This is a genomic window from Paraburkholderia tropica, assembly GCF_014171495.1.
Lineage (GTDB): Bacteria > Pseudomonadota > Gammaproteobacteria > Burkholderiales > Burkholderiaceae > Paraburkholderia > Paraburkholderia tropica.
On record NZ_CP049136.1, the window covers coordinates 1,374,488 to 1,431,509 of the forward strand.

At 65.2% G+C, this 57,022-nt stretch carries 51 protein-coding genes (2 of these 51 cut by a window edge); 30 read left to right on the forward strand and 21 right to left on the reverse strand.

What is annotated here, in order from left to right; translation table 11 throughout:
* The 6 genes from G5S35_RS29690 to G5S35_RS29715 all read left to right on the forward strand — a co-directional run.
* Window positions 1-303, forward strand: the 3' end of a protein-coding gene (locus tag G5S35_RS29690; protein WP_183039676.1) for an ABC transporter permease. Its footprint begins 390 nt before the window's first position; the window shows 303 of its 693 coding nt (coding positions 391-693); its start codon lies off the left edge, out of view; the stop codon is at window positions 301-303.
* A 12-nt stretch (window positions 304-315) separates the two neighbouring features.
* Window positions 316-1,080 carry an ABC transporter ATP-binding protein gene (locus G5S35_RS29695; RefSeq protein ID WP_065062492.1) on the forward strand — a complete coding sequence of 255 codons (765 nt, stop codon included), beginning with the start codon at window positions 316-318 and terminating at the stop codon, window positions 1,078-1,080.
* Window positions 1,081-1,165: 85 nt separating this feature from the next.
* Window positions 1,166-2,053, forward strand: a complete 888-nt coding sequence (locus G5S35_RS29700) for an arginase family protein (protein WP_074983493.1) — start codon at window positions 1,166-1,168, stop codon at window positions 2,051-2,053.
* 189 nt (window positions 2,054-2,242) lie between these two features.
* Window positions 2,243-3,169, forward strand: a complete 927-nt coding sequence (gene ctlX, locus G5S35_RS29705; RefSeq protein ID WP_074983494.1) for a citrulline utilization hydrolase CtlX — start codon at window positions 2,243-2,245, stop codon at window positions 3,167-3,169.
* A 13-nt stretch (window positions 3,170-3,182) separates the two neighbouring features.
* Window positions 3,183-4,208, forward strand: coding sequence for an arginine N-succinyltransferase (gene astA / locus G5S35_RS29710; RefSeq protein WP_074983496.1), 1,026 nt, complete (start codon window positions 3,183-3,185; stop codon window positions 4,206-4,208).
* Window positions 4,209-4,374: 166 nt separating this feature from the next.
* Window positions 4,375-4,515 carry a hypothetical protein gene (locus G5S35_RS29715; protein ID WP_156773838.1) on the forward strand — a complete coding sequence of 47 codons (141 nt, stop codon included), beginning with the start codon at window positions 4,375-4,377 and terminating at the stop codon, window positions 4,513-4,515.
* Between the two features lie 72 nt (window positions 4,516-4,587).
* Here G5S35_RS29715 and G5S35_RS29720 read toward each other — a convergent pair whose 3' ends face one another.
* From G5S35_RS29720 to G5S35_RS29765, 10 genes are all read right to left on the reverse strand, one after another.
* Window positions 4,588-8,844 carry an autotransporter domain-containing protein gene (locus G5S35_RS29720; protein WP_183039677.1) on the reverse strand — a complete coding sequence of 1,419 codons (4,257 nt, stop codon included), beginning with the start codon at window positions 8,842-8,844 and terminating at the stop codon, window positions 4,588-4,590.
* Window positions 8,845-9,443: 599 nt separating this feature from the next.
* Window positions 9,444-9,803 carry a RidA family protein gene (locus G5S35_RS29725; RefSeq protein WP_065062483.1) on the reverse strand — a complete coding sequence of 120 codons (360 nt, stop codon included), beginning with the start codon at window positions 9,801-9,803 and terminating at the stop codon, window positions 9,444-9,446.
* 58 nt (window positions 9,804-9,861) lie between these two features.
* Window positions 9,862-11,043 (reverse strand): NAD(P)/FAD-dependent oxidoreductase, encoded by a 1,182-nt coding sequence (locus G5S35_RS29730; protein ID WP_183039678.1) that lies wholly within the window; start codon window positions 11,041-11,043, stop codon window positions 9,862-9,864.
* Window positions 11,036-12,475 carry an FAD-dependent oxidoreductase gene (locus G5S35_RS29735; RefSeq protein WP_183039679.1) on the reverse strand — a complete coding sequence of 480 codons (1,440 nt, stop codon included), beginning with the start codon at window positions 12,473-12,475 and terminating at the stop codon, window positions 11,036-11,038. The genes G5S35_RS29730 and G5S35_RS29735 overlap by 8 nt, the downstream gene beginning before the upstream one ends.
* On the reverse strand, window positions 12,465-12,860 hold the full coding sequence (locus G5S35_RS29740; RefSeq protein WP_183039680.1) for a (2Fe-2S)-binding protein: 396 nt from the start codon (window positions 12,858-12,860) through the stop codon (window positions 12,465-12,467). The genes G5S35_RS29735 and G5S35_RS29740 overlap by 11 nt, the downstream gene beginning before the upstream one ends.
* Before the next feature lie 31 nt (window positions 12,861-12,891).
* Entirely contained in the window at window positions 12,892-14,073 is a 1,182-nt protein-coding gene (locus G5S35_RS29745; RefSeq protein WP_183039681.1) for an NAD(P)/FAD-dependent oxidoreductase, read from the reverse strand.
* A complete protein-coding gene (locus G5S35_RS29750) occupies window positions 14,070-14,867 on the reverse strand; it encodes an ABC transporter permease (RefSeq protein WP_176079985.1) in 798 nt (265 codons plus the stop codon). Before G5S35_RS29750 ends, G5S35_RS29745 begins: the two co-directional genes overlap by 4 nt.
* A 10-nt stretch (window positions 14,868-14,877) precedes the next feature.
* The gene (locus G5S35_RS29755) at window positions 14,878-15,750 is read right to left on the reverse strand and encodes an ABC transporter permease (RefSeq protein ID WP_074983511.1); all 873 of its coding nucleotides are present in this window, start codon (window positions 15,748-15,750) and stop codon (window positions 14,878-14,880) included.
* The gene (locus tag G5S35_RS29760; protein WP_065062469.1) at window positions 15,737-16,816 is read right to left on the reverse strand and encodes an ABC transporter ATP-binding protein; all 1,080 of its coding nucleotides are present in this window, start codon (window positions 16,814-16,816) and stop codon (window positions 15,737-15,739) included. Before G5S35_RS29760 ends, G5S35_RS29755 begins: the two co-directional genes overlap by 14 nt.
* Before the next feature lie 45 nt (window positions 16,817-16,861).
* The gene (locus tag G5S35_RS29765) at window positions 16,862-17,932 is read right to left on the reverse strand and encodes an ABC transporter substrate-binding protein (protein ID WP_183039682.1); all 1,071 of its coding nucleotides are present in this window, start codon (window positions 17,930-17,932) and stop codon (window positions 16,862-16,864) included.
* Window positions 17,933-18,089: 157 nt separating this feature from the next.
* Here G5S35_RS29765 and G5S35_RS29770 point away from each other — a divergent pair, with 157 nt between their 5' ends.
* Window positions 18,090-19,010, forward strand: coding sequence for a LysR substrate-binding domain-containing protein (locus G5S35_RS29770; RefSeq protein WP_065062467.1), 921 nt, complete (start codon window positions 18,090-18,092; stop codon window positions 19,008-19,010).
* A gap of 18 nt (window positions 19,011-19,028) precedes the next feature.
* On the opposite strand, the gene G5S35_RS29775 is transcribed toward G5S35_RS29770, so the two are convergent.
* The 4 genes from G5S35_RS29775 to G5S35_RS29790 all read right to left on the reverse strand — a co-directional run bounded on the left by G5S35_RS29775 (window position 19,029) and on the right by G5S35_RS29790 (window position 23,472).
* Entirely contained in the window at window positions 19,029-19,430 is a 402-nt protein-coding gene (locus G5S35_RS29775; protein WP_231957671.1) for a hypothetical protein, read from the reverse strand.
* Window positions 19,431-19,811: 381 nt separating this feature from the next.
* Window positions 19,812-21,251, reverse strand: a complete 1,440-nt coding sequence (locus G5S35_RS29780) for an MFS transporter (protein ID WP_074983514.1) — start codon at window positions 21,249-21,251, stop codon at window positions 19,812-19,814.
* 108 nt (window positions 21,252-21,359) lie between these two features.
* Complete coding sequence (locus G5S35_RS29785) at window positions 21,360-22,511, reverse strand: CaiB/BaiF CoA transferase family protein (RefSeq protein ID WP_183039683.1); 1,152 nt, start codon at window positions 22,509-22,511, stop codon at window positions 21,360-21,362.
* Window positions 22,512-22,521: 10 nt separating this feature from the next.
* Complete coding sequence (locus tag G5S35_RS29790; protein WP_183039684.1) at window positions 22,522-23,472, reverse strand: hydroxymethylglutaryl-CoA lyase; 951 nt, start codon at window positions 23,470-23,472, stop codon at window positions 22,522-22,524.
* Window positions 23,473-23,606: 134 nt separating this feature from the next.
* Between G5S35_RS29790 and G5S35_RS29795 the strand changes: the two genes are divergently transcribed.
* Window positions 23,607-24,530 (forward strand): LysR family transcriptional regulator, encoded by a 924-nt coding sequence (locus tag G5S35_RS29795; RefSeq protein ID WP_065062457.1) that lies wholly within the window; start codon window positions 23,607-23,609, stop codon window positions 24,528-24,530.
* Between the two features lie 358 nt (window positions 24,531-24,888).
* Here the strand turns inward: G5S35_RS29795 and G5S35_RS29800 are convergent, their stop codons facing one another.
* From G5S35_RS29800 to G5S35_RS29815, 4 genes are all read right to left on the reverse strand, one after another.
* Window positions 24,889-25,503: a hypothetical protein gene (locus G5S35_RS29800; RefSeq protein WP_065062455.1), complete on the reverse strand. Its 615-nt coding sequence runs from the start codon at window positions 25,501-25,503 to the stop codon at window positions 24,889-24,891.
* 49 nt (window positions 25,504-25,552) lie between these two features.
* Complete coding sequence (locus G5S35_RS29805; protein WP_065062453.1) at window positions 25,553-26,326, reverse strand: molybdopterin-dependent oxidoreductase; 774 nt, start codon at window positions 26,324-26,326, stop codon at window positions 25,553-25,555.
* Between the two features lie 2 nt (window positions 26,327-26,328).
* A complete protein-coding gene (locus G5S35_RS29810) occupies window positions 26,329-26,919 on the reverse strand; it encodes a cytochrome b/b6 domain-containing protein (RefSeq protein ID WP_074983521.1) in 591 nt (196 codons plus the stop codon).
* 121 nt (window positions 26,920-27,040) lie between these two features.
* A complete protein-coding gene (locus G5S35_RS29815) occupies window positions 27,041-28,060 on the reverse strand; it encodes an N-acyl homoserine lactonase family protein (RefSeq protein WP_237181595.1) in 1,020 nt (339 codons plus the stop codon).
* A 22-nt stretch (window positions 28,061-28,082) separates the two neighbouring features.
* Between G5S35_RS29815 and G5S35_RS29820 the strand changes: the two genes are divergently transcribed.
* From G5S35_RS29820 to G5S35_RS29860, 9 genes are all read left to right on the forward strand, one after another.
* Window positions 28,083-29,576: an HD domain-containing phosphohydrolase gene (locus G5S35_RS29820; RefSeq protein WP_183039685.1), complete on the forward strand. Its 1,494-nt coding sequence runs from the start codon at window positions 28,083-28,085 to the stop codon at window positions 29,574-29,576.
* A gap of 585 nt (window positions 29,577-30,161) precedes the next feature.
* A complete protein-coding gene (locus G5S35_RS29825; protein WP_183039686.1) occupies window positions 30,162-31,052 on the forward strand; it encodes a nitrilase family protein in 891 nt (296 codons plus the stop codon).
* 84 nt (window positions 31,053-31,136) lie between these two features.
* Window positions 31,137-32,300, forward strand: a complete 1,164-nt coding sequence (locus tag G5S35_RS29830) for a substrate-binding protein (protein WP_074983528.1) — start codon at window positions 31,137-31,139, stop codon at window positions 32,298-32,300.
* 66 nt (window positions 32,301-32,366) lie between these two features.
* Complete coding sequence (locus tag G5S35_RS29835) at window positions 32,367-33,200, forward strand: branched-chain amino acid ABC transporter permease (protein ID WP_065062444.1); 834 nt, start codon at window positions 32,367-32,369, stop codon at window positions 33,198-33,200.
* Window positions 33,193-35,028, forward strand: coding sequence for an ABC transporter permease subunit (locus tag G5S35_RS29840; protein ID WP_183039687.1), 1,836 nt, complete (start codon window positions 33,193-33,195; stop codon window positions 35,026-35,028). Before G5S35_RS29835 ends, G5S35_RS29840 begins: the two co-directional genes overlap by 8 nt.
* Window positions 35,029-35,033: 5 nt before the next feature.
* Window positions 35,034-35,741 (forward strand): branched-chain amino acid ABC transporter ATP-binding protein, encoded by a 708-nt coding sequence (locus G5S35_RS29845; protein ID WP_183040045.1) that lies wholly within the window; start codon window positions 35,034-35,036, stop codon window positions 35,739-35,741.
* An 82-nt stretch (window positions 35,742-35,823) separates the two neighbouring features.
* A complete protein-coding gene (locus tag G5S35_RS29850; RefSeq protein ID WP_074983532.1) occupies window positions 35,824-36,999 on the forward strand; it encodes a transporter substrate-binding domain-containing protein in 1,176 nt (391 codons plus the stop codon).
* Window positions 36,996-37,613, forward strand: a complete 618-nt coding sequence (locus tag G5S35_RS29855; RefSeq protein ID WP_183039688.1) for an ANTAR domain-containing response regulator — start codon at window positions 36,996-36,998, stop codon at window positions 37,611-37,613. Before G5S35_RS29850 ends, G5S35_RS29855 begins: the two co-directional genes overlap by 4 nt.
* Window positions 37,614-37,714: 101 nt before the next feature.
* Window positions 37,715-39,757 (forward strand): FUSC family protein, encoded by a 2,043-nt coding sequence (locus G5S35_RS29860; RefSeq protein ID WP_183039689.1) that lies wholly within the window; start codon window positions 37,715-37,717, stop codon window positions 39,755-39,757.
* A 252-nt stretch (window positions 39,758-40,009) separates the two neighbouring features.
* Here G5S35_RS29860 and G5S35_RS29865 read toward each other — a convergent pair whose 3' ends face one another.
* Window positions 40,010-41,443 (reverse strand): cation:proton antiporter, encoded by a 1,434-nt coding sequence (locus G5S35_RS29865; RefSeq protein WP_237181598.1) that lies wholly within the window; start codon window positions 41,441-41,443, stop codon window positions 40,010-40,012.
* A gap of 74 nt (window positions 41,444-41,517) precedes the next feature.
* Here G5S35_RS29865 and G5S35_RS29870 point away from each other — a divergent pair, with 74 nt between their 5' ends.
* The 11 genes from G5S35_RS29870 (at window position 41,518) to G5S35_RS29920 (ending at window position 52,674) form a co-directional block, all read left to right on the forward strand.
* Window positions 41,518-41,772, forward strand: a complete 255-nt coding sequence (locus G5S35_RS29870; protein WP_237181599.1) for a hypothetical protein — start codon at window positions 41,518-41,520, stop codon at window positions 41,770-41,772.
* A gap of 209 nt (window positions 41,773-41,981) precedes the next feature.
* Entirely contained in the window at window positions 41,982-42,956 is a 975-nt protein-coding gene (locus G5S35_RS29875) for a sensor histidine kinase (protein ID WP_183039690.1), read from the forward strand.
* A 21-nt stretch (window positions 42,957-42,977) separates the two neighbouring features.
* A complete protein-coding gene (locus G5S35_RS29880; protein ID WP_183039691.1) occupies window positions 42,978-44,399 on the forward strand; it encodes a DUF2252 domain-containing protein in 1,422 nt (473 codons plus the stop codon).
* A 206-nt stretch (window positions 44,400-44,605) separates the two neighbouring features.
* Complete coding sequence (locus G5S35_RS29885) at window positions 44,606-45,070, forward strand: glycine zipper domain-containing protein (RefSeq protein WP_065062427.1); 465 nt, start codon at window positions 44,606-44,608, stop codon at window positions 45,068-45,070.
* A gap of 213 nt (window positions 45,071-45,283) precedes the next feature.
* Window positions 45,284-45,871: a BPSL1445 family SYLF domain-containing lipoprotein gene (locus G5S35_RS29890; RefSeq protein ID WP_065062425.1), complete on the forward strand. Its 588-nt coding sequence runs from the start codon at window positions 45,284-45,286 to the stop codon at window positions 45,869-45,871.
* A gap of 119 nt (window positions 45,872-45,990) precedes the next feature.
* Window positions 45,991-46,581 (forward strand): hypothetical protein, encoded by a 591-nt coding sequence (locus G5S35_RS29895; protein WP_065062538.1) that lies wholly within the window; start codon window positions 45,991-45,993, stop codon window positions 46,579-46,581.
* A gap of 130 nt (window positions 46,582-46,711) precedes the next feature.
* Window positions 46,712-47,098 (forward strand): response regulator transcription factor, encoded by a 387-nt coding sequence (locus G5S35_RS29900; protein WP_065062423.1) that lies wholly within the window; start codon window positions 46,712-46,714, stop codon window positions 47,096-47,098.
* Window positions 47,099-47,194: 96 nt separating this feature from the next.
* Window positions 47,195-48,475, forward strand: coding sequence for a paraquat-inducible protein A (locus G5S35_RS29905; RefSeq protein ID WP_176079995.1), 1,281 nt, complete (start codon window positions 47,195-47,197; stop codon window positions 48,473-48,475).
* Window positions 48,468-50,096, forward strand: coding sequence for a PqiB family protein (locus tag G5S35_RS29910; protein ID WP_065062419.1), 1,629 nt, complete (start codon window positions 48,468-48,470; stop codon window positions 50,094-50,096). The genes G5S35_RS29905 and G5S35_RS29910 overlap by 8 nt, the downstream gene beginning before the upstream one ends.
* Window positions 50,096-50,689: a PqiC family protein gene (locus tag G5S35_RS29915; RefSeq protein WP_065062418.1), complete on the forward strand. Its 594-nt coding sequence runs from the start codon at window positions 50,096-50,098 to the stop codon at window positions 50,687-50,689. Before G5S35_RS29910 ends, G5S35_RS29915 begins: the two co-directional genes overlap by 1 nt.
* 215 nt (window positions 50,690-50,904) lie before the next feature.
* On the forward strand, window positions 50,905-52,674 hold the full coding sequence (locus G5S35_RS29920; RefSeq protein ID WP_183039692.1) for a SulP family inorganic anion transporter: 1,770 nt from the start codon (window positions 50,905-50,907) through the stop codon (window positions 52,672-52,674).
* A 39-nt stretch (window positions 52,675-52,713) separates the two neighbouring features.
* Here the strand turns inward: G5S35_RS29920 and G5S35_RS29925 are convergent, their stop codons facing one another.
* A complete protein-coding gene (locus tag G5S35_RS29925; RefSeq protein WP_237181601.1) occupies window positions 52,714-53,691 on the reverse strand; it encodes a DUF2950 domain-containing protein in 978 nt (325 codons plus the stop codon).
* Between the two features lie 18 nt (window positions 53,692-53,709).
* A complete protein-coding gene (locus G5S35_RS29930; RefSeq protein WP_183039693.1) occupies window positions 53,710-55,080 on the reverse strand; it encodes a DUF3300 domain-containing protein in 1,371 nt (456 codons plus the stop codon).
* A 358-nt stretch (window positions 55,081-55,438) separates the two neighbouring features.
* On the opposite strand from G5S35_RS29930, the gene G5S35_RS29935 reads away from it, so the two are divergent.
* Entirely contained in the window at window positions 55,439-55,672 is a 234-nt protein-coding gene (locus G5S35_RS29935) for a hypothetical protein (protein ID WP_124263139.1), read from the forward strand.
* Window positions 55,673-56,325: 653 nt separating this feature from the next.
* Window positions 56,326-57,022: the 5' portion of an ATP-binding protein gene (locus G5S35_RS29940; protein ID WP_183039694.1), read on the forward strand. Its footprint extends 455 nt past the window's final position; the window shows 697 of its 1,152 coding nt (coding positions 1-697); the start codon lies at window positions 56,326-56,328; its stop codon lies off the right edge, out of view.

Below are 57,022 nucleotides of genomic sequence, written 5' to 3' on the forward strand. Positions count from 1 at the left end.
AGTTTCGGCATGAGCCGCGCGCTGGTGTATCGGCGCATCGTATTGCCGTCGATGTTGCGCGCCGCGCTTTCGCAATACAGCAACGAAGTCATCATGATGTTGCAGGCCACGTCGATCGCCAGCACTGTCACGCTGCTCGATATCACCGGCGTGGCGCGCTACGTCAGCATGAATTACTACATCTCGTTCGAGCCGTATGTGACGGCGGGCGCTTTGTATCTCGTGCTCACGCTTGCGCTCACGCGTCTTTTTCGACTCGCCGAATCTCGCTGGTTGCGGCATCTTGCGCCGCGTGCGCATTGAGGAACGGCCTTCATGTCTCCGTTGTTGATCGACAGAATCGGCAAGCGCTTCGGCACGCATACGGTGCTCGACAGCGTGTCGCTACGTGCCGAACGTGGCGACGTTATTAGCATCATCGGTTCCAGCGGCTCGGGAAAAAGCACCTTGCTGCGTTGCTGCAATCTGCTCGAACAGCCAAGCGAAGGGCGAATTTACGTCAACGGCGCGGAGCTGAAACTGCGCCGCAACGCCCAAGGCGATCTCGAAAGCGCCGACAAGGCGCAATTGCGTGCCGTCCGCACGCGTCTCGCGATGGTGTTTCAGCACTTCAATTTGTGGCCGCATATGACCGTGCTGCAAAACCTCATTGAAGCGCCAATGCGCGTGCTCGGTGTGAAACGTCAGGAGGCGGTGGAGCGCGCGGAACATTATCTTCAGCGCGTGGGCCTCTACGAGAAGCACGCGGCGTGGCCCGCGCATCTTTCCGGCGGACAGCAGCAGCGCGTGGCGATTGCGCGTGCGCTGGCCGTGGAGCCCGACGTGCTGTTATTCGACGAGCCGACTTCGGCGCTCGATCCCGAACTCGTCGGCGAAGTGCTGCGTGTGATGCGCGATCTCGCCGCCGAACAGCGCACGATGATTGTCGTGACCCACGAAATGGGTTTCGCGCGCCAGGTCTCGAACAAGGTGGTGTTTCTGCACCAGGGGCGCGTCGAGGAAAGCGGCGATCCGCACAGCGTACTCGCGTCGCCGCGCAGCGAGCGGCTGCGTCAGTTTCTGAGCGGCGCGCTCAAGTGAGTCGTGCCGCCATCGCGTGAACATCGCGTCTGTATTGCGTGCAGCACCGGGTTGCAAGCACGCTATTTTTTAAGGAGTTTCCGTCATGTCCTCCCAACGTTTCAAGCAGTGCGATCTCTGGGGCGTGCCGTTCGACGGCGAGTCGTCGCTCGGCTATCCGGGCTCGCGCTACGCGCCCGAGCGCGTCCGAAATGCCGCGCGCTGGATCAATATGCGCATTCAGGACGGCAAGGTTTATTGCCTCGAAACCGATGATTTTTTCGAAGTCGGCGAAAACCTGCTCGTCGATCGTGGCGATGTGGCGGTGTCGAACGATACGCTGGCGACGTTCGCAGCGACCGAAGCGGCGGTGCGCGAATCGCTCGGCAACGGCCGCATGCCGATTGTGATCGGCGGCGACGACAGCCTGCTTTATCCGGTTGCGAAGGGCGTGCACGACGCACTGCCGGGCAAGATCGCGATTGTGCACTTCGACGCGCATCTGGACCTCATGGATTCGAGCGAGGCGCAAGGCCGCTACAGCCAGTCGAGCGGCATGCGTCGCGCGCTGGAACTCGATCGCATCGACGCGCGCCAGTGCATTCAGGTTTGCGAGCGGCATTTCAATTTTCCGGCTTCCGGCCGCTTCAAGCACGATAACGACCTCGTGCATCTGTCGGCCCGCGAGGTACTCAAGCTCGGTGCCGCGGCCACCGTCGAACGCATTCTCGCGCGCACGCAGGGCGCGGATCATATCTTCCTCTCGTTCGATATCGACGCGATCGATCCGGCTTACGCACCGGGCGCTGGCGCGCACGAACCCGGCGGCATCAGCTCGGCTGAAGCGCTCGAAATGGTGGAAATGCTGGCGCCGCATTGCGTGGCGATGGCAATCACGGAAGTGAATCCGACCACCGATGTCGGCGACATGACTTCCACGCTCGCGGCTTATCTGGCGTTTTCGTTCGCCGTCTACGGCAGTCAGCGCCGCTAAGGTGCGTGAATTCGCGCGCATACAAGCGTATAAAAGCGCAGCCGAATCGGCTGAACAAGCGCGCGATAACGGCAGGGAAGGGGCGTGGCGGACGGCGAAATCGCAATGATCCGCACGCGGTATCTGGAAGAATAATCGGATCGTGGATCGTAAAACGATCTGGATTCCAAATTAATTTTCCGCTCCGCCATGTCTCAACAAACCACCGATACTGTCCTGATGGTGCGCCCCGCGCGCTTCGCGTTCAATCCGGAAACCGCGCGCGACAATCTCTTCCAGCACGATGCGCCGCAGCGTGACGGCGTGCATCGCGCGGCGCTCGCGGAATTCGAGGCTTATGTCGATGCCTTGCGCGCGCGCCGCATCAACGTGCTCGTGGTCGACGACACGCTCGATCCGCCCACGCCTGACTCGATCTTTCCGAATAACTGGTGGTCGTCGCATGCGGACGGTTCGCTGGTGCTGTATCCGATGCGCGCGCCGAATCGCCGCGAGGAACGTCACGGTCCGGTGCTGGGCGCGCTGGCGCGGCACGCGCAATGGCCGGTCACGGTCGATCTGAGCGGCTACGAGCGCGAAGCCGTTTTTCTCGAAGGCACCGGCAGCGTGGTGTTCGATCGCGATACGAGGCGCTGCTATGCGTGCCGTTCGCCGCGTACGCATCAGCAGGTGCTCGACGCGCTTACGCAATGGCTCGGCTACGAGACGATCGTTTTCGATGCCGTGGACGCGCGCGGCGCGCCCATCTATCACACCAACGTCATGATGTGGATTGGCACGGCGCTCGCGGGCGTGTGTCTCGATGCGATCACCGACGTGCAGGCGCGCCGCGACGTGCTGGCCAGTTTGCGCGCGGCAGGCAAGCACGTGATCGAACTGAGCGGCGCGCAACTGGCGGCGTTCGCGGGCAACATGCTCGAACTGCGCGACGGCGACGGCGCGCCGATGCTGGTGATGTCGCGCACCGCGTGGGCGTCGCTCGACGTCATGCAGCGCGCGCTGATCGAAGCGCACGCGACGCCCGTCGTGGTCGATATCGACACCATCGAGCACGTGGGCGGCGGCAGCGCGCGCTGCATGCTCGCCGAAGTTTTCGCGCCCACGGCGCACGCATGAACGGAGCGCGATCATGATGATGGTACGGATGGCGCACGCCGGCGACGCGCCCGCGTTGCTCGCGCTCGCGCGCAGTGCAGGCGTGGGCATGACGTCGTTCATGCCCGATCTCGCGATGATCGAGGCACGCATCGAGCGCAGCGTGCAGACGCTCGCGGGCACATTGCCGCTCGCGCAGCAAGGCTATCTGTTCGTGCTCGAAGACACGCTCGATGCGCGCGTGGCGGGCGTCTCGGGCATCGAAGCGGCGGTGGGGCTCGACGCGCCCTGGTACAACTATCGCATCGGGCGTTATCTGCATACGTCGCGCGGCGTGGGCGTGAGCAGCGACGCGTCGGCGCTCTTTCTGTCGAACGATCACACGGGGCACAGTGAATTGTGCACGCTGTTTCTCGCGCCGGAGTATCGGCGCGACGGCAATGGCGCGCTGCTGTCGAAGGCGCGTTTCATGTTTATCGCGGCGTTTCGCGAACGCTTCACGCAGACGCTCGTGGCCGAAATGCGCGGCGTCACCGATGCGCGCGGACGCTCGCCATTCTGGGACGCCGTGTGCCGGCCGTTCTTTCGCATGGAGTTCGCCGAAGCGGATCGCCTCGTCGGTTTGGGCCGCAAGTCGATCATCGCCGAATTGATGCCGCGTCATCCGCTCTATATGGCGCTGTTGTCGCGCGAGGCGCGCGCAGTGGTCGGTGAAGTGCATGTGCAGACGGCGCCTGCGCGCGCGTTGCTCGAATCGGAAGGACTGCGTTTTGCCGATTACGTCGATATTTTCGATGGCGGCGCGACCTTGCAGGGCGATATCGATCGATTGCGTATCGTGCGCGAAAGTCGGCGGCAATCAATTGACGATGTGATGGCGCAGCCGACGCAAACACTGTTGATCGCGAACGATGCGCTCGACGCGTTTCGTGTGACGAAGGCGGAGGTCGGCGAGTCGATGCGCGCGCATCGCTCGGCCTTGCTGGAGACGTTAAATGTAGCGGAAATGGGCGCGGTGCGAACCGTGGGTTTGCGCCCCGCGCCCGCTGCCTGTGCGTGATGCGCTCAAACGGTGCAAAGGGGCGGAAGGCGCGCTTTTACGTGCGCTGTCCGCGCCTTGTCAGCGCCTTGTCCGTTAGGGCGAGCCGGGCATGCACGGGTGGCGCGCTTTTTGCGTCTGCATCGACATGAAACGTGAATCCGTTTGAAGCCCGAAGGAGAAACTCATGTTCCGTTCGTTTTTGACGACGCCCGAAATGTTGCTGCTGCTTTCCGATGAACCCGAGCAGATTGAGTTCGAGACTTTCGAGCCACCACGCGAGCGCGGTTTGTTCGCGCGTCTGCTGCGCCTGACCGGCTGGCGATGAAGCGGTCCAACTAAAGCGCACGCGCCGTCCGCATTCACACACGAACGGCGCGACACTTTACGCTTCAGCCCATCAGAACTGATAACCCACGCGCACCTCGCCCTGTTGCGCCGAGGCATGCGTCGTGTTGATCAGCGCGTCGTAACTCAGCGACACGGTCAGGTTCTTGCGCGGATGCAGCGTCACGCCCGCGCCCGCCGTGAAATAGCCGCGCGGCAGGCTCGTGCCGGGCGCGGTGAACAGCGTGCCGTCGCTCGCGGCGACGCTTACGGCGCGGTTCGCGTCGAGCAGTTCATGCGCGTAGCCGATGCGCAATTGTGCGTTCACGGGCCGCAGCGCATCGCCGAATGCGCGATCGACGGTCACGCCCACATACGGTTGCAGGCTGCGCACATTGTCGCTGCCCACGGCTAGATCCTGGCCGCCCGCGCCGCCCTCGCTGAAATCGTTGGCGTGGAAATACGCATAGCGCAGACCGACGCGCGGCGTCACCGTGAAGCTGCCGAGCGTCATCGGCAAACTGGCCTGGCCGCCCACGTTGAATTCCTCGCCCATGTGATCGCCTTCGGCGGTGCCGATCGAGCCAAACGGGCGTTTCTGCGAGAGGAAGTCGAGCCCGAATCCGAGCGTGGCGCCCAGATTCACGGCACCGAATGCGCGGCCGCCGTAGAGTGCGGCGCGCAGCGTGTCCGTGGTGCCCGAGTCGCCCGTGTTCGATTCGTCGGTGTCGCTGTGGTCGTAACCCACCGCGACGCCCGCCGTGTACGCGCCGAGCGTCTGTTCGAGGCCCGCGAGGAAACCGTAGCGGTCGGCCTGGAAGCCCGGCGCGCCGCCGGTGCCGCCCACCTTGGTCTGGATGCCCGTGGCCGTGATCCAGCCCGCCGGATTGCCGGCGCTTGCCGTCGAACCATTCGTCGCGCCATTCATCGCGGCATTGCCGAGGCGGCCGAGCAGCGCCGCGCTTTGCGCCTGGGCGGCCAGAATCGCCGAGGTGCCCGTGGCCGTGTAAATGCTCGTGTTGGTCGGTGCGACGACGGTCGTGCCGGTGTTCGTCCCCGAGAGCACGAGTTCGACGTCGTTCGCGCCATACGTCACCGCCGAAGCGAGCGTGCCGATATTCGACTGGCCCGTGCTCGTGACGCTGCTGAACGTGCCGCTCACGCCGCCCGTCGCCGAAACGAGCGTGTACGTGTGCGCCGAGTAGGTGCCCGGATCGTAGGTGATGGCCAGCACGCCGTTGAGCGTGGCCTTGCCGTTGACCGCGAGTTGCGACGCGGCGCTCGGGCTCACTTCGATGGCGAGCGTCGCGCTCGACGCCTGCGTATAGTTGCCGCCGATCGTGAGCGTGCCGATCGAGCCGCCCGGTTCGACCGTGCCGTCGTTGGTCACGCTGCCAGCCACCGTGCCGTGGCCGCGCAGCGTGCCCGCGGCGTCGACGCTCGCATCGCCGCCGAGCACGGCCGTGGCGTTGTCGATATCGCCCACTTCGAGCAGGCCCGCATTCACTTCGGTGGTGCCCTTGAACGTGCTGCTGTTGCCGTTGAGGATCAGCGAGCCGCTGCCTTGCTTGACGATCGCGCCGGTGCCGGTGAAGCTGCCGCCATAGGTGCCGTTCGCGTTGGCGAGCGTGAGCGTGCGTGCGCCGAGACTGACTGTTCCGGATCCCGAAATATTTTGCAGCGTGGCGCCGGACGTCGTCGACGAGATATCGAGCGTGCCGTTCGTGGTCACGCCGCTCGACGCTGAGATGCTGCCCGCGCCGGTGAGCGCGAGCGTGGCGCCCGTGCCGATGACGGTGCCGCCGCTGTAGGTGTTCGCGGCCGTGAGCGTTTCCGTGCCGCCGTTCACGTTCACGCCGCCCGTGCCGCCGATCACGCCGCCGTACGTATCGGCGGCGTTGGTAAGCGTGAGCGTTTTCGCGCCGAGCGCGACCGCGCCGCTGCCCGACAGCGTCGTGATCGACGCGCCTGACGTCGTGCCCGAAATGTCGAGTGTGCCCGCGTTGGTCACGCCGCTCGACGCCGCAATGCTGCCGCTGCCCGTGAGCGCCAGCGTGGAGCCGTTCGTGATCGACGTCGCGCCTGTGTACGTGCTCGCGCCCGAGAGCGTTTCGCTGCCCGTCACCGTGACCGCGCCGCTGCCCGCCACCGTGCCGCCGAAACTGCCGCCCGAGAGCGTCACGCCGCCGCTGCCGACCGACACGGTGCCGGTGCCCGAGAGATTGCCGAGCGTGCCTTCCACCTGCAGCGTGCCGTTGTTGACCACGTTCGCGAGGATGATGTCGCCCGAGTCGGAGAGGATGAGCGTCGCGCCCGTCTGGATCAGCGTCGTGCCCGTGTAGGTGCTCACGCCCGTGAGCGTTTGCGTGCCGCTCGCGATGGTGAGGCCGCCCGTGCCCGAAATCGAGCCGCTGAACGTGCCGCTCGCATTGGTCAGCGTGAGCGTCTGGCCGCCGAGGTTGACCGTGCCGCTGCCCGAAAGACTCGCGATCGACGAACCCGACGTCGTGCCGGAAATATCGAGCGTGCCGTTCGCGGTCACCGCCGATTGGGCGAGGCTGCCCGTGCCGGTGAGCGCGAGCGTCGCGCCGCCCGCGATGGCGGTCGCGCCCGCGTACGTGTTCGTGCCCGAGAGCGAGACCGTGCCCGCGCCGACCGTCACCGCCGAGAAGTTCGAAATCGCGCCGCTGTACGTGAAGGCATTGCCCGAGCCCGGCGACATCGTCAGCGTGCTGGTGCCGGTGCCGCCGTCCATGTCGCCCGTGACGGAGGCCACGCCGCCGAGGATCTGCACGGCACTGTCGCCGCTGCCGAGGTCGATGGCCTTGCCCGAGTCGTCGGCGCGGATCGTGCCGTAGTTGACGATCGTCGCGTCGTTGCCGGCCGTCGAGACCACGGCCTCCGTGCCGCCCGATTCGAGCGTGCCGGCGGCCTCGTTCGTGATCGACACCGTGAACGCGTTGGCCGCGCCCGTGACCGCAATCGCCCCCGCGCTCTGGCCGTAAATCAGCCCGCTGTTGTCGATCACCGTGTCGGCGTAAATGCCTTGCGTGGCGATGGGGTCGCCCGTGGTCGGGTCCTTGTCGAGGCCCGCGAGCGTGATGCCGCGGCCGAGACCCGCGTTGGGCGAACCGTCGATGTCGTTGGTCGCCGAGTTGTAGCCCGCGATCGTCCCCGAGTTGATGATCGTGCCGCCGCCCACGGTCACGCCTTCGCTGGTGTCGCCGTTCGCGTGCAGCGACTGGATCGTGCCGGTGTTCGTGATGTTGACGATGCCGTCGACGTCCACGCCGTCGCCGTCCGCGGTGCGGCCGTTGCCCGTGATCGTGCCGTCGTTCTTGACCGTCACCACTTCGTTCGCGTTGAAGCCGTCGATGTTGATGCCCGAGCCGTCGTCGCCCTGGATCACGCCGCCTTTGGCGTTGGTGACCGAGAGCGTGTACGCGCCGGAGGTGGTCACGTCGGTATTGCCGCCCGTGATGCCGTGACGCGCGCCTTCGATCAGGCCCGTGGCTTCGTTGGTGACGACGACCCCCGTGTTGGTTTGCGCGTCGATACCGTCGCTGCCGTCGTCGATGGTGGCCGCCGCGTTGTACGCGTAGATCGTGCCCGCGTTGTCGATGGTGCCGTTCACGCCGGGCCGCACGGCGTCGGCTTCGTACGCCTGGATCAGCGCGCCCGCGCCGTTGTAGACCGAGTTCGTGCCGGTGGTGATCGCATTGAAGTCGATCGCCTGCGCGCCGCCTTCGCTCGCGTTGTACGAAATGATCTTGCCGTAGTTGCTGAGCTTGACGCTGTTGTCGCTGTACTGCATCTGGATCGCGTCGTCGTCGGCGGCCGAGATTGTGCCGTTGTTGACGATCGTGAGCGTGAGCGGGTCCGACTTGTCGCGGATCGCGCGGCCGTCCGTGCCCGCGGCAACGGTGCCGGTTTCCTCGATCGTGCCGTTGTTCGTGATGGTGCCGGTGCCCTTCACGGCGATCGCGTTGCTGCCGTCGCTCACGTTGAGCGTGACGCCCGCGTTGACGGTGACCGTGCCGTTGGCAGCGAGGTTCTGCGAGCTGGTCGTATCGGTGGAGATCACGACGGTCGTGCTGGCAGCGTGGGCGTGGCCTTGCGCGATCACCGCCGTGACGAGCGCAACGATCTGCGCGATGCGCTGCTTGCGCAGCGTGTGCGACTGAGCGTCGAGCCACGATGCAGCGGGCGCGGCGTTGCCGATCTTGCGCGACGTTGCGCGACCCGCGCCGGCGCGCGTGCGGCCGTGCTCGGAGATCGCTTGCATGACGCCCAGCGCGCGGTTGAACACGACACGGTAGAGGTGATTCATCGCAGCCTTTTTCTCGTTCTGTCGACGCCGCGCGTGACGCGTCGCCGTGGTGGACGGGCCAATCCGGGCGTGGCGGCCAGCGCACGAGTCAGGCAGGGGGAAAACACAGGCGGGCAGTCGGCGCAGGCGGCGCCGTCCTTGCACGGGGCGCCGGGGCCGATCCGCTTTTGCGTCTCTGCTGGTCGATGACGTGGCCGTGCAAGCTTCCTTGCAGCCGGAGGCACGGGTTCTCGATACGAAGATATTTCTTGTAAGCACGCGCGGCGTGGCGGGCGGTAAGGCGTGAAAGCCTGGCGCAGCGCGTTGGGGCGCTATTCAGCCACGCGGATGTGACCGATCCGTGACGTAATGTGAAAGGTTGTGATTACAACGTATTACGAGGGAGAAAGTTTCGGGTGCGAGCGGGAAGGTAAAGCGAGGGTGCGGGAAGAATTCGTGACAGCCGCCGCGCCCGTGCGTTGCACACGGGCGGATGAGAGGCGGCTGCGGATTCCGCCTCACGCAAGCGTTTGCGCGTGCCGGATTCGAAGCGGATCGGCCTCGTGGCGAAGCCGATCGATGGAAGAGCGCGTCAGCGCGTTACGGCGCTACTGCGGGCACTACTGCGCGGCGATCACCGCGATTTCGACGAGCAGATGCGGCGCGGCGAGCCGGGCTTCGACGGTCGCGCGCGTGGGCGCTTGACCGGGCGTCACCCACGCGTCCCAGACTTCGTTCATGCCCGCGAAATCGCGGCCGATATCGGCGAGCCAGACTTGCGCCGAGACGAGCCGCGACTTGTCGATGCCCGCCTGGGCGAGAAAGCCGTCGATCTTCGCGAGCACGCTCGCGGTCTGAATCTTGACGTCGACGGTCGGATCGGCGGACGTCTGGCCGCCGACGAAAACGAGACCCGCCGCCTTGACGACGCGGCTCATGCGCTGACTGGTTTCGATGCGGACGATTTCGGTATCGGACATGGGTGCAGTGACTCCTGTGCGCTGCGCGAGCGCGGTTGAATGATGGGGAACGTGCGGGCTAGTGCGTGGCCGCGTGATCCACGGCGGCCGAAGGCGCTTCGCGTGTTTCGCGCCCGAACCGGTCGATGGCGAACGCGTCGAGTGGCACCGAAGGCGCGCCGTCGAGCATGAGTTCGCTCACGACCTGGCCGCAGGCCGGGCCAAGCTGAAATCCGCTGCCGCAATAGCCGAACGAGTAATAGAGGCCGCTCGCGGTGCGGCTCGCGGAAATCACCGGCAGCGCGTCGTCGGTGAACGCTTCGACGCCCGCCCACGCGCGGTTCACGCCCAGATCGCGCAGATGCGGAAACAGATCGACGACGGTCCGCGCGCTTTTCACGAGCCGCATGAAATCGACTTCGCCGTGCCGACCCGGCAGATCGGCGTGACCGATCAGCTTGCCGCCGATCACGACCGTGCCGTTGTCGAATTGCTTGAACGAGAGCGGCCGTCCGGTCGCGCCGAGCGTCGCGCGGCAGAACGGCGCAACGCGCTGCGTGACCATCAGCATCAGTCCTTCGGGATGCACGGGCACGGGCTCGCCCGCCTGGCGCGCGAGTTCGCCCGACCACGCGCCCGCCGCCACCAGCAGCTGGCGCGCCGCGAAGGTGCCGCGCGGCGTGTGCGCGAGCCAGCGCTCGCCGTGCGGCTCGATGCGCGCGACTGGCGTACCTTCGACAAAGCGCGCGCCCAGCCGCTGCGCGGCGAGCCGAAACGCCGTGGTGGTGCGATACGGCAGCGCGTAGCCGTCGCGCTCGACCCAGATGCCGCCCGTCACGTGTCGTGCGAGCGCCGGTTCGAGTTCGAGCACGCGTTCGCGGTCGATCAGCGTTTCGTGCGTGAAGCCGTGCGCGTTCAGCAGCGCGACGCGCTCGCGGCATTCGTCGAGTTCCGCGTCGGTTTCGGCGATCTTCAGTTGGCCCGAGGGCACGAAGCCGCCGTCGTCGCCGATCAACTCGGGCAGCGTGTGCCAGAGTTCGCGCGAGCGCAGCGCGAGGGGAATTTCGGGCAGCGGACGGCCGAGCGTGCGCACGCCGCCCGCGTTCACGCCCGACGAATGGCGCGCGACGTAATCGGCTTCGAGCACGATCACGCTCGCGCCGCGCCGCGCAAGATGGAACGCGCTGCTGGTGCCGTGCAGGCCGCCGCCGATCACGAGCACGTCGGCTTCCTGCTGCGCGCGGGCGGGTTGCTCATTCACCGGCGAGTTCTCCGAGCGTGATCGGTTTGATCGGCGGACGGATGCGGTAGTAGCCGACTTCGTCCGGCTGGACCTTTCGGGCGTCGGCGATCACTTCCGTCACGGTCAAGCCGCACAGGCGTCCCTGGCACGGTCCCATGCCGCAGCGTCCGAAGGATTTCGCCTGATTCGGCCCGACGCAGCCGAGCGCGACGAAGCCGCGCAGTTCGCCCGCCGTCACTTCTTCGCAGCGGCAGACGATGGTGCTGTCGGCGGGAATGCGGTTGGCGTCGCGCGGACGATAGAGGCTGTCGAGAAACGGACGGATGCGCATCACGCGTGCGAGCGCCGCGCGGTGCGCGTGGGCTTCGCGCTCGCGCGTGGCGGTGTCGAGCATGCCGAGTTGCGACGCGACGGCAAGCGCGGCGAGCGTACCCTCTTGCGCGGCCGCCTGCGCGCCGCCGATGCCCGCGCCGTCGCCGGCCACGAAAATGCCGGGCACGTCGAGTTCGCCCCAGGCGTCGGTCTGCGGCGTGAAGCAGAGTTGCACGGGGTCCCAGCGATGCGCCGCGCGCAGCGCCTGCGTGAACTGCGTGTTCGGCACGACGCCTTGATGCAGCAGGATCACATCGGCTTCGACGCGTTGCGCGCGGCCCTGCGACGTGAAAGTGAGCGCGGCGGCGCGCTGCGTGCCGTCCGCACCCTGCGTGCCTTCGATCGCGAGATCGTCGGCGCCTTCGTAGATCGGCACGCGCGCGTCGCGCAACGTGCGCAGCAATTGCAGGCCTTTGCTCAGGAACGGCCACGCGCGCAACGCCGCGAACAGATGCGACTTCGCGCGCCAGCGATCTTCGTGACGCGTGGTATCGACGAGCGCGCGGATCGGCACGCCCGCGCGCACGTACTGCCAGCCGAGCAGATAAAGCAGCGGGCCGCAGCCCGCGAGCACGGGTGGCGCGGCGGGCACTTCGCCCGCGCTTTTCAGGAGGATTTGCGCCGCACCCGCCGTGAGCACGCCGGGCAGCGTCCAGCCCGGAATCGGGAAGGGCCGTTCGAGTGCGCCGCTCGCGAGGATCACGCGCTGCGCCGCGAAGCTGCCGACCTTGCCGTCCTTGAGGTAGTGGACCGAGCGCTCGCGCGTGACCTGCCAGACCGTCGCGCCCGGCAGATGGCGCGCGCCCGAGCGCACGAAGTCCTCGGCGATGGCCGCGCCTGCCGCGTAGTCGGGGCCGAGGATCTCCTTGCGGCGCGCGTCGGCGCGTTCGATCGCGCGGTAGATCTGGCCGCCGACGGCGTTCTGTTCGTCGATCATCACGACCGACAGGCCCGCGCGCGCGGCACGCGTGGCGGCGCTCATGCCCGCCGGACCCGCGCCGACCACGACGAGATCGACGGGTTCGGCGCGATGAAGATCGGCTTGCTGAGCGCTCGATGTGGTGTGGTCAACGGCCATCAGCGTTCTCCAGTGCAGGGGCGTTTTGTGTGGCGGCGGGCGTGGCGTCCTGCATGAGTTCGGGCGGCAGATCGCGCGCGCCTTCCTGCGAGCGGATGCGCATGCCGTCGCGCACCTCGACCATGCAGCTTTGGCGCGCGGGCACGCCGTCGATTTCGACGAGGCATTCGAAGCACGCGCCCATCATGCAGTAGGGTGCGCGCGGCGCGCCCGAAACCGGCGTCGAGCGAAAGCGCGCGACGCCCGCGGCCAGCAGCGCGGCGGCGACGGAGCGGCCGCCCGGCACGCGCAGCGGCGCGTCGTTGAACCAGATGTCGACGGGCGCTTCGGCGTCCGCGAGCGGTTTGAATAGCGAGGAAGTCGATTGAGTCGGTCGGGCGGTCATGGCGGATCCGGTGAGCGATATCTAGTAAGCGTCAGAGCGCGGCAACGCGCGGGGCCGCGTCGGCCGCGGCGGCATCGAAGGCGGCGGCCCACTCGCGCGGCGCGTCGGGAAAACGCAGCGCCGACAGCGCGGGCACTTCCTCGGGCATCGGCGCGCCCGTGATCCACGGCGCGATGCGCAGCGCGTGCGCGGCGGCGAGCGTCACGCCGCTGTGGCAGGTCACGACGAACGCGCCCGGATGCACGGGCGATTCGTCGTAGATCGGAAAGCCGTCGGGGCTGTAGACGCGCAGCGCTGCCCACATGCGCACGAGCCGCACGTGTTGCAGCATCGGAAACGCGCGCACGCCGCGCCGCGCGATGTCGGCGAGAATCGGCGTCGTCGTGAGATCGTCGAAGCCCGCTTCTTCCATCGAGTCGCCGAACTGCACGGTGCCTTCGTCGGTCTGCCGCACGTTGATGGTCGGATAGCGCAGAAACGTCGCGACGCGCTCGCTCACCAGCACCTGGCCGCGATTGGGCGCAACCGGCGCGAACAGGCCCGCTTGCGGCGCGAGCGCGCGGTTGCCGAGACCCGCGGCGAGCACGATACGGCCCGCGCGAAAGGTGCCCGCCGCGCTCTCGACCGCGAAGCCGCCGCGCTCCGGCACGATGCGCTGCGCGCGCGCGCCGGAGACGAGCCGCACGCCGCGCCGCTGCATCGACGTATGCAGCGCGCGCAGCAGCTTGAGCGGATTGACGTGGCCGTCCATCGGCGAATAGCTCGCGCCGACGACGGCGGGGCCGATGCCCGGCAGCCGCTCGCGCAGTTCGCGATGATCGAGCAGCTCGAACGGGTAATCGCCGATTTCGGCTTGCAGTGCGGCGAGACGCGTCTGGCGCTCGGCCAGTTCGGCATCCGAAAAGCAGATATGGAAGCCGCCTGGCTGGCGCAGCGCGACATCCACGCCGCTGTCTTCGAGCAGGCTGGCGGCGAGTTGCGGCCAGCGCACCGCCGAACTGCGCGACCAGCGCGCGTAAGGCGTGCGGCCATAGCCCTTGCCCTGAATCCAGACGAGGCCGAAATTGCCGCGCGAGGCGCGAAAGCCGCCATCGTCCTCGTCGAGCACGGTCACGCGCGCGCCCTCGCGCGCGAGTCCCCAGGCGACGGCGGAGCCCACGAGGCCGCCGCCGATCACGAGTACGTCGGGGCTTGCGCTGGGGGTGTGAGTCATCGGGCTTCTCCGATCAAAATGCGGTCCAGGCCGACCATGCGGTCGAGCACCAGCATCAGCGCGACCGTGCCGACGATCAGCACCGCCGACACCGAGGTGACGAGCGGATCGATCGTCTGCGCGATCTGGTTGTACATGGCGACGGGCAGCGTGGTCGTGCCGGGCGTCGCGACGAAAATGGTCATGGTCAGCTCGTCGAAACTCTGGATGAACGAGAGCACCCAGCCGCCCGCGACGCCGGTGCGGATCATCGGCAGCACCACGCGGCGGAACGCGGTGAGGCGGCTCGCGCCGCACGAGAGCGCCGCGCGTTCGGCGTCGCGGTCGAGGCCGATCGCGGACGAGAGCGCGAGGCGCAGCGCGTAGGGCAGCACGATCACGACATGCGCGGCGACCAGCGCCCAGAACGAACCGCTCAGATGCAGCAGCGAAAGAAAGCGCAGAAACGCAATGCCGAGCACGACGGCGGGAATCATCATCGGCGAGAGGAAGAAGCTCGTGAGCGCACCGCGGCCCGGAAAGCGATAGCGCGCGATGGCGAGCGCGGCGGGCACCGCGAGCGCGACGCCGATGGTGGCCGCCGCGAACGCGAGCCGCGTCGAGAGCCAGAACGCCGAGACGATGTCGGCGTTGTCGAGGATCGCGCGAAACCAGCGCAGCGAGGCGCCGTCGAACGGCATCGAGATGTAGCCCTTGTCCGTGAACGCGACCAGCATCACCACGGCGAGCGGCGCGACGATAAACAGCAGAAACAGCGCGTTGAAGGCGAGGCCGAGAAATCCGTTGCGTTGCATGGCGTCTCCCTCAATCGAAGATGTGCTTGAAGCGGCGTTCGGCGAGACGGCTGCAACCCATCACGATGGCCACGTTGGCGATCAGCAGCAGCACCGCGATGCTCGCGCCCAGCGGCCAGTTCAGCGTGCCGAGGAACTCGTCGTAGGCGGCGGTGGCGACCACCTTGAGGCGGCGTCCGCCGATCAGCGCGGGCGTGGCGAACGCCGAGGCCGAGAGCGCGAACACGATGATCGAACCCGAAAGCACGCCAGGCAGGATCTGCGGCAGCACCACGCGGCGGAACACGCGCCAGCGCGACGCGCCGAGCGAGAGCCCAGCCCATTCCACTTGCGGATCGAGCTTTTGCAGCGTGGCCCAGACCGACATCACCATGAAGGGCACCAGCACGTGCGTGAGCGCGATGATCGTGCCGGTCATCGTGAAGACGAGGCGCACGGGTTCGTCGGTGATGTGCAGCGCTTGCAGCGCGTTGTTCAGCACGCCGTTGTTGCCGAGCAGAATCTGCCAGCCGAGCGTGCGCACGACCACCGAAATCAGCAGCGGACCGAGCACGATCAGCAGGCAGATCGATTGCCACGGTTTGCGCATGCGTGCGAGCACGATGGTTTCGGGCACGCCGAGCACGATCGAAAGCAGCGTGACCGCGAAGGCGAGCCCCGCCGTGCGCAGAAAGATCACACCATAGTAAGGATCGCTGATGACTTCGAGATAGTTCGATATCGTCCAGCCGCGCTGCACGCCCGCGAGATCGTTGAAGGTATGAAACGACAGCACCAACGTGAGCAGCAGCGGCGCGAGCAGCAGTGTGAGAAACAGCACGAGCGCGGGCGCGGAGAGCAGCCAGGGCGCGGCGCCGCCGCGCGGATCGTCAAGCGTGGCCATGAGCGCTCTCCCGCGTGAGCACGCGCAGATCGTCGTCGGTCCAGGCGAGGCCCACTTCGTGACCTTCTTCCGGCGGCGGCGCGCCCGTGTTCGACTGCGCGACGTGCAACCGCCCAAGCTCCGTATCGACGACGAGCAGCCACTGGTTGCCGACGAACACGCGCGTGGCGATGCGGCCGTGCACGCGCGCGTCGCCGGCATCGCCATTCGCGAGCCGCATTTTCTCGGGGCGGATATAGACGTGCACCGATCCCGCGACCTCGCGGCCTTCGTGCGGTACATGCAGCGTCGTGCTCGCCACGGCCACTTCGGCGCAACGCGGATTGCGGCGCAGCACTTCGCCCGCGAGCGAGTTGGTGCGGCCGAGGAAGGTGGAGGCGAACGGCGTCGCGGGGCGCTCGTAGGCGTCGAATGGCGTGCTCAATTGCGCAATGGTGCCGCGATGCATGACGGCGATGCGGTCGCTCATCGTCATCGCCTCGACCTGATCGTGCGTGACGAGAATGGTCGTGATGCCGAGCCGCTTCTGGATCGCGCGCAGTTCGATGTGCATTTCCTCGCGCAGCTTGGCGTCGAGATTCGACATCGGTTCGTCGAGCAGCAGCAGTTCGGGCTGCATGGCAATGGCGCGCGCAATCGCCACACGCTGGCGCTGACCGCCCGACAGCTCCTTCGGATAACGCGCGTCGAGGCCGGAAAGGCGCACGAGCGCGAGCGCTTCGGCAATGCGTTCGGCACGTTGCGCGCGCGGCATCTTGCGCATTTCGAGCCCGAAGCCCACGTTGGCCGCCACCGTCATATGCGGAAACAGCGCGTAGCTTTGAAACACCACGCCGATGCCGCGCTTTTCGGGCCGCAATTGCGTGATGTCGCGGCCGTCGAGCGTCACGCGGCCGGTGCTCGGCGCGACGAAGCCCGCGATCATCTGCAACGTCGTGGTCTTGCCGCAGCCCGAGGGGCCGAGCAGCGAAAGAAACTCGCCGCGTTCGACCGAGAGGTCTAGTTGCTCGATCGCCGTGAAGTCGCCGTAGCGCTTCGAGATGCCTTGCAGGGTGAGAAAGCTCATGCGCGCAGTCCTTGAAAAGCCGTGGCCAGACGAATCGTTGCGTGCTCAACGCTCGACGGAGCGGTTCCAGCGTTCGGTCCACTCGGTGCGATGCTGGTTGATGGTGGTCCAGTCCATCGCGGTGAGCTTCGCGACCTGATCGGGGCCGTAGGGCACGCGCGCGGCGACCTCCGGCGCGAGCTTGACGGTCTTGTTGACGGGGCCGAGACCGATGGCCTGCGCCTGCATCGCCTGCACTTCGGGGCTCAGCAGGTATTGGATGAACTGCTGCGAGAGTTGCGGCTGGGCGTTTTCGGCGAGCGCGCACGCGGCCACCTGCAGCGCCACGCCGCCTTCCTTCGGGTAGATGAACTTGAGCGGGAAGCCGGTGTTTTGCAGCGCCACGGCGCGACCGCTGCCGTAGGGCGCGGCGATCACGTCGCCGCCTTGCATGAGGCCGTCCATCTCGCCCGGCGTGGGCGCCCACGAGAGCACGTTCGGCGCGACCTGTTTCGTCATCGCCGCGAAGCCGGGGTCGATGTTCTTCTCGCCGCCGCCGTTCAGGCGCGCGAGCATCACGAGCGTATGCAGGCCGTAGGTATTGGTGATCGGCGGCACCCCGAGCTTGCCCTTCAGGCGCGGGTCTTCGAGCGCCTTCCACGAATCGGGCGCGGGCAGGCCGAGCTTTTTGAACGCATCCGCGTTATAGCCGATGCCGGTCGCCACCATGCCCACGCCCACGGCGTTCGGGCCGAGCCGTGCGAGCGGGTAAAGGTCTTTCATGACGGGCGCGTCGTCGACCTTGGCGCACAGGCCGAGCTGCATCGCCTGATACATGGGGCCGTCGTCCATCACCGCCACATTGATCTGCTGATGACCCTTCTGCGCCTGCAGCTTGGCGAGCGTGTCGCTCGAATTGCCCGCGACGTAGACGATTTTCACGTCGTGCGCTTTCTCGAACGGCGGAATCACCTTCTGACGATAAAGCTGCTCGTTCGAGCCGCCCACATTGGCGACGTAGAGCGTGGTTTCGGCGTGGGCGAACTGGGTGCTGGCGCAGGCGGCGCTGAAGGCCAGAAGGGCGGCCGCGCGGGGCAGGGCGAGACGATACGAGCGGCGGCGCAAGGCGTGATCCATGACGACGATCTCCATTCGATTGTGGGGGCCGGCGGCGTAGGACTCGTGCGCCGATGCGTTGCAGTCTCGCCCGCGTTATTCATATCGTCCAATACGAATAAAATAGCCATCTATGCACAGATGATATGGATCAGGGTTAAGCCCAGGAGGGTTGGCAATGAATCTGAAACACGTCGAGGCGTTCCGCGCGGTGATGGTCTCCGGCTCGATGACGGCCGCCGCGAAGGCGCTATTCACCTCGCAGCCCAACGTGAGCCGCCTGATCGCACAGCTCGAACGCGACACCGGCCTCAAGCTCTTTCAGCGCGTGGGCGTGCGGCTCATTCCGACGAGCGAAGGCGAGGCGTTCTTTCGCGAAGTGGAGCGCGCGTATGTGGGTCTGCAAGGGCTTGCGAACGCGGCGGCGCAGATCCGCAATCTGGGCAGCGGTCGGTTGCGCATCGCGGCGATGCCGTCGGCCGGTCTCACGCTCGTGCCGCACGCGCTCAAGCGCTTTCAGGACCGCTATCCGGGCGTGACGGTTTCGCTGCACGTGAACACGTCGGGCACGGTCAATCACTGGACCGCTTCGCAGTTCTGCGATCTGGGCGTGGCGGTCTATGTGAGCGAGGCGTCGAACTGCGAGGTCGAATTGCTCTCGAAGGTGGCGGCCGTGTGTGTGATGCCCGCGCATCACCGGCTTGCGAAGAAGCGCTCGATCCGTCCGGAGGATCTCGAAGGCGAATCGTTTATTTCACTGTGTCACGGCGACGGCACGCGTGCGCAGATGGATGAAGTGTTCGTGCGCGCGGGCGTGGAGCGCGTGCTCGCGATCGAGGCGCAATACACGGCGATCTGCTGCGAGATGGTGCGCAGCGGCATGGGCGTGACGCTGGCGCATCCGATCGTCGCGCGCGATTTCGCCGGGCCCGATATCGCGATCCGGCCGTTCGCGCCCGCCGTCATGTTCCCGATGTATCTGCTGTTTCCGCCGAACCGGCCGCGTGAGCGCCTCGCTTCGGCGTTCGTCGAGGTGCTGGCGGAAACGCACGATGCGCTTGTCAGCAAGCCGTCGGAGAAGGCGCGCACGCGCGGGTAGTGCGCGTGCGTCGCATGTCTACATCGACAGTTGCGGCAATGGCGACTCATTCGAACTCCGCAGGAATCGATCGAGTCGCTGATACGCCTCGATCAACGCCTGCCGTGGCGCGAGAAACAACTGCGTGTCGGCCTGCTGAAGAATGGGCTCGACCAGCGCGCTTTCGACCGGTGAAATACGGCATGTTTCGTCGTCGCCCGCGCGCAGAATGCAGGTTTCCAGTGCGGCTTCGGCGTTCGCGAACTGCGCGATCTCGGTATCGCCGTAACCTTCGCATTGCACGTAGAAGGTGAGATAGACCATCCGCACCAGTTCGCTGACGAGGCGCGTGGTGCCCGCCCAGCTTTTGCAGGCTGCGAATGTAAGGTGATGCGCGAGCGCCATTTCGGTGGCCGTTTTTTCGTCCAGCGGGCGCTGCAAAAACTGGGGAGAAGCAGAGGGGAGCGGTGCGGTGGAGACGTTTTTGCTACGTGACATTAATACGGAAGTGGTGCGACGAAGAGTGAGTGTGAGTCCGAAGATAAAGCGGCTTCACAGCGATTATGCGTGAAACCGCTTGAACGTGACGCCGAACCCGCATGTCGTGCGCTCGCGGGTGATCGGCAACGTCGCGCACAAGCATATACCAGACCGTCTGACACGAAGATGTTGCTCCGCTGACAATTTTGTTAAGTCGCAGATCGATCGACGTGGCCGAAACCGAGGCTGGCCTCAGATTGTCGCGGCCAGTCGTGGAAGCATGCAACGCGCGCGAGTCCATGTTTTAAGGGCCAACGCGCGTGCTTATCGCCTCACGGTGCTTCAGTGATTCAGTTCGTCCAGCCGCATGCCGTTGGTGCGCGGGCCGAATAGTCCAATCGACAAGGCGACCACGAACATGCACGCCGTGATGCCCGTGAACGCGCCCGCCACGCCGAAGTCGCGCAGCAACGCCGCGATGAAGAAGCCGGAGAACATCGCCCCGACGCGGCTCGCCGAATAGACGAGGCCATTCGCGCGGCAGCGGATAGCGGTTGGAAACAGCTCGGCCTGGTAGGCGTGATAACACACCGAGATCGTCTGCCCCGCAAAGCTGATCAACACGCCGAGCGCGATCAGCATCGCCACGCTGCGCGTTTGCGCGAACGCGAGGCCGCACACGATCACGACCAGCGCGCCGCCGACGATCAGCCACTTGCGTTGCAACCGATCGGCGTACAGCATCGACAGCATCGGCCCGACCGGCAGCGCGAACGCGATGATGAACGAGTAAAGCAGACTCTTCGTGATCGTGATGCCTTGCCCGATCAGCAGCGTCGGCACCCAGTTCGCGAAGCCGTAATAGCCGATCGCCTGACACAGATTGAACACGACGAGCATCAGGAAGCGCGATCGATACGGCGGCTGAAGCAGCTCGGCGAACGACGCGCGGCGATGCTCGGGCTGCACGATGACAGGATGCGGCGTCGGCAGCGGCGCACGCGATTGCGTGGCAACGATCGTCTCGATGCGCGAAACGATCTGCTCCGCCGCTTCCGGTTTGCCATGCGAAGCGAGCCAGCGCGGACTCTCCGGCACCGAGCGCCGCACGAACCAGACGAGCAGCGCGCCCGCCGATCCGGCCAGCACGACGATGCGCCATCCGTCGATGCCGAACACCGCGGTCGGCACGAGCCAGTACGAGAGGATCGCGGAGACCGGCGCGGCGGCGAACATCACCATCTGGTTGAAGGCCATCGCGCGTCCGCGCATGTGTTGCGGCACGAGTTCGGTCACGTAACTGTCGATCGTGATGATCTCGACGCCCACGCCGATGCCGGTGACGAAGCGCCAGAACAGCAGCGCTTCCGGCGAGGTCTGGAACGCCATGATCGCCGAGCCGATCGAATACCAGAGCAGCGAAATCGTGAACACGCTGCGCCGCCCGAAGCGGTCCGGCAGCCAGCCGAAGCAGAAGGTCCCGACGAAGAGCCCCGCAAACGTCGCCGCGATGAAACCCGCTATGCCGTTCCAGCCGAAGAACGTGTGCGTCGTCGTGGCGAGCACGCCGCTTTTCGCCATGCCGGGTGCGATGTAACCCGTGAAGATCAGATCGTAGATTTCGAAGAAGCCGCCGAGCGAGATCAGCAGGACGAGCATCCAGAGATGCCGCGTCATGGGCAGGCGATCGATGCGCGCGGCGATTTCCGCGCCGGGTTGAAGGCCGACGCGCACGGCATGCGGGACGAGCGGGACGGCGCCCGCGGGGACGGTCTGCTGCATGAATGTCTCCTGATTTTTTCCAAGAAATGGCATTTCTGACGAATGCTCATGGATGGCGTGAGGCGTTAGTCCGTCATGGCGGCCGCCGGTCGTTGCGCGCGTGATCGTTCATGCGTTCACCCGCGCCTTGAGTCGCGACAGGATCTCCTGCGTGTGTTCGCCGACGCGCGCGAGCGCCTGGCGCACGCCCGGACGGCGGCCGCCCATCGTGATCGGCAGCAGCACGACGTCGGTCGTGCCGCCGTCGTCGGTTTGCATCGGCACGAGGCCGCCGCTCGCTTTCAGATGCGGATCGTTCATCAACTGATCGGGCCGCACGATCGGCGCATACGGGATGCCGGCAGCTTCGAGCTTCGGCGCAAGTTCGTCGACGCGCCGATGTTTGAGGACCTCGCCGAGACAGCTCAGTAGTTCCGCCCGCACGGCGACGCGCAGCGCGTTGGTGGCGAAGCGCGGCGTTTCGGCGAGTTGCGGGCAATGCAGCACATCGCACAGCGTGACGAACTGTTTGTCGCTCACGGCGCCGATGAAAAGCTGCTCGTCGTCGGCGAGTGTGAACACGTCGTAGACGCTCCACGCCGAGACGCGCGACGGCATGGGCGGCGGCGCTTCGTTCGTCATCGCGAACTGCTGCATGTGTTGCGACGACAGAAACACGCAGTTCTCGAACAGCGCGCTTTGCACCTCCTGCCCGAGTCCGGTCGACTCGCGTTCGCGCAACGCGGCGAGCACGCCGATCGCGCCGAACATGCCGCCCATGATGTCGTTGACCGACGTGCCCGCGCGCAGCGGGCGGCCCGCGGGTCCGGTCATGTACGAGAGGCCGCCCATCATCTGCACGACTTCGTCGAGGGCGAGCCGCTTCTCGTACGGCCCCGGCAGAAAACCCTTGTGCGAGACGTAGATCAGGCGCGGATTGCGCGCCGAGAGCGTGGCGTAGTCGAGGCCCATCTTCCGCATCAGGCCGGGGCGGAAGTTTTCGATCATCACGTCGCAGGTGTCGGCCAGTTCGGCGGCCGTTTCGCGGCCCTCCGGCGTGGCAAGATCGAGCACGACGCTCTTCTTGTTGCGGTTGAACGAGCGGAAAAAGCCGATGCCGAGGCCTGGCAGCGAGCGCGTTTTGTCGCCGTCGGGCGGCTCGATCTTGATGACTTCGGCGCCGAGATCGGCGAGGATCATGCCGCACGTCGGCCCCATCACCATGTGCGTGAATTCGATCACCCGGACGCCGTCGAGCGGCAATCGTGTCGTGTTGGCCATGTCGGTTTCCTCAGGCGGTCAGCGCGTCGCGCTTCGACGCGCGCGCGAAAGTGTTGGGCAGACCGGCGCGCCACAGTGCGCCGTGCAGGGTTTCGCCGTCGAGCCAGCGGGCGACCTGCGCGCGCAGATCCAGCAGCGCGGGCAGGTCGAGGCCCGTATCGATGCCCATTTCGGCGAGCATGAACGCGAGGTCTTCGGTCGACGCGTTGCCGCTCGCGCCCGGCGCATGCGGACAGCCGCCGATGCCGGCGAGCGTCGCGTCGAAGCGGTTCACGCCGGTTTCGAGCGCCGCGTAGACGTTGGCGAGCGCGAGGCCGCGCGTGTCGTGAAAGTGGCCGCACCAGAGACGATCGCCGGCGATCCTGCGCGCCTTCGCGAACAGGTCGTGCACGGCGCGCGGTCCGGCGTAGCCGACCGTGTCCGCGATGCTCACGCGATCGACGCCGGCATCGAGCAGCGCCTGCATGCAGCGCAGCACCTCGTCGGGCGCGACGTGGCCCTGAAGCGTGCAGCCGAACGCCGTGCCGATGCCGCCTTCGATCAGCGTTTTCGCGCCCGACGCGTCGCGCGCCGCACGAATGCGGGCGACCTCGGCGATGACCTCATCGGGCGTTTTGCGCAGGTTGGCGAGGCTGTGTTCGAGGCTCGCCGAAAGCGGCACGAGCAGCAGATCGGCCTGTGTTTCGAACGCCTTTTCGGCGCCTTTCAGATTCGGCACGAGCACCGACACCGAGAGGTCCGGCAACGTCTTCGCGAAGGCGGCGAGCGCGGCGGTATCGGCGAGCTGTGGCAACAGCCGGGCGGGCACGAACGAACCGACTTCGATCTCGCGTTGACCGGCCGCGTGGGCGGCGCGAATCCACTCGATCTTCTGTTCGGTCGCCACGATGCGCGGCAGGCTTTGCAGGCCGTCGCGAAGGCCGACTTCGCGGATCACGGCGTGGCGGGGAAGTGGGGGCATGAAGCTGTCTCCGGGAACTCGCCGGTCGTCGAATCGCCAGCGTCGTGCTAACTTTAGACATTCCCGAAAACTAGTAAAGCGGCATTCCGGAAGCACCAGGATTCCGATCCGGAATGTCACAGGAGACAAACACCTTGCGCGATCTCGACCTGAAAACCCTGCGGCTCTTCGTGGCCGTTTGCGATCATCACAACATCGCGCGGGCCGCCGAGGAGGCGCATATCGAGCCGTCGGCGATCAGCAAGCGGATCGCGCAACTCGAAGCGGACCTCGGCGTGCCGCTGCTCGACCGTTCGCGGCGCGGCGTGTCGCCGACCGGCGCGGGTCTCGCGCTGCTCGAACACGCGCGCACGGTGTTGTTCACCGTCGAGCGGATTGGCAGCGACATCGCGGCGTTTGGCGGTGGTTTGCGCGGTCGCGTAAGCATTTGCGCGTCGGCGTCGGCGATCGCGGAAACGCTGCTCGACGATGTCGCGTCGTTCATGCGCGAGCCGGCTAATGCGAATATCCGCGTGGACGTTGAGGAGCGGCAGTCGCACGAACTCGTGCGCCAGTTGCGCGAAGGCGTCGCCAGCATCGGCGTGTGCTGGGACAACGTCGATCTGCAGGGATTGCAGCATCGCGCTTACCGTCGCGATCGTCTCGCGCTGGCCGTGCATCCCGACCATCCGCTGGCGGGCAAACGCTCGATCGCGTTTCGGGAAACTTTCGCGTATGAGCATGTGGGGCTGCCGCCGACCACCGCCGTGCATGCCATGCTTCAACGCGCGGCGGCGAGCGAAGGCGCGGCGCTGATGTATCGCGTGATCGTGTCGAGTTTCGATGCGGGATTCCGGGTTGTGGCGGCGGGACTCGGTATCAGCGTGGTCCCGGAAGAAGTGGCGGCGACGTACACCAGGGTGTTCAAGGTGAAGACGATTCCGCTCGTCGATACGTGGGCGGAACGTCGCTTCGTGGTGTGCTTCAGAAGCTTCGACCAGTTGCAGCCCGCTGCGCAGCGCGTTGTCGATCATCTTGCGCGGCGTGCGGATGAGGCGGGTCGGACATCGAGACCATGAGGCTTCGCTTACCGCGACTGGGTGATCCGCCTCGCCGAAAGGATCGCTAACGGGGAGCACGTCACGACGAGCCGATCGACGTAAAGACCGAAGCATCGATCGGTCGACGCCTCGCTCGATGATCGGGAATTCCGGCACAACATGGCTTCCCCGGTCATCGACTCTTCACACGTAATGTGTGCGGACATTGCAGGCGATCGCGCGCGGGCGAGTCATCCGCTCCTGTTCGGGCGAAATGGATTTGCCCTTGAATGGCGCGATATTCGGATTCACCGAGTCGTCAATGAAAGCGAATTGGCCCGCAGGAGGCAGTGCGACCGTGATCTGCGGCCAGAATCACGGCGCAATTCATGCCGTATTACATCGGCGGGGCGACGCCATCCTTTTCGACCACGACAAGCTTGCCGTCAAACGTGCTGGACGTCTTCGGAATCGCCACGACAAAGACCTTTTTGCCAGCGATCAATTCCGCGCGCGTTGCCGGGATCAGCGTGACGACCGGCACGTTGGCGGGCACGTTGATGGTGTTGGATCCGCCTTTGTATGAGAGTGTGAGATCGCGGCCGCTGGTGCTTTGCACCACGGTGTCCACGTTGGCATTCGTCATGGTGCTGTTCGCACCGAGGTCCCACGCGTAGTGGCCTTCGCCCGTTCCGCGCGCCGCTTCAGGGAAGACCAGTACTTCCCTGGCCGTCAGTTTGCCGTCGGGGCCGGGAATCGCGGCCGCGCCGACATAAGAGCCGGGTTTGATGTCGGCAAGCTGGATCGCCTTCACGGCGTTGACACCGGCCGACTGCTGCATATCGATGGTTACGGTGTCTCCACTGCGCCGATGCACTTTGAGCGCGTTGCCGGCGAACGACACGATCTCGCCGCGAATGCGTTCAGGCTTATCGGCAGGCGTGCCTGCGAATGCCGCGCCGGCGAGCGTGAATGCTACAAAGCAAAAGGCAATTTTGAAATGAGTGGGCATAGTTGCTCCGAGAGCGGGTTGGGTCGAGAAGAAATCGGCTAATGGGCGTTCAGGATCCACCGAACCAGTTGTAGCCCTGGTTTTCCCAATAGCCACCGGGAAATTCGTTGCCGACGGTAATGGCGACGATGTGTTTGGGGTTCTTGTAGCCGAGCTTCGTGGGAATGCGAAGCTTCAACGGGAAACCATACTTTGCGGGGAGTGTGGCGCCGCCGTAAGTCAGCGTAAGGAGCGTCTGGGGATGCAGCGCCGTTGGCATATCGATGCTGGTCCAGTAGTTATCGGCGCAGTGCAGGGCGACATATTTCGCGGTCGTATCCACGCCGGCGCGCAAGAGAAAATCGGAAAACCGCACGCCGCCCCATTGACCTATCGCGCTCCAGCCTTCAATGCAGATATGCCGCGTAATCTGGCTCTGCTGCGGCATCGCGTGTAATTCGTCAAGCGACCAGATGCGTTTTCCTTTCGCGAGACCGCTGACTTCAAGCCGATAAGTCTGCCTGTCGACCTCCGGAACTTCGTCGATGTCATAGTAAGCATTGAACGGAAATGGCCGCGTAATCATCGATTCCGGATACGTCGGGGCCAGTGTGTTCGGATTGAACATGACGGCTTGTACGCGATCGTTGAATGAAGACATTCTGCGCAGCAGGGTATTGACTGATTCTTCGCTCTTCAGATCGCAACCCGACAATAAAGCGAGTCCGCCCAAAGTCAGAATGCGTTTGCCAAACAGGCGTCGTGAAGACGACGGGAGTGCTTTTCGCGCGTCTTTGATGATCGATGCGCCGTCGAGCTGCCGTACGGTTTTCCGCGAAGTCATGGTTAGCGTCCCCGGATCATGGTGAGCAAAGACCGCGGAACCAGCGCGACCATTGCGACATGGATGGCAAAAAAGCCGACCAGAACACTCATTGCGAAGAAGTGGACGACGCGTGCCTGATCGAAACCGCCCATCGACGCACACAGAAGCGGCAACTGCACCGGCTTCCAGACAGCCAGACCTGACAACACCACCAGCACGATGTCAGCAATCACGACGAGATAAGCCAACTTCTGCACGGCGTTGTATTGGCCGGGATCGCCGTGACTGAGCTTGCCGCGCAGTGCCGCAACGAGGTCGGTGACTACTGCACGAAGACTGAGCGGCAAGAATTTTTCACGCAGGCGTCCTGTGCTGAGATTCGCGACGAGATAAGCGCCGAAATTCGCGACCAGTATCCACATGAACGCGAAATGCCAGAGCAATGCTCCGCCCAGCCATCCACCCAACGTGATGGAGACGGGAAATCGAATGGCGCTGAAAATGGGCGAAGCCTCATACACTTGCCAGCCACTCAAACACATGACGATGACGGCGACAGCGTTGACCCAGTGGAAAATGCGAACCCACGCGGGATGGATTGGTGCATGCATCGAGACAACCTCGCTGTCGACGAAATAGAATGGGGAACGGGCGCCTGGAACTATCGCATCCGGGGACGCAGACCGTTATCGGTCGAATGACCGATGGATCGCCACGCCTCCAATCTTGCTTTCAGTAAATCCAGGCAGGAGCATGCGGCAACGTTGCGCTTTGCATCGTGTCGTGATTGATCCAGATTCTGGCCCCTTCCTTGCGGGCCAATTCCTCGATCTTGCGCATCGAAGCGACCGAAGCCTCACGATCAGTGCTGAACGAAGGGACTCGACGATATTGGAGGTCGAGGCAGTTGTGCGCGACGTCTCCACCAAGAATGACCGGGCCGGTACGAGGAAGTCGAACGAATAATGAGCAATGCCCAGGAGTCAGTCCGGGCGTGTGGATCAGGCGAATGGCCCCGTCGTCGAACAGATCGCAATCTCCTTGCAGGAGTTCGACCTCGTTGTCGCGCATCGCCGAATAGAACTCAGGCAGATAGCCGAAACTGTCCGCTTGTGTGCCGAACATCGCCTCGTGTTCGTGCTGCTGAACGAACCATTTGGCGTTTCTGAATAGACAGGAATTGCCGACATGATCATAGTGCGCATGCGAAAACATAATAATGTCGACGTCGTCAGGGGAGAGACCGATCATTTCGAATTGGGCGGCGATCGTACGAACCACGATGGCGCGCATACCGTCAGCAACGATTTTTCCGCCGGGATGGGCGTAGAAAGCGTCGGGCGTGCCGGTGTCCCAGAGCAGCCATTTTGCTTTTTGACGAATCAGGTAGGCATTGCAACTGAGCGTTGCTGGCACACCGACGCTCACGCCGGGCAAATAGATCGATCCGTCCTCGACTCGAGTCAGCCCGCCGTCGAGGATGCAGATTTTTTCCACGCTTTCCTGCATGTTGATCGTTCCCTTTCCCTTTATGCGAGCCCGCATGCCAGAACGCCGGAACGCCCGATTTCCGACATTGCGTCGCCGCTGGCGGCATGAAAAAAGCGTGTCCGCTGGCTCGCGATGGCCGCCGTGGAAGTCGCAAACGGCGTGACGGGTGAAAATCATCGCGGCGAAGTCGCGGCGGCGGTATCGGTCGAATGACCGATTCGCCCAGCAAGATCTGTTGCGTATATAGTGATCAACATGCATTTACTCGCGTTTATTTTTCTCCATGACGATCGCTGACCCGAAAAGCCAGACGCCGATTCGAGTATTTGATTCGGTAAAGGCACTCGCTTTCATTGGCGATCTGAGCATGGGGCAGCCAACCGATCATTCGTTGCGTACAGGTTGGATTGCCGCGCGTCTCGCGCAGGCAGCCGGTCTGAACGCGGACGAAAACGCAACGGTTCGCGAGGCGTCGCTGCTGCGATGGTCCGGCTGCACGGGTAACGCGGCGGGATTCGCCGAGGTGTTCGGCGACGACATCGCGATCCGCGCGAAGATGGTCGAAAACCGGCCAGGCTGGATCGAACCGCTCGGCGCGCTCGGGGGGCCCGCCGCGGTGCTCATGCCGCTCGCGCGGATTCATTGCGAGGTGTCGGGCGAAGTCGCGCGTTTGCTCGGGCTCGCGGGACCGACCGAAAACACGCTGCGCCACATCTTCGAAGCATGGGACGGCAGTGGCACGCCCCACGGTGTCGCGCGTGACGCGGTGCCGATGTCGGTCTACGTGGTCGCCCTCGCGGGTGATCTGGAGGCGTTCGGCCGCGTGTACGGCGTCGAGCGTGCAATTGCACTCATCAGGCAGCGCGCCGACGCGCGTTATCCGGCGCATCTTGTCGATATCGCGGTATCCAATGCGCCTGCCTGGCTGCAGGAAATCGAGAAAATGCGCGATGTCGATTTCGATCGTGCGTTGTCAACGCCGGCCATGCAGCAAGCTTCGTCGGCGGAGTTGATTGCTGACGTCGTGGATCTCAAACTTCCGTGGATGACCGGCTTCTCGCGCCGGGTTGCGGCAACCGCGGCAGCGTGTTGCGAGCGGCTGGCCCTGGACGAAGCGGCACAATCACGCGTCTATCGTGCTGGTTTGCTGCACGGCATTGGACGTGCCGCGGTGCCGAACAGCATCTGGAATCAGGACACGTCTTTGCCCGCGAGCGCGTGGGAAAAAGTGCGGCTGGTGCCGTACTGGACTGCGCGGGCTGGCAAGCAAACAGGCGTGCTCGCACAGGCGACCGAGCTTGCTTCATACGCGTACGAACGGCTGGATGGCTCCGGCTATTTTCGCGGTCTGAGCGGCGCCGCGTTGACGCTCGAGGCGCGCGTGCTGGCGGCTTCGGTGGCGTGGGTCGCGTTGCGCTCGCGGCGTCCATGGCGTGCCGAATTGCCTGCCGATGAAGCCGCGCAACAATTGCGTAACGAGGTGGCCAACGGCCGGCTGTGTAGCGAAGCCGTCAATGCGCTGCTGGCCGAAGGGCAGGCGTTCGCGAGATCCCCGATCATTCCGGTGAAAGCCGCGCAGCACAATGTGCATTTGACCGTACGTGAAATCGAGGTTCTGCGTGCGATCTCTCTCGGGTCGAGCAACAAGGAAGCCGCGCGTGAGTTGACGTTGAGTCCGAGTACGGTGCGTACGCATGTGGAAAGCATTTTCCGTAAGCTCGAATGTTCGACGCGCGCGGCGGCCACGCTAAAAGCATCGGCGATGGGCCTGCTCTGATGAAGGCAATGGCGTCTTCATAGTCATCGCGGCCACCAGGGCATTCCGAGGGGCGTTGTCCGCGCTCGTCTGCTTGACTCGAAGCCGATACAAAATATCACTACGGCGGTTTCGGCACGTTGATCGACCAGTTCGACCAGTCGGTCGCCGGCCTCAAGGATTGCGAGCAGGCCGTTGTCGCCGCAATTGGGCAGGATCTGACGAAGTCGCAGTAAGGGCTGCGATAAGTGCCGCCAGGTCCTCGGCATCGCGAAGCGTCGGCGCTTCGATATGGCCACGCGAGATCGCCGAGGACGGGCATACGAGGACTTATCGGCTGGCGACCGTCTTCTGCCGCCGCACGTCGGCATACATTTGCCTGACACCCGCACGTCGAACTTTACGAGTTCGAACGTCGCTAAATCTGCTTGACATGGGCAATTTGGCTTTTTACATTCGCTTCCACTGAGGCGCGAGGTCGACTTCGTTCGATTTGCGCTTCCGCGGCAGCGTTGCCGCGCTACATATGGAAGGCTACGTAGCCCCCGAACTTGCGTCGTATGACGCCGGTTTGGGGGCTTTTTTGTTTTCTGGAGATCCAACACGATGGAGTCGTACGTCAGTGCAGATCAACAACCCGGCCGTTTCGTCGTCGCGTGCGTGCAAATGGAGCCGCATGTCGGTGCCGCGCGCGAGAACGTCGAGCGCGCGTGCATGCTTATCGAAAGTGCCGCGCGCAACGGCGCCGCGCTCGTGGTGTTGCCGGAGCTAGCCAATAGCGGTTATGTGTTCGAGAGCCGGGAGGAGGCGTATGCGCTCTCGCAACCGTTGCCGGATGGCGAGGCGGCGCGGGCTTTCGATGCGCTCGCCAGACAGTTCGGAATCCATATCGTTAGCGGCGTCGCCGAGCGGGCTGGTGAAAAGATCTATAACTCGGCGTTGCTCACAGGACCGGCGGGGCCGCTCGGCGTCTATCGAAAACTGCATCTCTGGAACGAGGAAAAGCGCTTCTTCGAGCCGGGCGACCTGGGCGTGCCGGTATTTGCCACGCCGCTTGGGCGGATCGCCATGGCGATCTGCTACGACGCCTGGTTTCCGGAGACCTTCCGTCTTGCCGCGATGCAGGGCGCCGATCTTGTCTGCGTGCCGACCAACTGGGTGCCGATGCCCTCACAGCCCGACGACCGTCCGGCCATGGCGACGACGCTGGCCATGGCCGCCGCGCACAGCAACGGCCTCGCGATTGCCTGCGCGGATCGCGTGGGCACCGAGCGTGGCCAACCGTTCCTCGGCCAGAGCCTGATCGTGGGCGGCGACGGCTGGCCGATCGCCGGGCCTGCCAGCGCCGATCGCGAGGAAATCCTCTACGGCACGATCGACGTCGCCCGCACACGCGCGGGACGCACGCTGAATCCGCGCAATCACGTCCTGCTCGACCGGCGCGTTGATCTGTACGACGCGATGCTCGGCACGAAGACCGCGCGCGGCTCTGCTTGACAGGCGAGGCCGCCACCGACAAGACGTACCGGCAAGACCGCATCACGAACCCTCCACGCATCACCACAACTACGAGGAAGCATCATGACGTCGTTCAAACGCATCATCGCTGCCGCCGTCGCGGCGGCGGCTTTCGGCGCCTGGCTGGGCGCGGCGGCGGCCGAGCCGATCAAGATCGGCGTCGCGGTCGGCCTGTCGGGCGCCAACAGCGTGGTCGCGCCGGCTGTCGTTCAGTCGTCGCAACTCGCGGTCGCCGAGATCAACGCGGCCGGCGGCATTCTGGGTCGGCCGGTGGAACTCGAAATCGCCGATGATGCGTCCGGCGCGGTCGGCGCGCAGAAGGCCTACGACACGCTGGTGTTCCAGAAAAACGTGGACGCGATCATCTCGATGGAAACGAGCGCCGCACGTAACGCCGCGCTGCCCATCGTCGCGCGCGGCAAGAAGCCGTTCATCTACACCTCGTTCTACGAGGGCCGCTCGTGCAGCCCGTGGATGTACGTGAACGGCTGGGTGCCCGAGCAGGTCGTCGCGCCGATCGTCGATTACTTCAGCAAGACGAAGGGCGCGAAGACGTTCTATCTTGTCGGCAACGATTATGCGTTCGGGCGCGGCATGCTCGACTTCACGAAGCAGTACATCGAGCAGCACGGCGGCAAGGTGATCGGCGAGGAATATCTGCCGATCGACGGCACGGACTGGACGCCGGTGCTCTCGAAGATCCGCGCGGCGAAGCCCGATGCGTTGATCAGCGCGACGGCCGGCGGCGCGCCGAACGTGGCGCTCGCCAAGCAGTTGAAGAGCGCGGGCCTCACGCTGCCGTACGGCAACCTCGCGATCGACGAGGGCACGGCCAAAGGCATGGGCGATGTCGCGAGCGGCGTCTATCTGGCGGCGTCCTATCTCACCAGCATCGATACGCCGCAGAACAGGAAGTTCAAGGCCGCGCTCGACAGCAAGTTCGGCGCGGATGCGAAGACGCCGAACGAGTTGTCGGAGCCGCAATACGAGGCGTTTTTTCTCTACAAGGCGGCGGTTGAAAAGGCCGGCTCGACGGATCCCGCGAAAGTCGTCAAGGCGCTCGGCGAGGTGTCGTTCGACGGGCCCCGCGGCACGGTGCAGATGAACCGCAGCCGCCACGTGCCGCTCGCGATGCGGCTCGGGCAGATTCAGCCCGACGGCTCGGTGAAGGTGTTGCAGACGTTCAAGGATGTGGACCCGGGCATGCAGTGCCCGAATCTCAAGTAACCGCAGGCGCGGTATCGGGCGCGCGCATTCCGTGCGGATGCGCGCGCCGCACGAGCAGGAGGCGACATGGCTTTGGCATTGGACATCGGCACGACGGCAGCGATGCTGTTCATCGTGACGGCGGGTTTGATGGTGATTTTCGGCGTCATGAAAATCGTGAATTTCGCCCACGGCGCGCTGCTGACGCTCGGCGGCTACGCGAGTTTCGTGGTCACGCAACTGAAGCTCGATCCGTGGTTCGGCTTGCCGCTCGCGATTGTCGTGGGCACGGCGGTCGGCATGGTCGTCGAGTGGATCATCGTACGGCCGCTTTACAAACGTCCGCTTGACGCGATTCTGGCGACATGGGGGCTCGGCATCGTCATCGGCCAGATTATCGTGATGGCGTTCGGCCGCGAAGTGAAGTTCGTGCCGACCTCGCTCAATGGCGCAATCTCGATCGCGGGCACGGAGTATTCGGCGTACCGGCTGCTGCTGATACCGGTTGCGCTCGCGCTTTGCGCGGCGCTGACGCTGCTGCTCTCGGGCACGCGTTTCGGCGTGAAGACGCGCGCGGTGATCATGAATGAAGATCTCGCGCGTGGGCTCGGCATTCACTCGGGGCGCATCCGTTTCATTACGTTCAGCCTGGGCGCGGCGCTCGGTGCGCTCGCCGGTGCGCTGATCACGCCGCTGTCGAGCGTGGACCCGGACATGGGCGTGGCGTGGATCGTCAGCGCCTTCATGCTGGTGATGGTATCGGGCCACTCGATGGTCAGCCTGCTCGTGACCTGCATCGTGTTCGGGGCCTGCCAGGTGCTCGTCAGCACGTTCGTGAGCCCGGTGCTCGGCGGGCTGACCATTGCGGTGCTGGCGGCGCTGACGCTGCGTATCCGTCCGCGAGGATTCGCCCATGGCTAAGTTCGACGCCTCGTTGTCCAATGATCACCGCGAAGCCGATGCGCACGCAAGCGAGGAGGCGCAGACGCATCGCCGCCGGTCATGGCGCGATCTCACGATCGTGTTCGGCGGCGCGCTGGTGCTGCTGGCCGTCGGCCCATTCCTGTTCGGCTCGTATTTGCTCAACATCCTGATTCAGGCCTTTTTCTTCGCAGCCGTCGCCGTCACCGTCGATCTGTTGTGGGGCTACACCGGCTATCTGACGTTCGGGCAGTCGGCATTCTTCGGGCTCGGCGCCTATGCGGCCGGGCTGGTATTCACGCATGCGGGATTTTCGCCGCTGCACGCGCTGCTCGCCGCAGTTTTGGCGATTGCCGTGCCGGTCGCCGTCGCGGCCGTGGTCGGATGGCTGTCCTTTTATCGGGGTGCGTCGCCGTTCTTCGCCACGGTGATGTCGCTCGTGCTGCCGATCGTGCTGAGCCAGTTGCTGCTCTCGGGCGGAACGTGGACCGGTTCGAGTTCCGGTCTTACCGGCTTCGAGACCTTCGACCTCTCGCTGGGCGCGTGGTATGGCATCGCGGGCGGGGCGCTGCTGGCGGTGGTCGCCGCCGCGTGGTGCTTCGTGCGCAGCGACGGCGGCCGTCTGCTTGCCGCGATCCGCGATAACGAATCGCGTTGCGCCTACCTCGGCATCAACACGTCGCGCATCAAGATCGCGCTGCTGGCGGTGACGGCGGCGATCGCGGGGCTCGCCGGGTTGGGATACGGCGCGTTCAGCCGGGTGGTTGCGCCCGAACTGTCGGGCTTCGTGCTGGGCACGCAATTCATCATCTGGGTCGCGCTGGGCGGCCGCGGCACGCTGTGGGGGCCGGTGATCGGCGCGCTGCTCATCAACGTCGCCAGCGCTTATTTGAGCAGCAGCATGCCGTTCGCCTGGCAGTTGATTCTGGGCGCGGCGTTCGTCCTCGTGATCGTGCTCTTGCCGCAAGGTCTCGTGCCGCTGCTCGTCAAGCCGTTGCGCCGATTCACGGCGGCCGGCGCCCGCGCACCCGCGCTGACCGAAAGCGCACCGCGCGACGCTCACGCGCCGCAAGCGGGCGAACCCGCGCTGCAGATGCGCGGCGTGGCACGTCACTTCGGCTCGCTGAAAGTGCTGCAGGGCATCGACCTGGTCGCCGACGGCGGCGAACTGGTCGGTCTGATCGGCCCGAACGGCGCGGGCAAGACTACGCTGATGCGTTGCATGAGCGACGGGGCGGAACGCTCCGCGGGCAGCGTGGCGCTGTGCGGCAGCGACATCGGCACGCTGGCGCCCGAAGGCTGCGTGAAGCTTGGGCTCGGGCGCAAGTTCCAGAATGCCAATGTGTTCGAAACGTTGACCGTTGCCGAGTGTCTGCGCGTGGCGCGCACGCTCGTCGAGCGTCCGTCGTTCGTGCGTCGTTCGCCGACGCTCGCGCTGCCGCCGTATGCGCTCGACGTCATGCGCGCGACGCAACTGGAACGCAAGCTCGACGCCGTCGCGAAGGACCTTTCGCACGGCGAACAGCAGGCGCTCGAACTGGCGATGGTGCTCGCGCTGGAGCCGCGCATCGTGCTGCTCGACGAACCCACGGCAGGTCTGACGAAAGTGGAGCGCACCCAGATAGGCGGCGTGCTGGCGGCGCTGGCCCATCGATACGGGCTCTGCTGCCTGCTCGTCGAGCATGACCTCGATTTCGTGGCCGAGGTGGCCACGCGTATTGTCGTGCTGCATCAGGGCAAGATGGTGATGCAGGGAAGTTTCGACGAAGTGGTGAACTCGGATCTCGTCAAGACTATCTACGCGGGCAGCGCGCAGGAGGCGGCATGAGCGGCATGAGTGATATGGCGCTGGACGTTCGGGAGATTACCAGCGGCTACCGGAATTCCATCGTGCTGCGCAAGCTGTCGCTGCGCATCGCGGCGGGCGAAGCGCTCGCGCTGCTCGGCAAGAACGGGATGGGCAAGACCACGCTGCTCAAGACGATCATGGGCTATCTGCCCACGCGCGGCGGCACGATTCACGTGCGCGGCGCGGACGTGACGCGGCTCGCGCCGCATCGGATCGCGCGTGCGGGCGTCGCTTACGCGCCGCAGGAGCACGCGCTGTTTCATGACCTGAGCATTCGCGACAATCTGCGGCTCGGGCTCGAACACGCGTCGACGTTCGACGAGCGCTTCGCGCAGATCGAGCCCGTGTTTCCGGTGTTCAAGGACCGCTTGCGGCAGGTTGCGGGCACGCTGTCCGGCGGCGAGCAGAAAATGCTGCTGGTCGCGCGTGCGCTGATGATGGCGCCGTCGATGATCCTGCTCGATGAAATCACCGAGGGGCTTCAGCCTTCCGTCATCGACCGGCTCGCGCAGGCGCTGCACTGGGAGCGCGAGCGGCGCGGCACGACGCTGTTGCTGATCGAGCAGAACGTGCCGTTCGCGCTGGCGGTGGCCGACCGCTACGCCGTGCTCAAGCAAGGGGCGATCATCGAGGAAGGGGACGCAAAGGCGCAGCGCGCCGCCCCCGCGATCTTCGCGCATTTGCGCGTCTAGGCATGTTCAGGCAGGTTTTGGTGTGTTCTGATGTGGCGGGGCGGTGTTGCGCCCGGCCGCCTCTAATCGGGAGAGAAGCGTCATGCAGTCCAGTTCACAGCAGTCGCCGGGGCAGCCGGTCACGGAGGCCGGCTGGCGCGTCGGCGTGCTGTACTCGCGCACGGGCGTGACGTCGGCGACCGAATCGGAGCACTTTTTCGGCACCGTGCTCGCGATCGAGGAAATCAATGCGGCAGGCGGCGTGGACGGGCGCTTGCTCGATCCGGTCGTCTACGACCCGCGCAGCGATCCCGACGAGTATCATCGTCTCGCTTCGCGGCTGCTCCAGGACGACGACGTGACGGTCATCTTCGGCGGGTCGACTTCGTCGAGCCGCAAGGCGGTGCTGCCGCTCATCGAACGCTACAACGCGCTGCTCTGGTACTGCTCGATCTACGAAGGTTTCGAGTATTCGCCGAACGTCATCTACACCGGCGCGGTGCCTAACCAGAACAGTATGCAGCTCGCCGCGTATCTGCTTCGCAATCATGGCCGGCGCTTCTTTCTGGTTGGCGCCGATTACATCTATCCGCGCGAGTCGAACCGCATCATGCGCGACATGGTCGAGCAGCACGGCGGCGAAATCGTCGATGAAATCTATTTGCCGAGCGACGCCGAACCGGCCGCGCTCGACGAAGTCGTACGGCAGATTCGCACGGCGCAGCCCGATGTGGTGTTTTCGACGCTGATCGGGCGCGGCGCGCGCAAGTTCTATCAGCTTTACCGCGAGCACGGCATCGACCCCGCGCGCATTCCGATCGCGAGCCTGACGATGACCGAGGGCGAAACGCAGATGATCGGGCCCGAGCTGTGCGGCCACCATATTGTCGCGGCCAGTTATCTGAACACGCTCGAACTCGACGGCAACCGGCGCTTTCTGGCGTCGTGGCGCGCGCGTTTCGGCGACCAGCCTGCCAGCATGTGGTCGGAGATGGCGTACAACCAGGTGCATCTCTTCGCGCTCGCGCTGGCGCGTACGAAGTCGCTCGACACCGCGAAGCTCGTGGAGGCCGTGCACGAAGTCGAATTCGATTCGCCCGAAGGCGCGCTGCGGATCGACCGCGAAAACAATCATGCGATCCTGACGCCGCGCATCGCGGTGTGCCGGCCTGACGGTGCGTTCGACATCGTCTGGGAAGGGCGCGCGCCGATCAAACCCGACCCGTACCTGATCTCCTACGGCTTCGGCGAGTTCTGGCTGGACGGAGGGCGACCATGACGACGTGGGCGCGCCGCCTGTTCGACGATTTGCGCACGCTGCGCGTGCTCGTCATTCATCCGCCTGGCGACGACCGCAACGTGCTTGACGAGCAGTTGCGCCGCATCGGTTGTCTCGTCACCGTGGTCTGGCCGTTTCCGTCGCCACTGCCGGCCGACGCCGATGTGGTGTTCTTCCTGGTCGGCGCCGACGCGCGCCGGACGGGCAACTGGTGCGCCGCCGACACGCAGGCAACGCTGATCGCGCTTTCCGATTACGAAAACCCGACCGCGCTGAAGATGCTGCTCGATACGCAGGCGCACGGCGTCATCACCAAGCCTTATCGCTCGACCGGCATTCTGAGCACGCTTGTGCTCGCGCGCGCGGCTTCGGGCTACCAGCAGCGGCTGCAAAGCAAGATCGGCAAACTCGAGGACGCCATCAAGGCACGTCGCCAAATCGAACGCGCCATGCGGATTCTGATCGATGTGCACCGGCTGAGCGAAAACGAAGCGTATGAGCATATCCGTTCGCGGGCAACGCGCCTGCGTGCGACTATTGGCGAAGTGGCGACGATGGTGATCGACGCCCATGAAGCGATGGAGAAGCTCGGTCTCGACAAACGACCCGGTTGAGCGCGCCGAGGCGCTCCATCCTTTCCGGCCGTGCCTTGCAATGCTCCGGACATCAGGGACCGGCGAGGCATCCATCTGAAGAATGTGTCAGAAAGCGGACTATGGACAACCTTGCCAGACTTGTGTCGACGGTCAGTCGACGGACCTTCAGAGCGGAAGGTCATGTTTTTGCGGTCACGCCCGAGCGAGTCGGCCTGGCCGAAGGCGTGCGTGCCGCCGTGGCGATGGCGCCGATGCTGATCGCCGCGTTGCTGCTGGCGCGTCCCGAGGTTGCGCTCGGCGCGGTGGCGGCGTTCTGGAACTGCCTGTGCGATCCGCAGGGCGAGAAGTCCGATCGCCTCAAAACCATGGGCACGTTCACGGTTCTCGGCGTGGTTGTCCTGCCGCTCGCTGCGTACCTGGCGAGTTGGGGTTATCCGGCGAGCCTCGCCACGCTGTTCGCGCTGGTCTTTCTGTGCGGGCTGACGCGCTCCTATAACGCCTCGCTTGGGCCGATGCCCACGCAGGCCGGTCTGATTGCGTCACTTGCCGTCGTGATCGGCATCGCGCTTGCCCGGCCTTGGGCTGGCGCGCTCGAACTGGGCGGATACTTCCTGATCGGCTCCCTCTGGACCATGCTGTTCTGCGTCTTCCTCTGGCCCATCCCATTCCGGCAGTCCGGCAATCTCACGCTCGCGACGATCTTCGGAAGACTGGAAGTCATGGCCGGTTTCCTGCAGGAGCGTAACTCGCTTCCCGGAACGGAAATCGCCGGTTGGGAGGGATTCGACACGGTGCATCGCCGCGGCGTACGTATGTCGATCGAGCGAGGCAGGGCGTTGGCCGCGCTCGACACGTGCAACGGATCGCGGCTCGGGGCGTTTATCGATGCCGCCGGCAGAATCTTTTCCGCGTTGATTGCGTTCGGCCACGCTCGACGGATGTCCGAAGTGCCGATGGGCGCGCGATCCCGGTCGTTGTTGCAAGGATTGCAGCAGCTATTGGCGACGCTGGGCGCGCATGCCCTGCTGGATCGCCCCTTGCCGGAGGCGGTGGTCGCGCAGTCGAAAGCGCTTTTGCACCAGTGTGCCGGTCAGGAAGACGGCGAGGCACGCGCGCTGACTTTCGCCATGAGCGCCATTGTGCGCCTCGCCGATGGCGCGACTGCGCCCGTGGAGGCCGCAGCCGCAGCCGCAGCCGAAGCCGCTGCCGCTGCCGCTGCCGCTGCGGGGCAAGGCAGCCGCGGCATCGCTCCGCTGGTCTGGCGCCATGCGTTGAGGGTGGCGGTGGCTACCGTACTCGCCTTCGCAATCGGGACGCGGTTGAACGTCGCGCTCGCCTATTGGGGAGCGCTCGCGGCAATCATCGTGACACAGCCGATTTCCGCGAATACATGGTTACGCGTGCTTGAGAGAGCGAGTGGCAGTCTCATCGGAGGCGTGATCGCCGCCGGACTGCTCGCAACGCTGGCGGGGCCGGGCGCCATGGTCTTCGCCATCTTGCCGCTGGCCGCCGCGGCCATTGCGTCGAGACTCGTGAGCTATGGATTATTTGTGGTTTTTCTCTGCCCGATGTTCATGCTGATTTCGGATTTCATTCACCCGGCGAGTGGTTTGATTGCGGCTCGCTTTGTCAATGAAGTCATTGGCGCAGTGGTCGGCGTGGCGGCCAGCTTTCTCTTGTGGCCCGAGCGCGGGAGCGACGCGCTGGCGGCGGCGACTTCGGCGGCGATTTCGGCCAATATGAAGTTTGCGTCGGAAGCGCTGCGCCAACGCAGCGGTTCGGCAGCCACGCTCGATCGATTGCAGCGCGAGGCGGGGCTTGCGAGCACCCGGCTGGAAGCGGCGCGAGAACGCATGCTGCTGGAGGGCCGTTGGCGATCCGCATCGCTCGAACGTCTGCGGGAGGTGATCGTGGCGCTGCGTTCGGTCTGCGGCGCAGCCGCCGTGCTCGAGGTGCTGCGGGAAGGCGAGCCGAGCGCATCGGATCGGCAAAGAGCAGACGGATATGAGGCGATGACGGCTCAGTTGCTCCAGGCGCTGGCGTCGCGCACCACCTGGACGGTATCGGCGGCGCAACCGGCCGTTGCCGCCAACGACGACCTCGGGCAAGCGATCCGCAGCTTCGCAACGGCAGTCAATGCTTACGCGTCCGGCCAGGCGTGAAGCGGCGGCTCACTGCCGGACCGGCGCGTAGCTCGACAGACGGCCGCGAGTTGATGGCTGGACGTGAAGCGCGAGCTGCTCGCCTACGGCGTGGACGCGGGCGCAATAGTCCTGTGTGTCAATGACTTTCGCCGATAACCGGGTCTGCCCGTTTCTGCCATTCTCGTTCAGCGCGCTCGCACGCTTTCGTCTACTCATTGCCAGACAGATACGACTATTAAAACAACTCATGCTCGGCAACCCGCAGACGCCTTACGCCGAATTTGTGCCGGCGCTTGCCCGGTCCATCTCGACGGTCTCATGTTCGGGCGCATCGTCGCCGAGGGCCGCAATGGCTCGCGTATAGCGGTTGATGGCCGGCAGCGCGGAAATACCGTGAGCCAGGATACTCAAGAGCACCGTCGCCATGACGATCAGCTTGATCGTTGTCTCGCCGGGCAGGTTCGTTTCGCCTTCGAGATAGACAAGGCCGAGCACGATCGACGCCAGCCCCTTCGGCCCGAACCAGGCCATGAAAAGCACGGTGGGCTTGCTCAGGTGCGTGCCCCGCAGTGCGAGCGCGACGGGGATCATACGGATCAGCGTGAGACTCAGCAGCGCATACGCGACGATCGCGAAATCGAACTGTTTCCAGACAAGCGTGATGAGTAATCCGAACAGGAAGAAGACAAAATAATTCAACAGTTGCCCCCAATCTTCCGTGAATTCGACGCTGTGCTTGCCGACTTCGCTGAAACCCGCCTGAGTCGCGAGGCCGGCAACGAAGGCCGCGATGAACATGCTCGCGCCGCTCGCCTCGGAAGCGAGCACGCAGGCTATGGGAAGGGCGACGACGCCGAGCTGCGTGAGCGGTACGGCCATCCACGCCTTGCGTTGCGCGAGCCCGAGCAGCCAGCCGCCGATCAGCCCGATGCCAACACCGATTAGCGTGCCGTAGCCGAGCTGTTCCATCAGGAACCGGGCCAGTACCGAGCCGCCCGCGCCAGTCTCGCGAGCCTGCGCCAACGCGATGAAAAACATCAGAAACGGAACCGACAGTCCGTCGTTCAGCCCCGCCTCGACATTCAGCGCCTGGCGAATGCGCCGCGGCACGCGCGGGCTGCTGACGATCGCCTGCCCAAGACCGGCGTCGGTCGGGGCCAGGATCGCGGCGAGAATGCCCGCTTCCCACCACGTGAGCGATCGCACGACGACCACCGCGCCGAGCATGCCGAGCACGATGGTGAGCAGCATGCCCACGGTCAGCAGGCGTACGGGCAAATTGGTGTCGCCCTTGAGCATGCGCGGGCGCACGCGGGCCGCATCCGTGAACAGTGTCATGACGAGGCCCAGTTCGGCGATCACCAGCAGGTCCTTACGGTCCATCGCGAGTTCGGTCAGCGCTTCGTGCGAAAACGACATCAGCACGCCGAGCAGCGTGAACAGGATGGGCGCGGTGATGACGGTCCGCTCAAGCCTTCGGGACACGAGGCTGTAGACAAAGACGAGCGCGAAGAATGCGGCGATGAGCATCATTTGATCGCCCCCTTGGCGAAGTCTGCAACGTGTTCGATGGCGGCCACGACCCGCGCAACCTTGCGTGCTCTGTGATTGATGGTTCCGCTGACGCAGAGAGGCAGGAGAGCCGGTGTATCGACGATTGATGCCATTCGACTGCCGTAGTGCGCCGGAACGATTGACGTGCATCAATCACTTCGCCGCCGCTTCGCCAAATGATTGTTTCGAGATCGCTGAGATGTAGTAGGCGGGATGATGGATCGATGGAGGCAGAGATGATCAAGAACGTACGTAGTGCTGAAAAGATTCGGGCTGAGATTCTGCGCCGGGTTCAGGAGAACGCGGATCTTGGCGACAGCTATCGCGAATGCACTATTTCGATTCCGCGCGCGGTCGATCCGGCGAAGAACGGCGGTTGTAATTGGGTCGTCGACGACGTCCAGGGCGTCGCGCAGGACTGCGTGGCGCCTTTGAAGGCCGTGATCGCCGAAATGATGCGCGAATACGAGCTGGCCTGAGGTGGGATGACCTCGGTGTCGGGCGGTGCCGCGTAACCAATGCTTCGGCACAGACGGTCTGACCATTCAGCGCCGATTCATGAAGCGCAGATAGAAATCACGCGACAGGGAGGGTGTGATCCAGGTCAATCGCTATGAATGCTTCTTCGCTACTGTCAATGCAGCGATAACGCGGCAAGGGCAGGCCAACTGAAGCCGAGGAGGGAACGGTGATCAAGGAAAACGAGGGTGACGGCAAGCTCCATCTCGACCGCTTCATGGCAACGCAGGCCTTGACCCGCGCTTTCTCGTGGATCAGGGGCGTGACGGCGCATCGCATGCGTTTTACCGGGGCATTTACACCGCTGCTGGCCGGCGCAGCCCAGGGACGCGGCGGCGAGGGCGAAACGCGGCTCATCGACGTTGCGGACGTAGCGGACGTTGTGGACGTTGCGCCGGCAGACGGTGAGAGCGAATTGCGGCGCGTGCGGCGGCAGAGGGCATCCGAGGTCGGCGACATGGCCGCTGCGCTTGCCCATGAGGTCTGTCAGCCGCTCACGGCGATTCTCAGCAACGCGCAGGCCGCACAACGCTTTCTCGCGCAGACCCCGCCCGCGGTCGGCGATCTGCAGGACCTGCTCGCCGAAGTCGTCGCCGACAGCACACGCGCGCACGCGATCATCCGCAAGATGCGGCAATCGGCACGATGCGAGCCGCCCGAAGCCAGTGTGATCGATGTCGGCAGCCTCGTGCACGACGTGATGCGCGTGCTGCGCCGCGAGACTCAGGTGTTTCGCGCGGCGATTGTCACGCGTATCGAGGATCACTTGCCGCCGGTGCGTGGGGACGCTGTGCAGTTGCAGCAGGTTCTCGTGAATCTGCTGCTGAATGCGCTGGACGCCGTGCACGACAGCGCTACCGAAGATCGCCGCATCAGCATCGTCGTGACGGCCACGGCCCGGCGCGACAGGGTGTGCATTGCCATTCGCGATGGAGGGTGTGGTGTCGACGCCGGCCAGTTCGTCACGCTGTTCAAGCCGTTTGTGACATCGAAGCCGGAGGGGCTGGGAATCGGTCTCTCGATCAGCCGCATCATCGTCATGTCGCACGGCGGCCAGCTCTGGGCCGAGCGCAACGCCGATCGCGGCATGACTTTTCATGTCGAGCTTCCGGCGCACGGCGAAAGCATGAGCGCATCAGTCTGAAACCGGAAAGGAGCAGACGTCATGGACAAAGCTGTTTCACGCAAGCACGCGCACAATGCAAAGGCCGCTTCGGTACCCTACAGCACGCCGGACGAGCGCGCGGCGCAAGCTCGGCTCATTCGCGATCAGGTATCGCGGTCGTCCCACTCGGGATGGAAGCTTCCAGAGCAGCGCCGCGATGTGATCGAGTTGCTCGAGGAGTCCAACACGGGCCGCTTGCCACGACTGATCCCCATCCGCTTTGGCCGGATGTCGGTCTCGCCGTTTGCCTTCTATCGAGGCGGGGCCGCCATCATGGCGGCGGATCTTGCCACGACGCCCACCAGCGGGCTGCGCGTGCAGGCATGCGGCGACGCCCATCTGATGAACTTCGGCGGCTTTGCGACGCCTGAGCGCCATGTGATCTTCGACGTCAACGATCTCGACGAAACGCTGCCTGCGCCCTTCGAATGGGACCTGAAGCGCCTCGCCGCGAGCGTCGTGATTGCAGCCCAGCATCTCGAACTGCCGTATAGCGATACCGTGCGTCTCACGACCGATCTCGTGCGCCAATACCGCGAGCGTATGCACGACTACGCCTATATGCGCGTGCTGGACGTCTGGTACGACCGCATCGATCTGCAGAAGTATCAGGACAGGCAAGGTGACCCCGATGTCATCGAGACCGCGCGCAAGCGCATTGCGCAGCGTATCGAAGCGGAGCGCCAGAAGACCGCGCCCGATTTTCTCTATCCGAAGCTCGTGACCGAGGAGGGCGGACGGCCGCGTATCAAGGACGAGCCTCCGCTTATTTTTCATCCCGATTCCGAGCTGGCGCCGGGCCTCGAGTCCGGCTATGCGGAGGCGATCGCCTCCTACCGCGAGTCTCTGGCCGAGCATGTGCGCACACTATTCGACCGGTTTCATCTGGTCGATCTCGCGGCCAAGGTCGTGGGCCTCGGCAGTGTCGGCACGATGTGTAGCGTGGGCCTGCTGCTCGCTTCCGACAACGACCCGCTGTTCCTGCAGGTCAAGGAGGCAAGGGCGTCGGTCCTGGAGCCGTATGCGGGAAAGAGCGTGCATCCGAACCACGGCCAGCGCGTGATTGCGGGCCAGCGCATCATGCAGTCCGCAAGCGATGTGTTTCTCGGCTGGAGCCGCGGCAAGAATGGGCGCGACTTCTATATCCGGCAACTGCGCGACATGAAAATGTCGGTCGTGATGGAGGCGCTCGACGCGGGCATGCTGCGTCAATACGGCCGCATGTGCGCGCATGCGCTTGCGCGGGCCCATGCGCGTTCGGGCGACGCCGCGATGATCGCCGGGTACATGGGTTCGAGCGGGGTTTTCGACGACGCCGTCACCGAATTCGCAACCGAATACAGCGCGCAGAACCGGCGAGATTATCGGGCGTTCATTCACGCGATCCGCGAGGGCCGTATCGAGGCGATGACCGAGGACTGAAGTAGGACTTTGGTCCGATTGCTCCGGACCGTCCGCAGACACATTCTGAACATCAGGCGTGCGGTGGATGAAAGGATCGCACGGCGTGCACGACGGCCGGGCCGGCGCCCACGGCGCATCCCTGCGCCCGTCACCGCCGGCGCGTGCGTCTTCCGTGCGCGAACGATTCGTTCTACCTGGCGTAGCGCCAAGGAGGAACCGTGAGCATGTCAATCAAGCGTCGCCTTCAGGTGCTGATCGCTGCGGGTGTGTTGCCGGCGAGCCTGGCGAGTGCGGGCCCGATCGCCTATCCCGCGAAGGGGCAGAGCGCGCAACAGCAGCAAAAGGACGAAGGCGCGTGCTACAGCTGGGCGAAAAGCAATACGGGCGTCGATCCCACCAAGGTGACGTCGGCGCCGCCGCCATCCGGTCCGGCTGTCGGCGGCGGCGAGCGCGTTGGCGGTGCTGCGCGCGGCGCGGCGGGCGGCGCGGTGATCGGCGCGATTGCGGGCGATGCGGGCAAGGGCGCAGCGATCGGCGCGGTCGGCGGCACGATGGTGGGCGGCGCGCGGGCGCGCCAGAACCGGCGTGATGCGCAGGCCAATGCACAGGCGCAATCGCAGGGCGCGATGGATGCGTTCAATCGCGCCTACGCCGCCTGCATGGAGGGTCGCGGCTACACGATCAAGTGAAGCGCGCCGGCGCATGCGAGAGCAGGACAAAGGAGAGTCGTAGCCGCCGCGCGATCCGCGCGCGCGGGCAGGAGTGTGCCGCGTTCCGCTGTATCGATTTCTCTCGCGGCGTTCTGGGCGTTATAGGACCAAAGCCCGATAGGTGCTTGCGATCGCAGTCGACATAATGTCATCACGTGACGCATGGCTTTTGACGGTTGCCGGAGGACGATAATGAAGCGAAGGAGTTTTGTGCTTAAGGTCGCTGTGATGGCCGCCGCCGTGGGCGCGGCCGTATCGGGTTGCAGTGTGACGACCGGCAGCGGCAAGAGCGAGGAAACCGACGCCTCGAAGCGCCAGAAGATCGACGCCGAAGTGGACGGCACCCTGTCGCGGCTCTATGCGATGGTCGGCGGCTCTCAGGAACTGGTGTCCAAGGCGCGCGGCGTGCTCGTGTTCCCGTCCATCGTCAAGGCCGCGTTCATCGCGGGCGCGGCATACGGAGAGGGCTCGTTGCGCGTGGGCGGCGCGACCGTCGGCTATTACAGCTCGGCGGCAGGGTCGTTCGGCTTCCAGGCGGGCGCGCAATCGACGGCGATCATTTTCCTGTTCATGACGCAGGATGCGCTCGACAACTTCCGCCGTTCGTCGGGCTGGTCGGTCGGCGGCGACGTGCAGGTCTCGCTCATCAAGGTGGGCGCGAACGGCAAGCTCGATACGCGCACTGCGTCTGCGCCCGTGTCCGCGATCGTGATGACCAACACGGGGCTGATGGCGGACGCCTCGCTGTCGGGCACCAAGGTCACGAAGCTCAATCTGTAGCGGCAGCAGGCTGCACGTTCGACGTCGCGGCGCGTCTCGAACGAGACGGCCGGGCCCGCCATCGCGTGGCGCGGGCGGCGGCACGGCTCGCGACGTTCTCACTCCAGACGGAGGCATTCATGCCGAAGCTCAAACTGCTGGCAGCCGTGATGGTGATCGGGCTCGCCCAGCTTGGCAGTGCGCAGGCACAAACCGACGCCGGCGTGGTGAAAACGCCCGGCAGGGCGGCCGTCGCGGCCAGTCGCACGGTGACGGCCGAGGTGCTGAGCGTCGATCCCGCGACGCGGACCGTGCGGCTCAAGCGCGAAGACGGCAAGACCTTCGAAGTACAGGTCGGCGAGGAAGCGCGCAACTTCGATCAGCTCCGGATCGGCGACAAGGTCACCATGACCTATCGCGAAGGCCTGACGGTGAGTCTGAAGAAGGGCGGAGGCGGCGCGACCTCGGTCGAGGAAACGCCGTCGCTCGAACGGGCGCCCAAGGGCGCGAAACCTGGCGGCACCATCGGCAGGCAGGTGCGCGTGGTCGCCGACGTCGTCGCGGTGAACCACAAAACCAGAATGGTGACGCTCAAGGGACCCGAGGGCGACACGGTCGACCTGAAAGTTGAGGATCCCAAAGAATTGGCGAACGTCAAGGTGGGCGATCAGGTCGAGGCGGTCTACACGGAGGCGCTGGCCATCTCCGTTCAGCCCGCGAACGCGAAATAGTGAGTGCGCCGTGCCCGCGTGCGCGGCCCGCACATGGGCGGCACCGACCTGGCTGCGGCCGCCGTTCGTCAGGCGGTGATGGCTCGGGAGCGACCCATGCCAGCACCGGTTTTGCGGTCGGGTGGACCAAATGAGCGCTTCCAGTCAATCCGTGGCGATCGTCGACGACGAAGAGTCCGTTGGGCGGGCGATCCGGCGGCTGCTGAAGTCCGCGAACATCGACGCGGTGGCGTTCGCGAGCGGTGAAGCGTTTCTCGACGCGTTGCACGCCGCGGACCCCTATCGGCCCGCCTGCGTGATTCTCGACTTCCAGATGCCGGGAATGAGCGGCATCGACGTGCAGCAGCGTCTGGCGGGCACGGGTTTGCCGGTCATCGTCATCACCGCGCACGACGAGCCGAACGTGCGCGCTCAGGCGCACGCGGGCGGCGCGCTCGCGTATCTGTGCAAGCCGTTCGACGAACTCGATCTGATCGACGCGGTGCGCTCCGTGCTCGACCGGGATCGCGACGCGTGAGCGAGTAGCCGCCATGAAACGCCAGGCCGATTTTTTCCACCGTCATGCGCCGTGCGGCCCGCTCGCGCCGCGCGCGAGCGCAGGGGAGCCGACGCCATGAAGCACGCCGGTCTGCTCCTGTGCCACGAATGCGATCTGCTGCAGCGGCGCGCGTCGTGTCCGCATCGCGGGGTGTTGCGTTGCCGCCGTTGCGGCGCGGAACTCGAACGCGATCACACCGACAGCAGCCGGCGTTCGCTGGCGCTCGCCTCGGGTGCGCTCGTGCTGTTCGTGATCTCGAATCTGTTTCCGATCGTGGGCCTGGCCGTCAACGGCAACCTCATACGGGCGACGTTGTGGGGCGCGGTCGAGGTGCTGTATCTCGATGGCATGTGGCCCATCGCGGGCCTCGTCTTCATCACGACGATCCTGATGCCGGCCACGCAGATCGTCACCTTGTTGTGGCTGCTCGTGCCGCTCGAATTCGGCCGCAAGCCGCGCGAGGCCAATCTGGTGTTTCGCGTGATGGGTGTCGCGCGCACCTGGGGCATGACCGAGGTGCTGATCCTCGGGTTGCTGATCGCACTCGTCAAGCTCTCGCATATCGCGACGGTGGTGACGGGCGTCGCGCTCTGGTCGTTCGGCGCGCTGATGGTGGTGCTGGCAGGCACGGGCGCGGCGCTCGACGTGCCCGCGCTCTGGCATCGCATTGCGCCCACGCCGGGGTTCGGGACGTGGTCCGGCGCTGCGCGCGCGGCGCGGCCGAGGCCGGATCGCGGCCTCACCGGCGCGGCCTGCGGCCTCGCGCTGTGTCCGTGCTGCGAGCTGATCGTGCGCCTGCCCGCGAGCGGCGGCGCGCTTGCGTGCCCGCGCTGCGCGACGCCGCTGCATCTGCGCAAGGCCGGCAGCCTGTCGCGCACGTGGGCGTTCCTGATCGCATCGATCGTGCTTTACATACCGGCGAACGTGTTGCCGGTGATGGACACGAGTTCGCTGTTCGGCACGCAAAAGGACACCATCATGAGCGGCGTCGTCTATCTGTGGGTGTCGGGATCGTGGCCGCTGGCGGTGGTGGTGTTCATCGCGAGCATCGCCGTGCCGATGATCAAGATTCTCGGCCTCGGCTATCTGGCGGCCTCGGCGCAGCGCGCGTCGCGATGGCTGCCGCAGGAGCGCACGCGCATCTACCGGATGATCGAGCTGGTGGGACGCTGGTCGATGCTCGATATTTACGTCGTCACGATGCTGGTCGCGCTGGTGCAGTTCAAGGCGCTCGCGACCATCAAGGCCGGTCCGGCCGCGATTGCCTTCGGCGCGGTCGTCGTCATGACGATGTTCGCCGCGAGCGCGTTCGATCCGCGCCTCATCTGGGACCCATTGGAGCGCGATCATGCCTGACTCCGGCCCTGACGGCACGCTGCCCGATCTGCCCGAGGCGAAGCCGGTGGCGGGCTCGCGCTGGCGCATGCAGATCGTCTGGCTGGTGCCGGTCGTCGCGCTGCTGATCGGCGGCTGGCTGGCCGCGAAGGCGATTCTCGAAGAAGGCCCGACGGTCACGATCAGCTTTCGCAACGGCGATGGCCTGGAGGCCGGCAAAACCAAGATCAAATACAAGGACGTCGATATCGGCATCGTGAAGTCGGTGACGCTCTCGCCCGACCACAAGCGCGTGATCGCCACGGGCGAACTCGTGAAGGACGCAACCAGCATGCTCGTCGCGAACACGCGCTTCTGGGTCGTGCGGCCGCGCATTTCCGGCGGCACGGTCTCGGGGCTCGGCACGCTGCTCTCGGGTTCGTACGTAGGCATGGACGAGGGCAATTCGAAATCGGTACGGCGCGACTTCGTGGGTCTCGAAGTCCCGCCGGTGTTTCCGAGCGATATGCCGGGCCGCGAATTCGTGCTCAAGAGCGCCGACATGGGCTCGCTCGACGTCGGCTCTCCGGTGTTTTTCCGCCGCCTCGAAGTGGGCCAGATCGCCTCGTACGAACTCGATCCGAACGGCAAGGGCGTGACCCTGCACGTGTTCGTGAACGCGCCCTACGACCGCTACGTGCGCGGCGATACGCGCTTCTGGCATGCGAGCGGGCTCGACGTGTCGCTCAGTCCCGACGGCGTGCAGATCAACACGCAGTCGTTCGTCTCCTTGCTGATCGGCGGCATTGCGTTCGAGACGCCGGACACCGACCGCAATCTGCCCGAGGTCGCCGACAACACGCCGTTCGATCTCTACGCGACGCGCGCGGAGGCGATGAAGCAGCACGACCGTATCGTCGATACCTATATCGTGACGTTCTTCGATTCGGTGCGCGGCCTGACCGTGGGCGCGCCGGTCGATTTCCGCGGCGTCGAGGTCGGCGAGGTCACGCATATCTACACGCGTTTCGATCCCGTGAAGCGGCAGTTCAGCATTCCGGTCGAGATCAGCCTGTATCCCGAGCGCTTCACGTTGCGCTACCGGAGCAACGCGCGCCAGGAACCTGGCGGGCGCCTCACGTCGTCGCCGCATGAACTCGCGGATTTCCTGATCGCCAGCGGCTTCCGCTTCCAGTTGCGCTCGGGCAATCCGCTCACGGGGCAACTGTATGTCGCGTTCGACATGTTCCCGGACTCGCCGAAGGCGAAGATCGACTGGAGCCGCACGCCGCCCGAACTGCCCACGGTGCCGCGCACGCTGCAGTCGTTGCAGGATTCGCTGACGCGGCTGCTCGCCAAGCTCAACGGCATTCCGTTCGAGCAGATCGGCACGCAGGCGCAGCAGACGCTGCAAAACACCAACGAGGTGATCGCGCGGCTCGGCAGCGACGTGGTGCCGGAAGCGCAGGGCACGCTGTCGTCGGCGCGCACGGCGCTCGACTCGGCCAACTCCGCCTTGCAGCCCGACACGCAGCTTCAGCAGAACACCAGCGACGCCATGCGCGAACTCGCTCGCACGGCCGCATCGATGCGCAATCTCACGGACTATCTGGAGCGGCATCCGGAAGCGGTGGTGCGCGGCAAACCCGGAGACAAGCCGTGATGCGCGCCACCGCACGGACCGGCTGCGCGAGCGCACTGATTGCGCTCCTTGCTTGTGCGGGCTGCGGCTCGCCGACGCCGGACTTTTACGCGATGCACGGCGACGCGCGCATGGACGCGGCGCCGGTGGCTGCGACGATGTGCATCGTCGTGAGTCCGGTGACGGTGCCCGATCTGGTCGACCGGCCGCAGATCGTCACGCGCACCGCCGACAACCGCATCGAGCTGAACGAGTTCGCGCGCTGGGCCGAGCCGCTGAAAGCCGATATCGCGCGCGTGATCGCCGACGATCTCGCGCAGCGTCTCGCGACGGCGCGCGTGTCCGTGTTCGATGCGTGCGCGGGCGCGTTGCCGCAGTGGTCCGTGCGAGTCGACATCGTCGGCATCGACAGCGTGCCGGGCGACGCGGTGACGATTGCCGCGCAATGGGCGGTGCGGCCGCCGGCGAAAGGCGCGATGGTGTTCGGGCGCAGCCTGGCCCGCGAGCCGCTCGACAGCCACGATTATGGCGCGCTCGTGGCGGCGCACGAGCGCGCACTCGGCACGATCAGCTCGGAGATCGCGGCGGCGATCCGCGCGGGCATGCGGCAGTGAGCCGCGCCGCTCCGCTCCGCGTAGTGTCGTGTGGTGCCGCGCAGTGCGGTGTACTGCGGTCTCGCATCCTGTGCTGATTCTCGAACCTGAACTATTCTTGGCATGACAGTGATGCCGTTCGAGCGTGGCCGCACGCCGCATCGCGCCAACCTGCGCGCCGATCCGGCCTCCGCGCAACGTCACGCCGACGCCGCGCGGCACGATCCATCCAGCCTATGCCCACTCAACCCTCAGGTCTCGACAACGAGCTTTCCGCAAGCGCGGCGCACGGCTGGGCAAAGTGGTTGCCGGGCCTCGTCGCGCTCAGGCGTTACCGCTTGAGCTGGCTGCCGAGCGACGTCGCCGCGGGGCTGGTGCTGACGACCATGCTGGTGCCGGTGGGCATCGCCTACGCCGAGGCGTCCGGCGTGCCAGGCGTCTACGGGCTCTACGCGACGATCGTCCCGCTGCTCGCCTATGCGGTGTTCGGCCCGAGCCGCATCCTCGTGCTCGGTCCCGACTCCGCGCTCGCCGCGCCGATCCTGGCTGTCGTGGCGGCGGCCGCGGGCAGCGATCCCGAGCGCGCGATCGCGGTCGCCAGCATGATGGCGATCGTGTCCGGCGCGTTCTGCATACTCATGGGCCTGTTGCGCCTGGGCTTCGTGACCGAACTGCTCTCGAAGCCGATTCGCTACGGCTACATGAACGGCATCGCCATCGCGGTGCTGATCAGCCAGTTGCCCAAACTGTTCGCGATCTCCATCGACGAAGGGGGGCCGCTGCGCGACCTGTTGAGCCTCGCCACGGCCATCGCCGGCGGGCAGGCCAACTGGGTCAGTTTCGCGGTCGGCGCGGGCAGCCTCGTGGTCATCCTCGTGCTCAAGCGTTTCGAGAAGGTGCCCGGCATCCTGATCGCCGTGGTGCTCGCGACGCTCTGTGTGAGCGTGCTGCATCTCGACGAGCGTGGCGTCAAGGTGCTCGGCAAGATTCCACAGGGCTTGCCGACCTTTGCGGTTCCGTGGGCGAGCGGCGTCGATCTGATCAAGATCGTGCTCGGCGGCTGCGCGGTCGCGCTGATTTCCTTCGCCGACACCAGCGTGCTCTCACGCACCTTTGCCGCGCGCTATCGCAGCCGCATCGATCCGAGCCAGGAAATGGTGGGGCTCGGCATCGCGAATCTGGCAGCAGGCTTTTTTCACGGCTTTCCGATCAGCAGCAGTTCGTCGCGCACGCCCGTCGCGGACGCGGCCGGCGCGAAGACGCAGTTGACGGGCGTGGTGGGCGCGCTGGCCGTCGCGCTGCTGCTGCTCGTTGCGCCGAACCTGATGCGCTATCTGCCGACGAGCGCGCTCGCGGCGGTGGTCGTGGCGGCCGCGATCGGCTTGTTCGAAATCGCCGATCTCAAGCGCATTTACCGGATCCAGCAATGGGAGTTCTGGTTGTCCATGGTGTGTTTCGCGGGCGTCGCGGTGTTCGGCGCGATTCCGGGCATCGGCATCGCGGTGGTCATCGCGATCATCGAATTTCTGTGGGATGGCTGGCGGCCGCATTTCGCCGTGCTCGGTCGTGTGGAAGATGTGCGCGGTTATCACGACATCGCGCGCTATCCGCAGGCGGTGCGCATTCCGGGGCTGCTGCTGTTTCGCTGGGACGCGCCGCTGTTCTTCGCCAACGCGGAGTTGTTTCAGGAGCGGCTGATGCAGGCCGTCGACGAATCGCCGACGCCGGTGCGCCGGATCGTCGTGGCCGCCGAGCCCGTGACGAGCGTCGACGTGACGTCCGCCGACATGCTGCGCGAATTGATCGAAGCGCTGAATCGACGCGGCATCGCGCTGCATTTCGCCGAGATGAAGGACCCGGTGCGCGACAAGCTCAGGCGCTTCGAACTGCTCGATCTGCTCGGCGATACGCACTTTCATCCGACCGTGGGCAGCGCGGTCGACGCCTGGCTCGGCGACGCGGGCCGCGATCCGGCCGCCGGACAGGTGAAGCAGCCCGCGCCGTGACTGGCGCGCAGGATGTGATCGGTGCGATCGCCGACGACATTACGGCGCGGCCTTCCGTTTCTGCGTGACGTCGCCCGCATCCTGCTCCGTGTTTTTCTCTTTGGCCCAGCCGGGGCCCGGATCGAACGACGTCATCGCTTCCGCTTGGGTCGCGGTATCGGGGCCCAGGTCGCGTCCGTAGACCTGGCCGTCATGGCTGACGAGGAGGGTCTTGATGCCGGTGTCGCCGTATCTGACCGGCCACGCCACCACGGCGAAGCCGCCGAACAACTGGCCGCGCACGAGGTAGCCGTAGGCGCCGCCTGGGGCGTGCGGTCCCTGCGAGGTGAGCAGCCTGTAGCGATAGCCGTAATAGCCCGTGCCGCGCACATTGCGCGCGCTGGCGGCGGCGAATTCCTCGCCGAGCGGGCTGGGTTCGGCGCCCGCGGCGGTCGGCCAGTAGAGGCCGTCCTGCTTGCCCGGCGAACTCGCGAGACGGCGCGCGTACACGTAGGTGTCGTTGCCGTCGTGATACGACGAGGCGTACTCGCGCTGCGCGTCGTAGATCGCGAGCAGGGTCTGGATCGCCGCGAGTTCGTTACGGCCAATGCGCCGGATGCGCATTTCCTCCGCGCAGGCGGCCATATCGAAATGCCAGCCGTGGCCGCCTTTGACGAGGGGGCAGGGGAAGGTCCAGCCGTCGTCGCCGACTGCGATATGCGCGCGGTGGCTGTCGTCGGTCTGGACCGAGTGGGCGACCTGCCATTCCTCGAGGAAGCGCGCGCGGATCTGCGCGCCTTCGGGTGGCACCAGACGACGGAAATCGGCGCCGAACAACGTCTGCAATTCGGTTTCGTTGTTGCGGGAGACGGCCTCGCCGAATGCGTTCATGGCGGCTTCGGGCGAAGCGAACGAGGCTTGCGCCGCGGCAGCGAGCGGCTGCGTCGGCACGAGAGCGAGCGCCGCCGTCACCGACGCCGCCGCGAGGAGGCCGGGCAGGACGCGAAGGCTGGACAGGTCGTTCATGGCTGGTTTCATGGTAGGGCTCCCTGGCGTCTAGCGTCTGCCGCCACCACGACCGCCGCCGCGCATGCCGCCGCCGCCGCTGCGCGTGCTGGCGCCGCCACCGCGATTGAAGCTGGACGACTGCATGCTCGACGTGCCGCGGCTGATGTCGCGTTGCGTGGCGCCGCCGCCACCGACGCCCTGAAATGCGCCGTCGCGTCCGCCCGCGCCGCCGATGCCACCTGCATCGCCCGCGCCTCCCGGCCGCCCGGCGCCGCCGATGCCTGCTGCACCGCCTGCGCCGCCAGGACCACCCGGCCGGCCCGCGCCACCCGCACCGCCTGCGCCGCCGACGCCACCCGGTCGTCCTGCGCTGCCAGCACCGCCGACGCCGCCCGGCCGCCCTGCGCCACCTGCACCGCCTGCACCGCCGACGCCACCCGGCCGTCCAGCGCCACCCGCGCCACCGGCGCCACCAGCGCCGCCGACGTCGCCACGGCCGCGATAGTCGCGCCGTCCGGCGCCGCCCGGCACGTCACGCGAAAACTTCTCGCGCGTGGCGTTGTCGCGGTACGACACGCCCTGACGATGGCCGGGATCGTGTTTCCACTTGCCGCCTTCGACATTGGTGCGATTGAAACTGCGATCCACGTTTCTGGCCTTGTCGACGTTGATGTTGACATCGCCGCCGCCCCAGTTGCAGTTGCCGAAGAGCGCGCCCGCCGCCGCGAGACCGACGCCCCATGCGAAGCCCGTCATCAGCGCGCCGCCGGGGTAGTACATGGGCGAGGGCGGCCAGTAATACGGCGGATACGCCGGATAGCTCCACGCGCCGTACACCACGGTCGGGTTATAGGCCGGCACGTAGATGACCTGGGGATTGGTGGGGTCGATACGCACGATCGTCGGGGCGCCTTGCTGAGGCGGCTGCTCGACGATCACCTGCTGCTGCTCGCTCGACTTGAGGTTGCCCGCATCCCTGGCGCGCGCGCGTAATCGCTGCACGGCGGCCAGCACGTCTTTTTCCTGGGCGAGAAAAGCGTCGCCGAGTTTTTGCGTCCAGTCGATTTTTTCGTTCATCGGCTCGAGGATCTGCGGAAACGCCACGAGCGATTTCACGCTCGTGTCCCACGGCTGATCCTGAACCGCCTTGACGGCTTCGTCGCCCTTGAGCTTCGGGTGCTCTTTCGACCAGCGCGCGGCATGCACGATTTCCAGCGGATAAGTCGACGCCATTAGCACCTGCGAGAGCACCGAGTCGGGATAAAGCGCGATTGGCGCCACCAGCGCCTCGATCTCTTCGGGTTTGTATGGCGCGGGCGGCGCGGGGGTTTGTGCGAGCGCCGCGGATGGCGCCGCGCTCACGAACGCGAGCATCAGCAAGCGGATCACGCCGTAGATTCGTTCAGTCCACGAAGTCATCGCCGCTCCTCCCGATGCCCAACCGAACCTGCCAATGCGAAGAACGCCACGCGACGCGGCCAGGAAGGGCTATTCGCCTAGTTTTGTCGTCGCGCGTGGCGGGGGCAATCGGACCAGAGTCCTATTGACTATTTGTGCGAGCACGCAAATGAATGTTGGTGTGCCGGCAGAGAAAAAGCGGAATGACGTTTCAGAATTCGGGTATTCGCCGGCCAATGGAGAGGTGTTTCTGAATGAGCGGTATTGAAGTTGTTTGCGTATAAACCCGGATTGCGCGGCGACAACGGTGCGGCGACTTAATGAAGCTAATAAAACGCAATGTGGTGTATCGCAATGTTCAACAATCGAGGTGAGAATCATGATCATGACCTGTACAAGTCGAAGACTGCTGGCGACCGTCGTCATTGCGTCGATCGGCATCGTGCCAGTCTATGGGCAGACCGGATCGCCGGGAATGAAACAAATGCAGGACGCACAACGAAAAGCGGGGGAAAAAGCCAGAACCAGCAAGCATTCGCAGGACGCGAATTCAGGTCAGCAGAAAGATACGGGCGGCAGCGTTCCAGCGTCGTCGCCGGGACAATCTCATTAGCGCGCAGTTAAATGGATGGCGGAATATGGTTTGCAAATATTTTATCGATTGCTCCATTTCCGTCATTTGTTCGTCATGTAAGCGCATCAGGTATTAATCGCCCGTCCGTAAAGTGATGCAATTAACACACGGAACTAAAAAAATTACCGAAATTTAAAATAAGTCGGTGGGTGGCATGATTTCTTTCGTATAATTTACCCGTACTGTCTCGATATAGTCAGTGCAACTCCCATTCAGGTGGTGTCGTGACGAGCGACATTCGCATGTCAAGCCGTGCCGGTTTCAGTACGTCATTTGCCACGTGCGGGCGACCGATTCACCGCACATCAAGAAGAAGCCGTTGGTCACCGTTGTGAACTCGTGAATATCGCGGCCAGCATGCAGGTTCTGGAGAGATCTCGCGCATCGTTGCATCGGGTATTTGCGTCAGGCTGAATTGCTGTCAGGACAGCTGATGAATTATGGGCGGCGTCGCAAATCCCATCCAGATCGCGCGTTCGGAGGGCACCATGTACGGAGAGAACGTGGGGAACGGAAAGCGCACATTCAGGCTCACGGGCCGGGGGCAGGGTCGTGATGACTGGCTTTCGTGGCTTTCCGCTGTTACCGGGCGGCTGACACAGCGGGCATTGCCGGACCAGTCGGCGCCACCCATGCTGCGCGGCATGATCGACGTGATGCCGTCCGCCGCGCTGGCGGTCGACGAGCAGGGAACGATCGTCGCCGCCAACGCGCGAGCCGCGCTGCTGTTCGGTTATTCGGCGGCGGAACTGAGCGTGTTGCCGCTGGACATGCTGGTGCTGCCGTCGCAAGACACGGATATCGCCGAGCCTGTCGGCACGTCGTGGGTGATGCGCGGCGCGCCCGGCAGTACGACGCGCCCGGCGGTCGTGCGCAAAAGAGATGGCAGTCAGCGCGCCGCGCAGGTCACCAGTTCCGTTTCGTTTGCAATCGAGCGCAGGCCGTACGCGGTGCTGGTGATCGACGCGCTGTGCGGCGAGGGCGATGAAGGCGACGCGGGCGACGTCGCAAGCGCTCAGGAGCCCGGCGTGCGTCGCGCCGGTCAGGCGCTCATGCATCACGATCAGGCGTCCGACGTCGGCGACATGGCGGCGGCGCTCGCGCACGAAGTCGATCAACCGCTCACCGCCATTCTGAGCAACGCGCAGGCGGCCAGGCGCTTTCTGGCGAGCACGCCGCCCAACATCGGAGAGATGCTCGAGTTGCTCGACGAGATCGTTTCCGATAGCACACGAGCGCACGCGATCATCCGCAAGATGCGGCAGTTCGGCAAGCGCGAGCAGAGCGAATTGAGCGCGATCGACATGGGTTGTCTCGTGCGCGATGTCA

Excerpts from the sequence above, each read along its gene's own strand:
- G5S35_RS29745 (WP_183039681.1), bottom strand. The coding sequence starts at position 14,073 with ATGACTCACACCCCCAGCGCAAGCCCCGACGTACTCGTGATCGGCGGC.
- G5S35_RS29780 (WP_074983514.1), bottom strand. The coding sequence starts at position 21,251 with ATGCAGCAGACCGTCCCCGCGGGCGCCGTCCCGCTCGTCCCGCATGCC.
- G5S35_RS29815 (WP_237181595.1), bottom strand. The coding sequence starts at position 28,060 with ATGCATGTTGATCACTATATACGCAACAGATCTTGCTGGGCGAATCGG.
- G5S35_RS29800 (WP_065062455.1), bottom strand. The coding sequence starts at position 25,503 with ATGCCCACTCATTTCAAAATTGCCTTTTGCTTTGTAGCATTCACGCTC.
- G5S35_RS29725 (WP_065062483.1), bottom strand. The coding sequence starts at position 9,803 with ATGTCCGATACCGAAATCGTCCGCATCGAAACCAGTCAGCGCATGAGC.
- G5S35_RS29820 (WP_183039685.1), top strand. The coding sequence starts at position 28,083 with ATGACGATCGCTGACCCGAAAAGCCAGACGCCGATTCGAGTATTTGAT.
- G5S35_RS29845 (WP_183040045.1), top strand. The coding sequence starts at position 35,034 with ATGAGTGATATGGCGCTGGACGTTCGGGAGATTACCAGCGGCTACCGG.
- G5S35_RS29865 (WP_237181598.1), bottom strand. The coding sequence starts at position 41,443 with ATGCACGTCAATCGTTCCGGCGCACTACGGCAGTCGAATGGCATCAAT.
- G5S35_RS29855 (WP_183039688.1), top strand. The coding sequence starts at position 36,996 with ATGACGACGTGGGCGCGCCGCCTGTTCGACGATTTGCGCACGCTGCGC.
- G5S35_RS29790 (WP_183039684.1), bottom strand. The coding sequence starts at position 23,472 with ATGCCCCCACTTCCCCGCCACGCCGTGATCCGCGAAGTCGGCCTTCGC.
- G5S35_RS29900 (WP_065062423.1), top strand. The coding sequence starts at position 46,712 with ATGAGCGCTTCCAGTCAATCCGTGGCGATCGTCGACGACGAAGAGTCC.
- G5S35_RS29895 (WP_065062538.1), top strand. The coding sequence starts at position 45,991 with ATGCCGAAGCTCAAACTGCTGGCAGCCGTGATGGTGATCGGGCTCGCC.
- G5S35_RS29785 (WP_183039683.1), bottom strand. The coding sequence starts at position 22,511 with ATGGCCAACACGACACGATTGCCGCTCGACGGCGTCCGGGTGATCGAA.
- G5S35_RS29915 (WP_065062418.1), top strand. The coding sequence starts at position 50,096 with ATGCGCGCCACCGCACGGACCGGCTGCGCGAGCGCACTGATTGCGCTC.
- G5S35_RS29910 (WP_065062419.1), top strand. The coding sequence starts at position 48,468 with ATGCCTGACTCCGGCCCTGACGGCACGCTGCCCGATCTGCCCGAGGCG.
- G5S35_RS29930 (WP_183039693.1), bottom strand. The coding sequence starts at position 55,080 with ATGACTTCGTGGACTGAACGAATCTACGGCGTGATCCGCTTGCTGATG.
- G5S35_RS29885 (WP_065062427.1), top strand. The coding sequence starts at position 44,606 with ATGTCAATCAAGCGTCGCCTTCAGGTGCTGATCGCTGCGGGTGTGTTG.
- G5S35_RS29715 (WP_156773838.1), top strand. The coding sequence starts at position 4,375 with ATGTTCCGTTCGTTTTTGACGACGCCCGAAATGTTGCTGCTGCTTTCC.
- G5S35_RS29720 (WP_183039677.1), bottom strand. The coding sequence starts at position 8,844 with ATGAATCACCTCTACCGTGTCGTGTTCAACCGCGCGCTGGGCGTCATG.
- G5S35_RS29850 (WP_074983532.1), top strand. The coding sequence starts at position 35,824 with ATGCAGTCCAGTTCACAGCAGTCGCCGGGGCAGCCGGTCACGGAGGCC.
- G5S35_RS29840 (WP_183039687.1), top strand. The coding sequence starts at position 33,193 with ATGGCTAAGTTCGACGCCTCGTTGTCCAATGATCACCGCGAAGCCGAT.
- G5S35_RS29835 (WP_065062444.1), top strand. The coding sequence starts at position 32,367 with ATGGCTTTGGCATTGGACATCGGCACGACGGCAGCGATGCTGTTCATC.
- G5S35_RS29935 (WP_124263139.1), top strand. The coding sequence starts at position 55,439 with ATGATCATGACCTGTACAAGTCGAAGACTGCTGGCGACCGTCGTCATT.
- G5S35_RS29860 (WP_183039689.1), top strand. The coding sequence starts at position 37,715 with ATGGACAACCTTGCCAGACTTGTGTCGACGGTCAGTCGACGGACCTTC.
- G5S35_RS29740 (WP_183039680.1), bottom strand. The coding sequence starts at position 12,860 with ATGACCGCCCGACCGACTCAATCGACTTCCTCGCTATTCAAACCGCTC.
- G5S35_RS29735 (WP_183039679.1), bottom strand. The coding sequence starts at position 12,475 with ATGGCCGTTGACCACACCACATCGAGCGCTCAGCAAGCCGATCTTCAT.
- astA (WP_074983496.1), top strand. The coding sequence starts at position 3,183 with ATGATGATGGTACGGATGGCGCACGCCGGCGACGCGCCCGCGTTGCTC.
- G5S35_RS29755 (WP_074983511.1), bottom strand. The coding sequence starts at position 15,750 with ATGGCCACGCTTGACGATCCGCGCGGCGGCGCCGCGCCCTGGCTGCTC.
- G5S35_RS29695 (WP_065062492.1), top strand. The coding sequence starts at position 316 with ATGTCTCCGTTGTTGATCGACAGAATCGGCAAGCGCTTCGGCACGCAT.
- G5S35_RS29920 (WP_183039692.1), top strand. The coding sequence starts at position 50,905 with ATGCCCACTCAACCCTCAGGTCTCGACAACGAGCTTTCCGCAAGCGCG.
- ctlX (WP_074983494.1), top strand. The coding sequence starts at position 2,243 with ATGTCTCAACAAACCACCGATACTGTCCTGATGGTGCGCCCCGCGCGC.
- G5S35_RS29925 (WP_237181601.1), bottom strand. The coding sequence starts at position 53,691 with ATGAAACCAGCCATGAACGACCTGTCCAGCCTTCGCGTCCTGCCCGGC.
- G5S35_RS29760 (WP_065062469.1), bottom strand. The coding sequence starts at position 16,816 with ATGAGCTTTCTCACCCTGCAAGGCATCTCGAAGCGCTACGGCGACTTC.
- G5S35_RS29880 (WP_183039691.1), top strand. The coding sequence starts at position 42,978 with ATGGACAAAGCTGTTTCACGCAAGCACGCGCACAATGCAAAGGCCGCT.
- G5S35_RS29825 (WP_183039686.1), top strand. The coding sequence starts at position 30,162 with ATGGAGTCGTACGTCAGTGCAGATCAACAACCCGGCCGTTTCGTCGTC.
- G5S35_RS29810 (WP_074983521.1), bottom strand. The coding sequence starts at position 26,919 with ATGCATGCACCAATCCATCCCGCGTGGGTTCGCATTTTCCACTGGGTC.
- G5S35_RS29700 (WP_074983493.1), top strand. The coding sequence starts at position 1,166 with ATGTCCTCCCAACGTTTCAAGCAGTGCGATCTCTGGGGCGTGCCGTTC.
- G5S35_RS29770 (WP_065062467.1), top strand. The coding sequence starts at position 18,090 with ATGAATCTGAAACACGTCGAGGCGTTCCGCGCGGTGATGGTCTCCGGC.
- G5S35_RS29870 (WP_237181599.1), top strand. The coding sequence starts at position 41,518 with ATGGAGGCAGAGATGATCAAGAACGTACGTAGTGCTGAAAAGATTCGG.
- G5S35_RS29905 (WP_176079995.1), top strand. The coding sequence starts at position 47,195 with ATGAAGCACGCCGGTCTGCTCCTGTGCCACGAATGCGATCTGCTGCAG.
- G5S35_RS29830 (WP_074983528.1), top strand. The coding sequence starts at position 31,137 with ATGACGTCGTTCAAACGCATCATCGCTGCCGCCGTCGCGGCGGCGGCT.
- G5S35_RS29765 (WP_183039682.1), bottom strand. The coding sequence starts at position 17,932 with ATGGATCACGCCTTGCGCCGCCGCTCGTATCGTCTCGCCCTGCCCCGC.
- G5S35_RS29750 (WP_176079985.1), bottom strand. The coding sequence starts at position 14,867 with ATGCAACGCAACGGATTTCTCGGCCTCGCCTTCAACGCGCTGTTTCTG.
- G5S35_RS29805 (WP_065062453.1), bottom strand. The coding sequence starts at position 26,326 with ATGACTTCGCGGAAAACCGTACGGCAGCTCGACGGCGCATCGATCATC.
- G5S35_RS29890 (WP_065062425.1), top strand. The coding sequence starts at position 45,284 with ATGAAGCGAAGGAGTTTTGTGCTTAAGGTCGCTGTGATGGCCGCCGCC.